Source organism: Actinocatenispora rupis (assembly GCF_016861975.1).
Taxonomy (GTDB): Bacteria; Actinomycetota; Actinomycetes; order Mycobacteriales; family Micromonosporaceae; genus Actinocatenispora; species Actinocatenispora rupis.
In genome coordinates this window covers 1-57671 of the sequence record NZ_BOMB01000024.1, presented here as the reverse complement: position 1 = coordinate 57671, position 57671 = coordinate 1, and the positions used below count along the sequence as shown (strand labels likewise).

49 protein-coding genes and 2 pseudogenes (1 of these 51 running past the window's edge) are annotated in these 57671 nt (G+C 72.7%); 20 read left to right on the top strand and 31 right to left on the bottom strand.

Annotated features, from left to right (window positions below; translation table 11 throughout):
* The 6 genes from Aru02nite_RS21515 to Aru02nite_RS21490 all read right to left on the bottom strand — a co-directional run.
* Positions 1–417, bottom strand: the 5' portion of a protein-coding gene (locus Aru02nite_RS21515) for an ABC transporter permease (protein ID WP_203660495.1). The gene continues 438 nt to the left of window position 1, outside the view; the window shows 417 of its 855 coding nt (coding positions 1–417); its start codon is at positions 415–417; its stop codon lies beyond the left edge, outside the window.
* The gene (locus Aru02nite_RS21510; protein ID WP_203660493.1) at positions 417–1394 is read right to left on the bottom strand and encodes an ABC transporter permease; all 978 of its coding nucleotides are present in this window, start codon (positions 1392–1394) and stop codon (positions 417–419) included. Before Aru02nite_RS21510 ends, Aru02nite_RS21515 begins: the two co-directional genes overlap by 1 nt.
* A gap of 3 nt (positions 1395–1397) precedes the next feature.
* The gene (locus Aru02nite_RS21505; protein ID WP_203660491.1) at positions 1398–3113 is read right to left on the bottom strand and encodes an ABC transporter substrate-binding protein; all 1716 of its coding nucleotides are present in this window, start codon (positions 3111–3113) and stop codon (positions 1398–1400) included.
* Positions 3114–3261: 148 nt separating this feature from the next.
* Complete coding sequence (locus Aru02nite_RS21500; RefSeq protein WP_203660489.1) at positions 3262–4221, bottom strand: ABC transporter ATP-binding protein; 960 nt, start codon at positions 4219–4221, stop codon at positions 3262–3264.
* Positions 4222–4232: 11 nt separating this feature from the next.
* Entirely contained in the window at positions 4233–5045 is an 813-nt protein-coding gene (locus Aru02nite_RS21495) for an ABC transporter permease (RefSeq protein ID WP_203660487.1), read from the bottom strand.
* Entirely contained in the window at positions 5038–5871 is an 834-nt protein-coding gene (locus tag Aru02nite_RS21490; protein ID WP_203660484.1) for an ABC transporter permease, read from the bottom strand. The genes Aru02nite_RS21495 and Aru02nite_RS21490 overlap by 8 nt, the downstream gene beginning before the upstream one ends.
* Before the next feature lie 246 nt (positions 5872–6117).
* Here Aru02nite_RS21490 and Aru02nite_RS21485 point away from each other — a divergent pair, with 246 nt between their 5' ends.
* Positions 6118–7767 (top strand): DHA2 family efflux MFS transporter permease subunit, encoded by a 1650-nt coding sequence (locus tag Aru02nite_RS21485; protein WP_203660482.1) that lies wholly within the window; start codon positions 6118–6120, stop codon positions 7765–7767.
* A gap of 658 nt (positions 7768–8425) precedes the next feature.
* Here the strand turns inward: Aru02nite_RS21485 and Aru02nite_RS21480 are convergent.
* The 8 genes and pseudogenes from Aru02nite_RS21480 to Aru02nite_RS21450 form a co-directional block, all read right to left on the bottom strand.
* Entirely contained in the window at positions 8426–9658 is a 1233-nt protein-coding gene (locus tag Aru02nite_RS21480) for a DUF1444 domain-containing protein (protein WP_203660480.1), read from the bottom strand.
* A gap of 440 nt (positions 9659–10098) precedes the next feature.
* Entirely contained in the window at positions 10099–11535 is a 1437-nt protein-coding gene (gene obgE, locus Aru02nite_RS21475) for a GTPase ObgE (RefSeq protein WP_203660478.1), read from the bottom strand.
* A 182-nt stretch (positions 11536–11717) separates the two neighbouring features.
* Positions 11718–11966 carry a 50S ribosomal protein L27 gene (gene rpmA / locus Aru02nite_RS21470; protein WP_203660476.1) on the bottom strand — a complete coding sequence of 83 codons (249 nt, stop codon included), beginning with the start codon at positions 11964–11966 and terminating at the stop codon, positions 11718–11720.
* 8 nt (positions 11967–11974) lie between these two features.
* On the bottom strand, positions 11975–12301 hold the full coding sequence (gene rplU, locus Aru02nite_RS21465; protein ID WP_203660473.1) for a 50S ribosomal protein L21: 327 nt from the start codon (positions 12299–12301) through the stop codon (positions 11975–11977).
* Positions 12302–12525: 224 nt separating this feature from the next.
* A complete protein-coding gene (locus tag Aru02nite_RS21460) occupies positions 12526–15201 on the bottom strand; it encodes an Rne/Rng family ribonuclease (RefSeq protein WP_203660471.1) in 2676 nt (891 codons plus the stop codon).
* A gap of 123 nt (positions 15202–15324) precedes the next feature.
* Positions 15325–16113, bottom strand: coding sequence for a TIGR03936 family radical SAM-associated protein (locus Aru02nite_RS21455; protein WP_239076862.1), 789 nt, complete (start codon positions 16111–16113; stop codon positions 15325–15327).
* 339 nt (positions 16114–16452) lie between these two features.
* Positions 16453–17031: pseudogene (locus tag Aru02nite_RS36805) on the bottom strand (SDR family NAD(P)-dependent oxidoreductase); the annotation flags it as partial.
* Positions 17032–17094: 63 nt separating this feature from the next.
* The gene (locus tag Aru02nite_RS21450; protein WP_203660469.1) at positions 17095–19044 is read right to left on the bottom strand and encodes a TIGR03960 family B12-binding radical SAM protein; all 1950 of its coding nucleotides are present in this window, start codon (positions 19042–19044) and stop codon (positions 17095–17097) included.
* A gap of 326 nt (positions 19045–19370) precedes the next feature.
* Between Aru02nite_RS21450 and Aru02nite_RS21445 the strand changes: the two genes are divergently transcribed.
* The gene (locus Aru02nite_RS21445) at positions 19371–20351 is read left to right on the top strand and encodes a hypothetical protein (RefSeq protein WP_203660466.1); all 981 of its coding nucleotides are present in this window, start codon (positions 19371–19373) and stop codon (positions 20349–20351) included.
* A 75-nt stretch (positions 20352–20426) separates the two neighbouring features.
* Here the strand turns inward: Aru02nite_RS21445 and Aru02nite_RS21440 are convergent, their stop codons facing one another.
* Positions 20427–21074, bottom strand: coding sequence for an NUDIX hydrolase N-terminal domain-containing protein (locus Aru02nite_RS21440; RefSeq protein ID WP_203660465.1), 648 nt, complete (start codon positions 21072–21074; stop codon positions 20427–20429).
* A 175-nt stretch (positions 21075–21249) separates the two neighbouring features.
* Complete coding sequence (ileS, locus tag Aru02nite_RS21435) at positions 21250–24393, bottom strand: isoleucine--tRNA ligase (protein ID WP_203660462.1); 3144 nt, start codon at positions 24391–24393, stop codon at positions 21250–21252.
* Positions 24394–24945: 552 nt separating this feature from the next.
* Here ileS and Aru02nite_RS21430 point away from each other — a divergent pair.
* Positions 24946–25938, top strand: coding sequence for a phosphotransferase family protein (locus Aru02nite_RS21430; RefSeq protein WP_203660460.1), 993 nt, complete (start codon positions 24946–24948; stop codon positions 25936–25938).
* Between the two features lie 17 nt (positions 25939–25955).
* Positions 25956–26444 (top strand): hypothetical protein, encoded by a 489-nt coding sequence (locus Aru02nite_RS21425; RefSeq protein ID WP_203660458.1) that lies wholly within the window; start codon positions 25956–25958, stop codon positions 26442–26444.
* A gap of 11 nt (positions 26445–26455) precedes the next feature.
* On the opposite strand, the gene Aru02nite_RS21420 is transcribed toward Aru02nite_RS21425, so the two are convergent.
* The gene (locus Aru02nite_RS21420; RefSeq protein WP_203660456.1) at positions 26456–26923 is read right to left on the bottom strand and encodes a ribose-5-phosphate isomerase; all 468 of its coding nucleotides are present in this window, start codon (positions 26921–26923) and stop codon (positions 26456–26458) included.
* A gap of 86 nt (positions 26924–27009) precedes the next feature.
* Here Aru02nite_RS21420 and Aru02nite_RS36800 point away from each other — a divergent pair, with 86 nt between their 5' ends.
* The 3 genes from Aru02nite_RS36800 to Aru02nite_RS21410 are packed head-to-tail and all read left to right on the top strand — an operon-like array spanning position 27010 to position 30496.
* Positions 27010–27534 (top strand): PadR family transcriptional regulator, encoded by a 525-nt coding sequence (locus Aru02nite_RS36800; protein ID WP_239076854.1) that lies wholly within the window; start codon positions 27010–27012, stop codon positions 27532–27534.
* Entirely contained in the window at positions 27531–28211 is a 681-nt protein-coding gene (locus Aru02nite_RS36795; RefSeq protein ID WP_239076853.1) for an ABC transporter ATP-binding protein, read from the top strand. The genes Aru02nite_RS36800 and Aru02nite_RS36795 overlap by 4 nt, the downstream gene beginning before the upstream one ends.
* A complete protein-coding gene (locus tag Aru02nite_RS21410; RefSeq protein ID WP_203660454.1) occupies positions 28208–30496 on the top strand; it encodes an FtsX-like permease family protein in 2289 nt (762 codons plus the stop codon). The genes Aru02nite_RS36795 and Aru02nite_RS21410 overlap by 4 nt, the downstream gene beginning before the upstream one ends.
* 47 nt (positions 30497–30543) lie before the next feature.
* Here the strand turns inward: Aru02nite_RS21410 and Aru02nite_RS21405 are convergent, their stop codons facing one another.
* A complete protein-coding gene (locus Aru02nite_RS21405; RefSeq protein WP_203660452.1) occupies positions 30544–31746 on the bottom strand; it encodes a DUF1015 family protein in 1203 nt (400 codons plus the stop codon).
* Positions 31747–31967: 221 nt separating this feature from the next.
* Here Aru02nite_RS21405 and Aru02nite_RS21400 point away from each other — a divergent pair, with 221 nt between their 5' ends.
* On the top strand, positions 31968–32738 hold the full coding sequence (locus Aru02nite_RS21400; protein ID WP_203660449.1) for an HAD family acid phosphatase: 771 nt from the start codon (positions 31968–31970) through the stop codon (positions 32736–32738).
* Between the two features lie 51 nt (positions 32739–32789).
* Here the strand turns inward: Aru02nite_RS21400 and Aru02nite_RS21395 are convergent, their stop codons facing one another.
* Complete coding sequence (locus tag Aru02nite_RS21395) at positions 32790–33386, bottom strand: mycothiol-dependent nitroreductase Rv2466c family protein (RefSeq protein ID WP_203660720.1); 597 nt, start codon at positions 33384–33386, stop codon at positions 32790–32792.
* Between the two features lie 209 nt (positions 33387–33595).
* Here Aru02nite_RS21395 and pepN point away from each other — a divergent pair, with 209 nt between their 5' ends.
* A complete protein-coding gene (gene pepN, locus Aru02nite_RS21390) occupies positions 33596–36139 on the top strand; it encodes an aminopeptidase N (protein WP_203660718.1) in 2544 nt (847 codons plus the stop codon).
* Between the two features lie 332 nt (positions 36140–36471).
* On the opposite strand, the gene Aru02nite_RS21385 is transcribed toward pepN, so the two are convergent.
* Positions 36472–37311 carry a class I SAM-dependent methyltransferase gene (locus Aru02nite_RS21385; RefSeq protein ID WP_203660447.1) on the bottom strand — a complete coding sequence of 280 codons (840 nt, stop codon included), beginning with the start codon at positions 37309–37311 and terminating at the stop codon, positions 36472–36474.
* 68 nt (positions 37312–37379) lie between these two features.
* On the opposite strand from Aru02nite_RS21385, the gene Aru02nite_RS21380 reads away from it, so the two are divergent.
* Entirely contained in the window at positions 37380–37973 is a 594-nt protein-coding gene (locus Aru02nite_RS21380; RefSeq protein ID WP_203660445.1) for a TetR/AcrR family transcriptional regulator, read from the top strand.
* 12 nt (positions 37974–37985) lie between these two features.
* On the opposite strand, the gene Aru02nite_RS21375 is transcribed toward Aru02nite_RS21380, so the two are convergent.
* Positions 37986–38879, bottom strand: a complete 894-nt coding sequence (locus Aru02nite_RS21375) for an alcohol dehydrogenase catalytic domain-containing protein (protein ID WP_203660443.1) — start codon at positions 38877–38879, stop codon at positions 37986–37988.
* A 113-nt stretch (positions 38880–38992) separates the two neighbouring features.
* On the opposite strand from Aru02nite_RS21375, the gene Aru02nite_RS21370 reads away from it, so the two are divergent.
* Positions 38993–39388: a winged helix-turn-helix transcriptional regulator gene (locus tag Aru02nite_RS21370; protein WP_203660441.1), complete on the top strand. Its 396-nt coding sequence runs from the start codon at positions 38993–38995 to the stop codon at positions 39386–39388.
* 92 nt (positions 39389–39480) lie between these two features.
* Positions 39481–39666, top strand: a complete 186-nt coding sequence (locus Aru02nite_RS21365) for a hypothetical protein (protein WP_203660439.1) — start codon at positions 39481–39483, stop codon at positions 39664–39666.
* A gap of 368 nt (positions 39667–40034) precedes the next feature.
* Here Aru02nite_RS21365 and Aru02nite_RS21360 read toward each other — a convergent pair whose 3' ends face one another.
* Genes Aru02nite_RS21360 through Aru02nite_RS21350 form a run of 3 tightly spaced genes read right to left on the bottom strand, consistent with a single transcriptional unit; the run spans position 40035 to position 42256 of the window.
* Positions 40035–40535 (bottom strand): DUF5130 family protein, encoded by a 501-nt coding sequence (locus Aru02nite_RS21360; protein WP_239076852.1) that lies wholly within the window; start codon positions 40533–40535, stop codon positions 40035–40037.
* On the bottom strand, positions 40522–40815 hold the full coding sequence (gene ctaJ, locus Aru02nite_RS21355) for an aa3-type cytochrome oxidase subunit CtaJ (protein ID WP_203660437.1): 294 nt from the start codon (positions 40813–40815) through the stop codon (positions 40522–40524). Before ctaJ ends, Aru02nite_RS21360 begins: the two co-directional genes overlap by 14 nt.
* A 19-nt stretch (positions 40816–40834) precedes the next feature.
* Complete coding sequence (locus Aru02nite_RS21350; RefSeq protein ID WP_203660435.1) at positions 40835–42256, bottom strand: amidase; 1422 nt, start codon at positions 42254–42256, stop codon at positions 40835–40837.
* A 162-nt stretch (positions 42257–42418) separates the two neighbouring features.
* Between Aru02nite_RS21350 and kynU the strand changes: the two genes are divergently transcribed.
* Positions 42419–43675 (top strand): kynureninase, encoded by a 1257-nt coding sequence (gene kynU, locus Aru02nite_RS21345; protein ID WP_203660433.1) that lies wholly within the window; start codon positions 42419–42421, stop codon positions 43673–43675.
* Between the two features lie 4 nt (positions 43676–43679).
* Here kynU and Aru02nite_RS21340 read toward each other — a convergent pair whose 3' ends face one another.
* Together Aru02nite_RS21340 and Aru02nite_RS21335 are read right to left on the bottom strand one after the other, a co-directional pair.
* A complete protein-coding gene (locus tag Aru02nite_RS21340) occupies positions 43680–44573 on the bottom strand; it encodes an EamA family transporter (RefSeq protein ID WP_203660431.1) in 894 nt (297 codons plus the stop codon).
* An 87-nt stretch (positions 44574–44660) separates the two neighbouring features.
* Entirely contained in the window at positions 44661–45221 is a 561-nt protein-coding gene (locus tag Aru02nite_RS21335) for an HNH endonuclease (protein WP_203660429.1), read from the bottom strand.
* Between the two features lie 161 nt (positions 45222–45382).
* Here Aru02nite_RS21335 and Aru02nite_RS21330 point away from each other — a divergent pair, with 161 nt between their 5' ends.
* The 5 genes from Aru02nite_RS21330 (at position 45383) to Aru02nite_RS21310 (ending at position 51383) form a co-directional block, all read left to right on the top strand.
* Positions 45383–46492 (top strand): mechanosensitive ion channel family protein, encoded by a 1110-nt coding sequence (locus Aru02nite_RS21330; RefSeq protein ID WP_239076851.1) that lies wholly within the window; start codon positions 45383–45385, stop codon positions 46490–46492.
* Between the two features lie 286 nt (positions 46493–46778).
* On the top strand, positions 46779–48227 hold the full coding sequence (locus Aru02nite_RS21325; RefSeq protein ID WP_203660427.1) for an MFS transporter: 1449 nt from the start codon (positions 46779–46781) through the stop codon (positions 48225–48227).
* A 109-nt stretch (positions 48228–48336) separates the two neighbouring features.
* Positions 48337–48753, top strand: coding sequence for a globin (locus tag Aru02nite_RS21320; protein WP_203660712.1), 417 nt, complete (start codon positions 48337–48339; stop codon positions 48751–48753).
* Positions 48754–48829: 76 nt separating this feature from the next.
* Positions 48830–50470, top strand: a complete 1641-nt coding sequence (locus Aru02nite_RS21315; RefSeq protein WP_203660425.1) for a glycoside hydrolase family 13 protein — start codon at positions 48830–48832, stop codon at positions 50468–50470.
* A gap of 238 nt (positions 50471–50708) precedes the next feature.
* Positions 50709–51383 carry a glycoside hydrolase family 75 protein gene (locus Aru02nite_RS21310; protein WP_203660423.1) on the top strand — a complete coding sequence of 225 codons (675 nt, stop codon included), beginning with the start codon at positions 50709–50711 and terminating at the stop codon, positions 51381–51383.
* A gap of 27 nt (positions 51384–51410) precedes the next feature.
* Here Aru02nite_RS21310 and Aru02nite_RS21305 read toward each other — a convergent pair whose 3' ends face one another.
* The gene (locus tag Aru02nite_RS21305) at positions 51411–52391 is read right to left on the bottom strand and encodes an MBL fold metallo-hydrolase (protein WP_203660421.1); all 981 of its coding nucleotides are present in this window, start codon (positions 52389–52391) and stop codon (positions 51411–51413) included.
* 128 nt (positions 52392–52519) lie between these two features.
* On the opposite strand from Aru02nite_RS21305, the gene Aru02nite_RS21300 reads away from it, so the two are divergent.
* Complete coding sequence (locus Aru02nite_RS21300; protein WP_203660419.1) at positions 52520–53476, top strand: LysR substrate-binding domain-containing protein; 957 nt, start codon at positions 52520–52522, stop codon at positions 53474–53476.
* Positions 53477–53615: 139 nt separating this feature from the next.
* On the opposite strand, the gene Aru02nite_RS21295 is transcribed toward Aru02nite_RS21300, so the two are convergent.
* Entirely contained in the window at positions 53616–54485 is an 870-nt protein-coding gene (locus Aru02nite_RS21295) for a serine hydrolase (RefSeq protein WP_203660417.1), read from the bottom strand.
* Between the two features lie 418 nt (positions 54486–54903).
* A complete protein-coding gene (locus Aru02nite_RS21290) occupies positions 54904–55428 on the bottom strand; it encodes a MarR family winged helix-turn-helix transcriptional regulator (RefSeq protein WP_203660415.1) in 525 nt (174 codons plus the stop codon).
* 175 nt (positions 55429–55603) lie between these two features.
* On the opposite strand from Aru02nite_RS21290, the gene Aru02nite_RS21285 reads away from it, so the two are divergent.
* Positions 55604–56323 (top strand): SDR family oxidoreductase, encoded by a 720-nt coding sequence (locus tag Aru02nite_RS21285; RefSeq protein ID WP_203660413.1) that lies wholly within the window; start codon positions 55604–55606, stop codon positions 56321–56323.
* 167 nt (positions 56324–56490) lie between these two features.
* Here Aru02nite_RS21285 and Aru02nite_RS36790 read toward each other — a convergent pair whose 3' ends face one another.
* Both Aru02nite_RS36790 and Aru02nite_RS21275 read right to left on the bottom strand, forming a co-directional pair.
* The gene (locus tag Aru02nite_RS36790; protein ID WP_239076850.1) at positions 56491–56838 is read right to left on the bottom strand and encodes a TM2 domain-containing protein; all 348 of its coding nucleotides are present in this window, start codon (positions 56836–56838) and stop codon (positions 56491–56493) included.
* A gap of 569 nt (positions 56839–57407) precedes the next feature.
* A pseudogene (locus Aru02nite_RS21275) lies at positions 57408–57671 on the bottom strand (glutamate-5-semialdehyde dehydrogenase); the annotation flags it as partial.

Here is a 57671-nt window from a genome sequence, read left to right as displayed (position 1 = left end):
CACCGCGATCACCGCGGCCACCGACGTGACCCCGCGCGACGGCAGGTACCCGGCGAGCACGATCACCAGCGGCAGCGCCGGGAGTACCAGGAAGATGTTGGTGAGCAAGGAAAGCACCTCGTCGACCACGCCGCCGGCGTACCCGCCGATCAGACCGACCACAATGGACAGTACGGTCGCGATGAGCGCCGACAGCAGGCCGACGCCGAGCGAGACGCGCGCGCCGTACACGACCTGGGCGAGCACGTCCTGGCCGCTCTGCGTGGTACCGAGCCAGTGCGCGGCGGACGGTCCGGCGAGCCCGACGTCGGTGGTCTTCGTCGGGTCACCGTCGACGAGCACCGGGCCGACCAGCGCCAGCAGGATGAAGAAGACCAGGATCACGCCGCCGGCGATGATCTTCGGGGAGCGCGGCATCATGCCTCCTGCCGGGTGCGGGGATCCAGCGCCACGTAGCACAGGTCGGCGAGGAAGTTCGCCGCCAGTACCGCGAGCGAGATGATCAGGAAGATGCCCTGCATCAGCGGGAAGTCCTCGTTCTCCACGGCCTTCAGCAGCACCGAGCCGATCCCCGGGTACGAGAAGACGATCTCGGTGAGCACCGAGCCGCCGACCACGAAACCGAGCGACAGGGTGAAGCTCGTGATGTTCGGCAGGATCGCGTTGCGCGCGGCGTACGCCCACATGACGCGGCGGCTGGTCAGCCCCTTCGCCTCCGCCATCGTCACGTAGTCCTCGCCGAGGGTGGTCACCATGACGTTGCGCATGCCCATCACCCGGTCCGCGATCGACGCCACGACGATCGTGATCGCCGGCAGGATCGCGTGGTACGCCATGCTGCCGAGGAAGTCGCCGGTGAACCCGGGCTCCACGTCCAGCGAGTACGCACCCGACACCGGGAGCCAGGACAGCGTCACGCCGAACACCATCACCAGCGCGAGCGCGACCCAGAAGTACGGCACGGCCTGGAGGAACGTGGTGGCCGGCAGGATCGAGTCGAGCCACGTACCGCGGCGCCAGGCCGCGACCACACCGAGACCGGTGCCGATCACGTAGCTGATGATGGTGGCGATGCCGACCAGGCCGAGCGTCCACGGCAGGGCGCCGCCGATGACGCTGCTGACCTCCGTCGGGTACATGGTGATCGACCGGCCGAGCTCACCGTGCGCCAGGTTCCCCAGGTACGTCCAGTACTGGCTCCACAGGCTGCCGCCGGTCAACCCGAACGCGCGCTTCATCGCGGCGATGGCGTCCGGGTCGATCTGCCCGTTCATCCGGGCGACCATGAGGTCGACCGGATCCCCCGGCATCAGCCGGGGGATCAGGAAGTTGATGGTGATGGCGGCCCAGGCCGTGATCAGGTAGAACCCGAGCCGCCGCAGCAGGTAACGCAAGCGTCACACCGGCTTCAGGTGCAGGAGTACGACGGCGAGGTCCGGTGCGGTGGCCGGCGACGGCATCGCGTACGGGTCCTCCGCGCTCGGCCACCCCGTGTACTTCGTGGTCCGGTACAGCGACCACGACGGGCTGTCGAACAGCGGGATCACCGGTACCTGCTCGATCACGATCTTCGCCAGGCCCTGTACCGCGGCCTTCTGCTTGGCCACGTCGTCGGTCGCCTCGTACGCGGCGAGCAGCTTGTCGGTCTCGGCGTCCTTCCACCGGCCGTAGTTGCCCGTCGCGACCTGCCCGACCGGCTTGGTCAGCTTGCTCGACAGCATCTGCCGGAACAGGTAGAAGGGCGTCGGGCCGGCGACCGCGCCGCGCAGCGTGATGTCGAAGTCGCCCTTGCCGACCTTCGCCACCCAGTCCTGGATCGCCACGCCGCGTACGGTCATCGCGATGCCGACCTTGGCGAGGTCCTCCCGCATCAGCTGCGCCGCGTTCACGAAGTCCGTGTACGGCGACGGCACCAGCAGCTCGAACGCCAGCTTCTTGCTGCCGTACCCGGCCTTCGCGAGCAGTTCCTTGGCCTTCGCCTGGTTGACCGTGAACGTCGCGTCCTTGTACTCGGCCGGCACCCAGTCGGCGTTCGCCGGCATCGGCAGGCCGCTCGGGTGCGCCGCGCCGACGTACCCGCGCTCGGCGTTCTTCACCAGCCGGTCGCGGTCGATCGCGAGGCTGACCGCCTGGCGTACCTCCAGCTTGTCGAAGGGCGCCTTGGCGGTGTTGGCCATCAGGGCGTTGAGCCCCTCGGACGGGAAGAAGTGCTTGTTGTGCGCGGGGTCGTTGCGCTCGTAGATCTTCTTCAGGTCCGGCACGAACGCGCTGGCCCAGTCGATCTCACCGGTCTGCAGGCCGGTCTGCACCGCGCTCGCCGTGTACGCGGGGAACTTGACGACCGGGACCTTCGCCTTGCCCTTCCAGTACTTCGGGTTCGCCTTCACCTGGAACACCTGCGAGGAGAACGAACTCAGCGTGTACGGCCCGGTGCCGACCGGGTTCGGGTTCGTGAAGGTGCCGAGCTTCTTGCCGGCCAGCAGGTGCTTGGGCACGATGCCGACCTGACCCGCCAGGTTCCACAGCTTCGTGTACGACGTCGACGGGAACGTGAACACCACGGTGTCCTTGCCGCCCGCCTTGACGCCGGACAGCTCGACGCCGCCCTTGTTCAGCGACGGGTCGTCCAGCATCGACTGGTACGTGAAGACCACGTCGTCGACGGTCAGCGGCTTGCCGTCCGACCAGGTCACCCCGTCCCGCAGCGTCACGGTGAGCGTCTTGCCCCCGTCGCTCCACTCGTACTTGGTGGCGAGCCACGGCTGGATGTCGTTCGGCTTGAGCTTGTTGAAGAACAGCAACGGCTCGTAGAACAGTCCGACGGTGCCGACGTTCTGCGTCACCGCGTACGGGTTGAAGTTGCGCTGCCACGACCCGGTGTCGTTGACGTGCACGACCAGCGGCTTGCCGCTGCCCTTGCCGCTGCCGCCGTCCGGGCCGCAGCCGGCCAGCGCCGCGGCCAGCCCCAGCCCGGCCGCGGCGCCGAACACCGAGCGGCGCGACAGCCCCGCCCCCATCGCGTTGCGGACGGTCGCGTCGGCGCGCGAGCCGTCCGGACCTCCGGCGACCACCGCCGACCCGGGTCCGGGCCGCTGCCTCCGGTCTGCGCTCATGCTCGTTCCTTCCCGGCCTGGTGACCCACCCTGAGCCAACCATGTACGAGCTTGCTACATAGCCGGAAAGTTTCTTACGTCTTCTGGATTTAGTCAATGATTAACGCGAGATCTGATCACCGCGAGGTCCCAAACCGGCCCAATCGACTCAGGCGGGCTCCGCGTACAGCCGGGCGACGACCTCCTCGATGTCCGGCTCCAGCACCGACACGTCGCGCAGCGAACCCGTACCCGCGAGCGCCGCGACCAGGTCCCCCGCCGTACCGCCGGCAAGGCCGAACGTGACCCGGAACCCGTCCGCCGCAACGGTTTCCACCGTCGCGCCCGCCGGCACCGGCGTACCGTCCCACGGCGCGTCCAGGTCCACCACCACCCGCCGGCGCGAGTCGTACCGGGCGTGCAGCTCGGCCAGCGACCCGTCGTGTACGACCCGGCCGTGGTCGATGACCACCAGCCGGCGGCACAGCTTCTCGATGTCGGCCAGGTCGTGCGTGGTCAGTACGAGCGTGGTGTCGCCGGCCGCGCCCAGGTCCGCCAGGAACGACCGGACGGCCTGCTTGCTCACCACGTCCAGGCCGATCGTCGGCTCGTCCAGGAACAGCACCTCCGGGCCGTGCAGCAGCGCCGCGGTGATCTCACCGCGCATCCGCTGCCCGAGCGAGAGCTGGCGTACCGGGGTGTCGAGGAACTCGTCCAGGTCGAGCAGCCGGCGGCACTCCGCCAGCCGCGCCGCGTGCTCCGCCGACGGCACCCGGTACACGTAGCGCAGCAGCCGGAACGACTCGCGCAACGGCAGGTCCCACCACAGCTGCGAACGCTGCCCGAACACCACGCCGATCCGCCGGGCCAGCCTCGTACGCTGGGCGACGGGGCGCAGGCCGCACACCCGCGCCTCACCGCCCGACGGGCTCAACACACCCGTCAGCATCTTCAATGTCGTCGACTTGCCCGCGCCGTTCGGCCCGATGTACCCGAGCATCTCGCCGCGCTCGACGGCCAGGTCGATCCCGTCGACGGCGGCCACCGCGTGCCGGCGCCGGCGGAACCGCCCCGCCTTCCGGCGCACCGTGAACTCCTTGCGCAGCCCCGTCGTCTCGATGAGTGGCACAGCGATCCTCCCTAGGAACCGGTACTGCGGTAGTGGCGGACGCCGACGCGCCAGACGAGCGCCGCCGCGGTGGCCGCGAGTACCGCGACGAGCGGCGAGCACCACGGCAGGAAGCCCGGCGTACCGAGCGGGTCCGGGCGGCCGAGGAGCGCCAGGCCCGGGAAGTACGCGACGAAGGCGAAGCCCAGCGAGTACGCGAAGACGGCGCGGAACCAGCCCGGGTAGATGCCCACCGGGTAGATCGTGAAGTCGCGCCCACCGTACGTGAAGGCGTTGGCGAACTCGCCCGACTCCACGAACCAGAACGCCGTCGTCGACCCGGCCACGAACACCGCGCCGAAGATGACCGCACCCGACAGCGGCGCGATCACCACCAGTACGGTCCGGGCCGGCGTCCACGTCACGTCCGCCAGCGACAGCGCGACCACGAGTACCACCAGGGCCTGCGCCGCGCGGCCGATCCGGCGCGGCGAGAAGTCGCCGAACACCAGCTGCGGCAGCACCCGCAGCGGCCGCAGCAGCACCGCGTCGAACCGGCCCGTCCGGATGTACTCCCGCATCGTGTCGATGTTGCCCACGCACATGTCGCAGAGCTGGAACGCGGCGTTCGCCAGCCCCGCGATCAGCAGGCTGTCGGTGAACGAGAACCCGGCCAGCGCCGGCGTCACCCGGAACAGCACCAGTACCGACACCACGTCCAGCAGGGTGATCAGCGCGCTCGCCGCCGTGTCCAGCGCGAACGAGAACCGGTACTGCGTCTGCGCGCGCAGCTGCGCGCCGAGCAACGCCCGGTACGCCGCCGCGGTCGTCGGCCGGTCAGCCACCCTGCACCACCAGCCTGCGCTCGGCGCGGCGCTGCACGACCACCGCCGCCGCCAGCATCACGGCCGCCCAGCACCCCTGGACGGCGAGCACCGTCGCCTGGTGCCCCGCCGTACCGCGCTCGACGACCACGTCCACCGGCGCCTGCAGGATCGACGGGAACGGCGTCGCGTACCACAGCACCGCCTGCGCCCAGCCGGGCAGGAACGCGATCGGGAAGTACATGCCGGTCAGGGCGTTGGAGCAGAGCAGCCAGGCCATGATCACGCCCCGGATGTCCAGCAACCAGAACGCCGTCAGGTTCACCAGGTACCGCACGCCGAACGACACCACCGTCGCGAACAGCATGCTCAGCAGGAACAACGGGTACGTGGCCGGCCGGTGCGGCAGGTACAGGTCGAAGGCGATCAGGCCGACGACCATCGGCAGCACGAACCGGCTGCACAGCGCGAACGCGGCCCGGCCCAGGTCGGCGGCCAGGTAGCTGAGCACCGGGTGGACCGGGCGCAGGAGGTCGGACTGGACGTCGCCGGTACGTACCCGGTCGGACAGCTCGGTCCAGCCCCACAGCTGGACCACGGCGAGCAGGCCCTGACCGACCCACACGTACGTGGCGAGCTGCGGTCCCCGGTAACCGGCGGCGACCCCGCCCGCGCCGGCCGCCACGGCCAGCATCACCGAGGTACGCAGGAACCCGAAGACGGTGTTGGTGAACGCACCGGCCAGCATGGCCTGCCGGTACGTGGCCCAGCGGCGGAAACCGGCCCCGGCCAGGGCCATTCCGGTACGCAGGGCGGGAGGTGACAGCACGGTGGAAACGGTGCCCATGGAACTCCTCGGCCACATCTCATGGCGCCACGGGCAGACCGGTGGAGGGCGGCGGGAGCGCCCGCCACGGCCGCGCCGCGGACGCGGCTGGCGGTAGCAGGAGCCCGCTCTTGGCTTCGTGGGGCCGAACTCCGGCACACCACACCCCGGGCAAGCCCGCCGATATTACCCATGTCGTGATGTCCGTGCAGCCCGATTTTCCGGTGGCCGCCGGCGCCGGCCGTACCCGCGGCCTAGCGTGGGAGGATGCCTGGCGGAACGCCCGCGCGGCACCGGATCAAGGGCAACCCGTGGGTCGTCCTGATCGCCATGTGCCTCGGCTTCTTCATGATCCTGCTGGACACCACGATCGTCACGATCGCGATCCCGGCCATCAGCGACGGCCTCAACGCCTCGCTCGACGACATCCTCTGGATCCAGAGCGGCTACGTCCTCGTCTACGCCGTACTGCTGATCACGGCGGGGCGGCTCGGCGACATGTTCGGCGCCAAGTCGATCTACCTGATCGGACTGGTCGTGTTCGTCGTCGCGTCCGCCGCCTGCGGCTTCGCCAGCAACCCCGACCAGCTCATCGCCGCCCGGGTGGTGCAGGGCGTCGGCGGCGCGCTGCTCAGCCCACAGTCGCTGGCCATCATCACCCGGATCTTCCCCGCCGAACGCCGCGGCGTCGCGTTCGGCATCTGGGGTGCGGTCGCCGGGGTCGCCGCCGTCGCCGGCCCCACCCTCGGCGGCCTGCTCATCACGTACGCCAGCTGGGAGTGGATCTTCTACCTGAACGTACCGATCGGGATCATCGCGTTCGCGCTGTCCGCCTGGACCGTGCCCGGGCGGGGCGAACAACGCCGCCACCACTTCGACATCGTCGGCACCGTCCTCGTCAGCGTCGCCCTCTTCCTCATCACGTACGGGCTCATCGAGGGCGAGCGCTACCACTGGGGCACCATCCGCGGCTTCGTCACGATCCCGCTCGTCATCGGCGCCGGCGTCGTCGTGCTCATCGCGTTCCTGCTCACCCAGTACTACAACCGCCGCGAACCCCTCGTCCCGTTCTCGATCCTGCGCGACCGCAACTTCTCCCTGATGAACCTGGTCTCGCTGGCCATGTCGTTCGGCATGCTCGGCATGTTCCTGCCGCTGACCATCTACCTCCAGTCCGTACTCGGACTGTCCGCGTTCGACGCCGGGCTCACCCTCGCCCCGATGCCGCTCGTGTCCCTGTTCATCGCACCGTTCACCGGCCGGCTCGCCGACCGCATCGGCGGCAAGTACATCCTGCTCACCGGGCTCGTCCTGTTCGGCACCGGCATGGCGTACCTGATCGCCGTCGCCGAAGTGCACAGCAGCCGGCTCACGTTCCTGCCCGCCCTGCTCATCGCCGGCGTCGGAATGGGCGGCATCTTCGCCCCGCTCACCACCGAAGCCATGCGCGGCATCCCGCCCCGGCTCTCCGGCGCCGCATCCGGCGTCTTCAACACCACGCGCCAGCTCGGCGCCGTCATCGGTACCGCCGCCGTCGGGGCACTGCTGTCCGCGCAACTGTCCGGCAAACTCACCCAGTCCGCGCAACAGCACGCGCAGGCACTGCCGCCGGCGTTCCGCTCCCGGTTCGTCGACGGGTTCTCGCACGTATCCGGCAGCCTCGACGTCGGCACCCACCACCCGTCACCCGCGCTACCACCCGGCATACCCGCCCAGGTCGCCGATCAGATCAGGGCACTCGCCGTCGACACGTTCCGCGTCGCGTTCGTCGACGCCATGAAACCCACCCTGCTCCTGCCCATCGCCGTACTCGCCCTCGCCGCCGTGTCCTGCCTCTTCCTCAAGGGCCGCCGCCCCACCCCGCCCGAAACCAGCGCCGACGAAACCGCCCCGGCACAAGCCCGCCCACCTCACTGACCTCCCGCGTACGCCTGCGCGCACGTGGACGTACGGTCGATCCGGGGCTCTGACCTGGGGTGATGTTTCTGCGTCGCCATATTGTTCAACTGTCTCATTGTTCAACAGTTGGACAATTGAACAATGAGATGTTGTTCAACAATTGAACAATCGAACGCTGCGCTCATGAACAGATACCCTACGAGTCACGCGCGCCGGGTCGCGTCGGCCCAGCGCGCCATCGGAGCCGCGCCACCCGCCCCCGCCGCTCGCCTCAGCACAAGGCACCGTCGACGCGATTCCCACGCGCACCCGCGTCACCCAAAGCACCGTCGGCACGGCGCGCATTCCGGCCACGTCAGTTCAGGGGCGCCGACAGCGCAGCACGCGGTCGCGTCAGCCCAAGGCGCCGTCGGCGTGGCGCCCCACTCCGGTCACGTCAGTTCAGCGGCGCTGTCAGCGCAGCACACCGCTCGCGTCAGCCCAGCGCGCCATAAGCGCGGCGCCGCACGCCACACGCCGGTCGCCTCAGTCCAAGGCACCCTCAGCGCGGCGCCACATTCCGGTCACGTCAGTTCAGCGGCGCCGTCAGCGCAGCGCGCCGTCGGCGGCGCCGCACGCCACACGCCGCTCGCCTCAATCCAAGGCACCGTCGGCGCGGTGCCAGACGCCGGTCGCGTCAGCCCAACGCTCCGTCGGCGCGGTGCCAGGCGCCGGTGACGAGGCGGCGCCAGGAGTCCCCGGTCGGCCACAACCCCACCCGGTACCGCGGCGGCACCAGCCCCGGCACGCGCCGCGGCGCCGCGCCGGACATCAAGGTGTCCCAGCCGATCAGCCACGATTCGCGCCGGTCGGCGCCGACGAGCGCGACCCGGTCGGTGACCGGCAGCAGCGTCGCCACGTCCTGCCGCCACGTCGACACGCTCGACGGCGCGGCCCGGTCGGGCTCGACCAGCAGGTAGCTGGCCACCGAGACCCGTTGCGCCACCGACCAGTCCGCGCGTAGCAGGTCCGCCTGCGTGTCGTACGCGGAGGCGGCGAGCAGCCGGTCCGCCCGCGCCGCCGCGTCGTACGCCGGGTGGTCCGGGGGAACCCGGTACGGCATGACCCGGCCGGCCGTGTCCGCCGTGTACGCGACCGGCGACACCGCCCGCGTCGACTCCCGGTACTCCGCGGCCACGATGTCGAACATCTCCGCCACCTGCGGCCCGTCGCGTACGACGAGGAGGCTGTCGCGGTCGGGTGCGAACGCCACCGGCCGGCCGCCGACCAGCTCACCGAGCCCGGCGAGCCAGCCCGGTACGAGCAGCCGGGACACCCAGTACGCCGCGCCGTCGTCGACGAACCGCAGCACGGCCGGCTCGCGGCGCGCCGCGGACAGCACCTCGCGCCGGTCCGCCGCCAGGTTCGCCCGCGCCACGGCGAACACGTCCGCCACCGACACCCGCCACGACGCCACCAGGTCGCGCGTCACGTACCCGATGGTGGTGGGCAGGTCGACCACCACGACCTCGTCCAGGAACGGCAGCGCCGCCCGTCGTACGAGCGACTCGCCGTCGCGCCCGGACCCCGGGGCGCTGCGTCCCACGGCCGTCCCGCACAGCACCGGCCGCAGCAGCGACGCGGCCGCACCCCACTCGCGCGGCACCGTCGCCGGCTCCGTCATCGACGCCACGTACCGGGCCAGCGCCGCGTCCCGTGGCTCCCCCGCCAGTCCCGCGCACTCCGCGTACAGGCTCCCCAGGTACGCCCAGTTCACAACGCCGCCGACGACCCGCCGGTACCCGATCGCGAACCGCTCCGCCGAGTACCAGCTGTCCACCACCCCGGGGCTGCCCTGGAACCGGCGCAGCAGCTCACGTCCGAACCGGTCCTGCATGGACCCGCCGCGGCGCGCCAGCCCACCACCCATCGCCGCCCCTCCCCGCGACCACGACCTCAGCCGAACCCCCGTCACCGTACCCCCGCCCACCCACTCCCCCCGAACCCCCGAACCCCCGGTACGAGGGGACAGCACAACAGGGCGAATGACCAGCGCAGAGCAGCAAGGCCCGGACGGTGCCCCGGTGGATCGAGCCACTTCGGTTGGCGCACAAGGACTTGGGTCGGTGCAGAGAGGCGAACGCAAAAGCATCGGCCTACTCAGGGGGATCCACAAGGGGGCGGATCCCCCTGTGCAGGAGAGAGCGCGAGAGAGGACGGAGTCCTCTCTCGCGCCCCCAAGCCCTGGCAAGGGCGCTCAACACCGGGGAAAGAAGCCCCACGAGAGCGGCGAACACCCGCAACGCCATGCACAACACGAGAACGGCGAGCGCGCCGAGCGAGTACCCGGAGAGTCCTGACCCGGGAAGGTCAGGAGTCGTCCTCCCCATCCCACTCGCCGTCGACGTCGACCCGGTCCCGCCGTGCCTTCCGCGCGGCGAGCCGGTCCGCCGCGCCGACCCGCGAGTTGTCCTCCAGCCGGTAGTCGGTGCCGAGCCGCCCCGGTACGAAGTCGCCCGCGGACATCGTCGGCTCCCAGTCGAACTCGACGGTCCCGATCCGTACGGGCGCGCCGGGCATCGCGCCGGCCCCCGCGAGCGCGTCCTCGACGCCGAGCCGCGCGAGCCGGTCCGCCAGGTACCCGATGGCTTCGTTGTTGGAGAAGTCGGTCTGCCGCACCCAGCGCTCGGGCCGCGGCCCGCGCACCACGTACGTCCCGTCGGCGTCCTGCTCGACCGTGAACTGCCGGTCGTCGACGGCCGTCGGGCGCAGTACGATCCGGGTCGGCTCCGCCGGCGGGTGCGCCGCCCGGTACTCCGACACCGCCCGCGCCAGCGCGAACCCGAACTCCCGCAGCCCCTCCCGGGTCACCGCGGACACCTCGAAGATCGGCCAGCCCCGCGACGCCAGGTCGGCCGTGACGATCTCGGCCAGCTCCCGCCCGTGCGGTACGTCGACCTTGTTCAGCGCGACGATCCGCGGCCGGTCCGCCAGCCCCCCGTACTCGGACAGCTCGGCCTCGATAGCGTCGATGTCGCTCGCCGGGTCACGCCCCGGCTCCTCGGTGGCCAGGTCGACCACGTGCACCAGCACCGCGCACCGCTCGATGTGCCGGAGGAAGTCCAGCCCGAGCCCCTTGCCCTGCGCCGCACCCGGAATCAGCCCCGGTACGTCCGCGATCGTGAACGTCACCTCGCCCGCGCGCACCACGCCGAGGTTGGGCTGGAGGGTGGTGAACGGGTAGTCGGCGATCTTCGGCCGCGCCGCGGACAGTACCGAGATCAGCGACGACTTGCCCGCGCTCGGGAAGCCGACCAGCCCCACGTCCGCGACACTCTTCAGCTCCAGTACGACGTCGCACGCCTCGCCCGGCTCACCCAACTCAGCGAACCCCGGCGCCTTGCGCCGCGAGTTGGCCAGCGCCGCGTTGCCGCGCCCGCCGCGCCCACCCGTCGCCACCACGAAGCTCGTACCCGGGCCGACCAGGTCCGCGAGTACTTCGCCGTCCGGCGTCTGCACCACCGTGCCGTCCGGCACCCGTACGCGCAGCTCGGAGCCCGTCGCGCCGTCCCGGTCGGAACCCTGGCCGGGGCGGCCGTTCTCCGCCTTCAGATGCGGCCGGAAGTGGAAGTCCAGCAGCGTGTGCACGCCCGGGTCGACCTCCAGGACGACGTCGCCGCCGCGCCCGCCGTTGCCCCCGTCCGGCCCGCCCAGCGGCTTGAACTTCTCCCGGTGGATGGACATGCAACCGTGCCCACCGTTGCCCGCCTGCACGTGCAGCACGGTGCGATCCACGAACGTCGTCATGAGATGTCTCCGAAGTGTGCCGTGGTGCGTGGGCACACCGGACGGCCAGCGACGACAGAACGGGCGGGCCGGTAGCTACCGGCCCGCCCGTCCCACGGCTTGCCTCCCCGCCTGCGCGGGGGTCCGGGGCGCCACGCCCCGATGACCGCGACGGCCACGCCGCCACGGCTTACGACGCGCGGTCAGCTCACCACGCTGATGACGCGGCGGCCACGCTTGTAGCCGAACTCGACCGTACCCGCGGACAGCGCGAACAGCGTGTCGTCCTTGCCACGGCCGACCTGGTCGCCCGGGTGGAACTTGGTGCCGCGCTGACGCAGCAGGATCTCGCCGGCGTTGACCGACTGGCCGCCGAAGCGCTTCACGCCGAGCCGCTGAGCGTTGGAGTCGCGACCGTTCCGCGAGCTCGACGCACCCTTCTTGTGTGCCATCTCGGCGCCTACTTCCCGCTCTCGATGCCGGTCACCTTCACCTGGGTCAGCGGCTGGCGGTGACCCTGGCGCTTGTGGTAGCCGGTCTTGTTCTTGAACTTGTGGATCCGGATCTTCGGGCCCTTGGTGTGAGCGACCAGCTCGCCGGTCACCTCGACCTCGGCCAGTACGGCCGGGTCGGTCGTGACGGTGGTGTCGTCACCCTCGCCGTCGACGAGCAGCACCGTGGGCAGCGTCACCGTGTCGCCGGGCTCGCCCTGGAGCTTCTCGACCTCGATCACGTCGCCCTCGGCGACCTTGTACTGCTTGCCGCCGGTCTTGACGATCGCGTACATGGGACGCAGGTCTCCCTCTGTGGTTCGGTGCCACGGCACTGAAATGGTGCGGTGCTCGCGGGCGATCTGGCTGGTCGTGCGCCCTCGGGCCGCTGCCGCTTGCACGGGGGCCGGGGCACACAGAGCCGGTGACGCACGAAGTACGCCGCCGGTAAGAGTACGTCATGCCGCGCCCGGTCCCCAAACCGGCCACCTGCTCACGGCGGCCGGCCCGGGGTACCCGGTCACGAGTCGGCGCTGACAGTCTCCGCCGGTACCGGCTGCTCGTCGGTGGTGCCCGTCTTGCGCCGCCGGGACGTCGAACGGCGGCGGCTGCGCGGCGCAGGTTCCTCGGCGTCCGCGGCGACCGCCACGTCCGACTCGGCCTCGTCCGAGGTCGCCGGCTCCGGTACCGAGTCGGCCACCGGTACCGGATGCTCCTCGGCCGGCTCCGCGGCCTCGGCGGACCGGTCCTTGTCCTTGTCCTTGCGGCGCCGCTTGCCCTTGCCCTCGTCCGCCTTGTGCGTGTCCTTGTGGGTGTCCTTGTGCCCGTCGGACTGCTTCGACTTCGCCGGACCCGGCTCCAGGTGGACGATGATGCCGCGGCCCTTGCAGTGCTCGCAGGTCTCGCTGAACGCGTCGATCAGCGGCTGGCCGAGCCGCTTGCGGGTCATCTGCACCAGGCCCAGCGACGTGATCTCGGTGACCTGGTGCTTCGTCCGGTCCCGGCCCAGGCACTCGGTCAGCCGGCGCAGTACCAGCTCGCGGTTGCTCTCCAGCACCATGTCGATGAAGTCGATCACGATGATGCCGCCGACGTCCCGGAGCCGGAGCTGACGGACGATCTCCTCCGCCGCCTCCAGGTTGTTCCGGGTGACCGTCTCCTCCAGGTTCCCCCCGGAACCGATGAACTTGCCGGTGTTGACGTCGATCACCGTCATCGCCTCGGTACGGTCGATGACCAGCGACCCGCCGCTCGGCAGGAACACCTTGCGGTCCAGCGCCTTCATCAGCTGCTCGTCCACCCGCAGGTCGACGAACACGTCCGAGTTGCCGACGTGCTGCCGCAGCCGGCCCACCAGATCCGGCGACACGTGCTCGACGTACTCGCCGACCTGGTCCCACGCGTCGGAGCCCTGGACCACCAGCTCCTTGAAGTCCTCGTTGAACAGGTCCCGGACGACCCGGATGACCAGGTCCGGCTCCTCGTACAGCAGGGAGGGGGCGCTGGCCGACTTCGACTTCTTCTCGATCGTCTCCCACAGCGCCTGGAGCCGGGACACGTCGCGGGACAGCTCGTCCTCGGTCGCACCCTCCGCCGCGGTACGCACGATCACGCCCGCGTGCTCCGGCACCAGCTTCTTCAGTACGTCACGGAGGCGCTTGCGCTCGGTGTCCGGCAGCTTGCGGCTGATGCCCGACGCGTGCCCGCCCGGCACGTACACCAGGTGGCGGCCGGAGAGGGTGACGTGGCTGGTCAGCCGCGCGCCCTTGTGGCCGATCGGGTCCTTCGTGACCTGTACGAGCACCGCGTCACCGGGCTTCAACGCCTTCTCGATCGCCCGAGTGCGGCCCTCCAGGCCCGCGGAGTCCCAGTTCACCTCGCCCGCGTACAGCACGGCGTTGCGGCCGCGGCCGATGTCGATGAACGCCGCCTCCATGCTCGGCAGCACGTTCTGCACCTTGCCCAGGTACACGTTGCCGACCATGGTCGCGCCGGACGCCTGCGCCACGTAGTGCTCGACGAGTACACCGTCCTCCAGGACGGCGATCTGGGTACGGTCGCCCGCCTGGCGTACCACCATGCTGCGGTCCACCGCCTCGCGGCGCGCCAGGAACTCCGACTCCGACAGGATCGGCGGCCGGGTACGGCGCTGCTCGCGGCCGTCCCGCCGGCGCTGGCGCTTGGCCTCCAGCCGGGTCGAACCCGACACGCCCTGTACCTCGTCGGCGACCTTGCGCGGCTCGCGGACCTTGACCACCACGTTCGCCGGCTCGTCCGGCGACGGCTCCGACTCGCCCGCCGAACCGCGGCGGCGCCGGCGGCGACGACGCCGTACGCCGTCGCCCTCCTCGGACTCGTCGGCCGCGGCCGGCTCGCCGGACTCCTCGTCCGACTCGCCGCCGGTCTCCGGCTCGTCGCTCGCGCCCTTGCCGCGGCCCCGGCCACGGCGGCCACGGCGGCGGCGGTGCCGGCCGTCCTCGTCCGTCTCGTCCTGTTCCGTACTCTCGGCCGCGGGCTCCTCCGCCGGCTCCTCGGCGGCAGCGGCGGCCCGACCCCGGCTCCGCGTACGCGTGGCGCGCGGCTCGGTCTCCTCGTCCTCCGCCCCCCGCGTACGGGTGCGGCCACGCGGCTCGGCCTCCTCGGCCTCCGCGGCGCGGGCCCGGGTACGGCTGCGCGGCTCGTCCGACTCGGTCGCAACGCGCTTCACCGGCGTCGGCGCGGTCGGCTCCGGCGCCACGAACAGCACCGCGGCCGGTCCGGGCGGGCTCGCGGCACGCCGCCGGGACGGCGCCTCCTCGGCCGGTTCCCGCTGGTCCGCGGGCTCTGCGACCTGCTTCTCCGCGGGCTCCGGCGCCTGCTGCGCGGCCGGAACGGTGTCCTCGGCGGTCTTCGTACCGCGGCGGCGGGTGCGGGTCTTCCTGACCGGTTCCTCGTCCGCGGGCGGCTCGGCCGGTGGGGCGGACGCGACGGGCGCCGGTTCCGCGACCGGCTCCGGCGGCGTGGCGAGGGGCTTCGGCGGGCCCGCGCTACGGGTTGCCCTGCGGCGGGTCCGGCTGGTCGACGCGGGCTCCGCGTCCCCGTTGGCCGGCGCCGTACCGGAAGATCCCGCGGCGGAACGGTCTGTGCTATCTGCGCCGGTGGCCGCGGGCGCAGTTGCTGCGTCCGCGTCGGCGCCAGTGGGCTCGTTGTCGAGCATCCGGGCGTTCTCCAGTTCTACCGCCCCCGGGCGCGTGTACGCAGCCACGCGGGGGTGGTCACAAGTCGAGCGGCCCTGCCGGGCCACCCGAAGTCTGCCTACCCGGGCCCTGGGGCCCGGCCGTCAGGTCGACGGGGTACCGCTGACGGCCCTGTCCCGGTCGGCGACGAGCGGATCGGTGATCTCGCCCTGCCCGGTGAGCGTGCCCTGCGCCAGCCGGGTCACTTTGGGTGGTACCGGCGGCTCCAGCGCGGCCACCGCGTGCAGACCGGCTAGGACGTCATCGGGCCGTACGGACGGGGTTACGTGCCGTACGACAAGGTCGAGTATGGCACACGGTACGGCCGTACTGCCGGCGGTGGGCACGGTCGTGGTGTTGCCCACCCCGGCGGCGGGGTCGGTGCCGGCGTCGCCACCGTCGGTCACGGTACGCAGCGACAGCACCGGCGAGCGGGAGTCCATCGTGCGCCGGCCGGACTTGGTCATCCGCTCCACCGGCACCTCCTCCGCGGCCAGGAACGCCGCCACCGCCGCGGCCGCCGTCGCGTCGTCCACCCCGGACAGCGCGATCCGCCAGTGCGAGGCGGACATCCGGTCGGCGAAGTCCGAGCCGTGCGCCACGACCGCCTCCAGTACGTCGAGGCCGGGCGGCAGCGCAGCGTCCAGCGCGGCCCGCAGGTCCTCGACGTCCATCGGCGCCTGCAACCCCATCTCCAGGTACTCGGCCTCGCTGGCCACCCCGGTCGGCGCGGCCGACGCGTACGAGATCCTGGGGTGGGGGCTGAAACCGGACGAGTAGGCGATCGGGACGTTCGCCCGGCGTACCGCCCGTTCGAGGGCGCGCGCGAAGTCCCGGTGCGACGTGAACGCGAGGCGTCCACGCTTGGCGTACCGGATGCGGACCTTCTGCACCACCGGCGCCTGCTGCGTCTCCGGCCGGGGTCGTTGCCTACTGATCGTCCTGCTCCTTACGAGTTGACCGGGGTGACCGGCGGCGGCGCACGGAACCCGCCCGGCCGATTCTCCCGGACGCCGGACCGGACCCCACCGCCAGGCGGGGAGCCGGCCCTTCGCACGCTGCCATCGTCGATCCTCACCGTCAGGCGACGCGCTCGCCGTCGGCGAACACACCGCCGCTGGGCCCGCCGTCGGGCAGCGTCGCCGCCCACGCGACCCACGCGGCGCTCTCGGACGCGGGCCGGTCCTCCTGGTCCACACCGAGCTCCGGGTGCGTGTCGACCCGCCCCGGTCCACCGCGTTCACCAGGACACCCGTGCCCCGGAACGCCGTCGCGAGGCTCGCCGTCAGCACGTTCAGCACGTACTTGGACATCGAGTACGCCGGGGCGCCGACCTGGCCCGGGAGATCCGCACCCGCCGCGATCTGCTGGTACGCCCCGCTCGACACGTTCACCACCCGGGCCGCCGGCGCCGCGCGCAGCAGCGGGGACATGGCCTGCACCAGCGCCCACACGCCCACGACGTTCACGTCCAACGCGGTCCGCACGTACCCGATGTCGGCGTCGAGCATGGACGCCACGTCCATGTCGGGCATGCAGCTGGCGTTGTTCACGAGGACGTCGAGGCGGCCGTGCGCCCGCGTGACGTGCTCGGCGACGCGCCCGAAGTCGCCGGTGTCGGCGAGGTCGAGCCGCAGCCCCTCGGCGCTGAAGCCCTCGGACCGCAGCGTCGCCGCGTGCTCCTCGGCCCGCGCGCCGTCGCGGGCGGTGACGATGGTGCGGTGGCCCTGCTCGCCGAGCGCCCGGGCCACGGCGACACCGAGGCCGATCGCGCGGCTCGCCCCGGTCACCAGCGCGACCTTCTCCGTCATGACCGGGCCCCTTCCGGCGTACCGGCGGGGCACGGTCGTCGCGTGCTGATCGTCGTACTCCTTCTACGAGGTGACCGGGGTGAGCGGCAGCAGCTTGCGGCCGGTCGGGCCGATCTGGATCTCGGTGTCCATCGCCGGGCAGACGCCGCAGTCGAAGCACGGGGTCCAGCGGCAGTCGTCCTGCTCGACCTCGCTCAGCGCGTCCTGCCAGTCGGCCCACAGCCAGTCGGCGTCGAGCCCGGAGTCCAGGTGGTCCCAGGGCAGTACCTCGGCCTGCTGGCGCTCGCGCGTCGTGTACCAGGCGAGCGACACGCCCAGCGCGGGCAGTTCGGCGTCGCAGGCCGAGACCCACCGGTCGTACGAGAAGTGCTCGGACCAGCCGTCGAACCGGCCGCCCTCGGCCCACACCCGCTTGATGACCCGGCCGACCCGGCGGTCGCCCCGGGACAGCAGGCCCTCGATGTGGCTGGGCCGCCCGTCGTGGTACCGGTAGCCGATGGCGCGGCCGAGCGAACGGTTCGCGTTGATCGCGTCGCGCAGCGCCTTGAGCCGGCGGTCGATCGTCTCCGGGTCGGCCATCGCCGCCCACTGGAACGGCGTGTGCGGCTTCGGTACGAACCCGCCGATGGACACCGTGCAGCGGACGTCCTTGGAACCGGTGGCCTGCCGGCCGGACGTGATCACCTCGTGCGCCAGGCGCGCGATCTGGAGTACGTCCTCGTCGGTCTCGGTGGGCAGGCCGCACATGAAGTAGAGCTTCACCTGGCGCCAGCCGCCCGAGTACGCGGTGGTGACGGTGCGGATCAGGTCCTCCTCGGTGACCATCTTGTTGATCACCTTGCGGATCCGCTCCGAGCCGCCCTCCGGCGCGAACGTCAGCCCGGTGCGCCGACCGTTGCGGGCCAGCTCCTCGGCCAGCTCCACGTTGAACGCGTCGACCCGGGTGGACGGCAGCGAGAGCGACACGTTCGACCCCTCGTACCGGTCGGCGAGGCCGTGCGCGACCTCGCCGATCTCGGAGTGGTCGGCGGACGACAGGGACAGCAGGCCGACCTCGTTGAAGCCGGACTCCTTCAACCCGTTCTCCACCATGTCGCCGATGGTGGTGATCGACCGCTCCCGGACCGGGCGGGTGATCATGCCGGCCTGGCAGAAGCGGCAGCCGCGGGTGCAACCGCGGAAGATCTCCACCGCGTACCGCTCGTGCACGGTCTCGGCCAGCGGCACCAGCGGCTTCTTCGGGTACGGCCAGGCGTCGAGGTCCATCGTCGTACGCTTGTGCACCCGGAACGGCACGTCCGGGCGGTTCGGCACGATCCGCTGGATGCGGCCGTCGGGCAGGTAGTCCACGTCGTAGAAGCGCGGGACGTACACCGACTCGGTACGGGCGAGGCGCAGCAGCAGCTCGTCCCGGCCGCCCGGCGAACCCTCCGCCTTCCAGCCCCGCACGATGTCGGTGATCTCCAGGACCGCCTCCTCGCCGTCCCCGAGGACGGCCGCGTCGAGGAAGTCGGCGATCGGCTCCGGGTTGAACGCCGCGTGCCCGCCGGCCAGTACGACCGGGTGCGAGTCGTCCCGGTCGGCCGACTCGATCGGGATGCCCGCCAGGTCCAGCGCGGTCAGCAGGTTCGTGTACCCCAGCTCGGTGGAGAACGACACGCCGAGCAGGTCGAAGTCGCCCACCGGCCGGTGCGCGTCCACCGTGAACTGCGGCACGGCGTGCTCGCGCATCAGCGCCTCAAGGTCCGGCCAGACCGAGTACGTGCGCTCGGCGAGCACGTCGGGCTGCTCGTTGAGCACCTCGTACAGGATCTGGACGCCCTGGTTGGGCTGACCCACCTCGTACGCGTCCGGGTACATCAGCGCCCAGCGGACGGTCGTGTCGGCCCAGTCCTTGGAGACCGCGCCGAGCTCACCCCCCACGTACTGGATGGGCTTCTGTACTCGGGGAAGCAACGGCTCCAACCGGTCGAAGATGCTCGCACCGGTGGTGGGCCGGACGCTGTCGGGCATGGTGTAGGGACTCCCGTTGATCGCTTTCCAAGCGTGCGCTCGACACGTTCGTGGCCGCTGACCGGGGCGCCGCCCGGCCGCTCAACCCCCCAGCCTACGCGGCCCGCCGCGGTACGCACGGCGGTGGCTGCGGGGCCGCGGACGGACACCCGACGTAGCCGTACCTCGATCGGGGGTGACGGCCGGCGCGGATCGCGCCCTGGCCTGCGCCGCCGTTGTCGGCGACATCTAGGCTGTGCCCACCCGCGCGTGGACGGCGCCCCCGGTGTCCGACACGCGGGCGAACGAGTGGCTTCAACCTTCCCACGCCCCCTAGGAGGCTCCCGGTGTCCGGACCACAGCAGCCGTACGGCGGTCAGTGGCCTGGCGGCGACTGGCAACCGCCCTCGGAGCAGACGCACTACGACGTCGGCCCGGCGTACGGCCAGGGCGCTCCCGGGTACGGGCAGCAGCAGCCCGGATACGGCGCGCCCGACCCCAACCAGCAGCCCGGGTACGGCGACCCGAACCAGCAACCCGGGTACGGCGACCCCAACCAGCAGTACACCCAGCCCGGGTACGAGCAGGGCCAGCAGTACTACCAGCAGCCCGGCTACGACCAGGGCCAGTACCAGCAGCCCGGCTTCGGGCAGCCGCAGTACGGGCCGCAGCCCGGGTTCGGCGGTCCCCCGCCGCCGAAGAAGACCAACTGGCTGCCCTGGATCCTCGGCGGCGGCGGCGCGGTCGTCCTCATCGTCGTCATCCTCGTCATCGTCGGGGTCGCGGTGGTCGGCGGCGGCGACAACGCGGCCAGCAGCTCCGGCAAGTACAAGGCGATCGACAACCTGTGCACCGCGGTCGACACCAAGCCGGCCGAGAAGATCGCCACGAACAAGAGCCGCGAGGCACACGACGACAACAGCTACTCCTCCGTCGAGAAGTCGCTGACCTGCAACATCACCCTCGACAACAACGGCCAGGGCGACTACGAGTCGGTCACCATCTCCGCCTCCGCCGACATCTACCAGAAGGTCGGCCCGGCGCAGACCGCGTACGACTCGCAGCACAAGACCGAGAAGAACACCACCGCGCAGGGGCGCACGTTCTCCGAGGTGACCGGCGTCGGCGAGAAGGCGTACGCCACCGTCGACGACAACGACAGCTCGTCCGGCGACTTCAAGGTCTTCAGCACCACGCTGAACGCCCTCGACAGCAACGCCGTCGTACGCGTCTCGCTGACCATCGGTACGCACACCAGCTTCGGCACCGACGACGCCAAGAAGATGTCGACCGACATCGCCAAGACGATGCTGACCAAGCTGAAGTAGGGCCACGACCGGGCCGGGCCGGCAACCCCCGGCCCGGTCACCGCCTTCCGGTATGCCGCCCAGCCCGGCCGGGCGCTAGTCGACCTCGGCGGGGAGGTCGCGGTCCAGGTGGTGGGCGTACGCGAGGCGCAGCTCCGCCACCGACGTACGCCGGTCGGACAGGTCCGGCAGGTCGTCCAGGGCGAAGAAGCCGACGCCGGTCGTCTCCCCGTCCAGGCCCGCGACCGGCTCCGCGTCGTCCAGCCGGTCCACCACGAAGAACATCTTGTAGATGTGCCACATGCCGTGCGTCAGGTGGCCGTTGTGCCGGGTGCCGTCGTAGACCGCGGCGAGGTGCGCGGCCCGTACCCGGAGGCCGGCCTCCTCCGCGAACTCCCGCTCCGTCGCGTGCGTCGGCGTGTCCAGCGCGTCGATCCAGCCGCCCGGCAGCGTCCAGCGTCCGTCCGCCTTCTCGCGTACCAGAAGGACACGGCCGGCGTCGTCGAACAGCGCGCCGCGGCAGTCCAGCTTCGGCGTCGCATGACCCGTCTCGGCGTCCAGCGCGCGGTGGAACGCCGCCGGATCGGACTCGGCGATCAGGGCGTACAGCTCGGCGGTCAGCTCCCGGATCCGCCGGTAGCGATCCAGCTCGTACTTGTCGGTCGAGTAGTTGAGCCCGTTCTGCGCCATCGCGCCGAGCTCGATCGCCATCTCGTGCAGCCTGCCGGCCGGGTCCTCCGCCATGCCCCGATCCTCTCACCCGTACGGGTGGGGTCGGCGGACCGATCGCGTGCGCCGACTGTCCACAGTGGACTTGTTCAATTGTCGCATTGTTCAACAGTTGGACAATTGAACAATGCGACAATTGAACAATTTGAACGTGATCAATAACGCCAAGCGGACATAACCCCGCCGCCACTCACGCCCGACCGACCCGGACCCGACCGACCCGCACCCGTACCGGGGTCGCGTCCCCCACGACCCCCGCGTACGCCTCTCCGCCCAGCGCCCCGCGCTCCACGCTCTCCGCGAGCGTCTCCGCCGCCACCATCTCCCGGTACGCGTCCAGCGCCGCTCCCACCGCCGGCGGCGCGTCGACGGTGAGCGCGATCCGGTCTGCGACCGCGAGTCCGGCGTCGCGCCGCGCGGTCTGTACGACGCGGATGAGGTCGCGGGCGAGTCCTTCGGCGCGGAGTTCGGGGGTGAGGGTGACGTCGAGGAGGACGGCGCCGGTGCCGCCGGGCAGTGGCGCGGCGTGGGCGGTGTCGGTGGTGGTGTACGTCAGTTCGTACTCGCCGTCGTGCAGCGGTACGCCGCCGGCGGTGACGGCGCCGTCGGCCTCGACGGTCCAGTCGCCGTCCCGTACGGCGCGGATGACCCGTTGCACGTCGGGGCCGAGGCGCGGGCCGAGTACGCGGGGGACCAGGGTGAGGGTGCGCCGGAGGTACGCGTCGAGGTCGGTGGTGAGGACGACACGCTTGACGTTGACCTCGTCGGCGATGAGCGCGGTGTACGCGTCGAGCCGGTCGGCGTCGGGTGCGGCGACGGTGAGCGCGGGCAGGGGCTGGCGTACGCGGTGGCCGGTGGCCTTGCGGACGGACAGGGCGGCGGAGCAGGCGGCGCGTACCTCGTCCATTGTGGACACGAGGTCGGGGTCGGCGGGCAGGTCGGCGGGGTCGGGCCAGTCCGTGAGGTGGACGCTGCGCTCGCCGGTGAGCCCGCGGTACACGGCCTCGGTGACCATCGGCGCGAGCGGCGCCATCACCTTGCACAGTACGGAAAGTACGGTGGCGAGGGTGTCGAAGGCGTCGGGGTCGCCGCGCCAGAAGCGGTCGCGGGAACGCCGGACGTACCAGTTGGTCAGGGCGTCCACATAGGACCGTACGGCGGCGCACGCGGCGGAGATGCCGTAGCCGTCGAGTGCCGCGGTCACGGTCTCGACGAGTTCGCGGAGCTTGGCCAGGGCGTACCGGTCGAGCACGTGCGGCGAGTCGGTACGGTGCCGGGCGGCGTGGCCGGATGCGTTGGCGTACAAGGCGAAGAAGTACCAGACGTTCCACAGTGGATTGAGCGCCTGGCGGACGGCGTCGCGGATCGCCGTCTCGGTGACGCTCATGTCGCCGCCGCGCAGTACCGGGGAGGACAGGAACGCCCAGCGGATCGCGTCCGCGCCGTACGCGTCGAACATCTCGTACACGTCGGGGTAGTTGCGGAGGCTCTTGGACATCTTGCGGCCGTCGTCGCCGAGCAGGATCCCGTGCACCACAACGGATCGGAACGCCGGCCGGTCGAACAGCGCGGTCGCGAGCGCGTGCAGGGTGTAGAACCAGCCGCGCGTCTGCCCGGCGTACTCGACGATGAAGTCGCCGGGGAAGTGGTTCTCGAACCAGTCGCGGTTCTCGAACGGGTAGTGCACCTGGGCGAACGGCATCGAGCCGGACTCGAACCAGCAGTCCAGCACCTCGGGTACGCGGCGCATGGTGGAGCGGCCGGTCGGGTCGTCGGGGTTGGGCCGGGTCAGCTCGTCGACGTACGGCCGGTGGAGGTCGGTCGGGCGTACGCCGAAGTCGCGTTCGAGCTCGTCCAGCGAGCTGTACACGTCGACGCGCGGGTACGCGGGGTCGTCGGACTTCCAGACCGGGATCGGCGCGCCCCAGAAGCGGTTCCGCGAGATGGACCAGTCCCGCGCGCCCTCCAGCCACTTGCCGAACGCGCCGTCGCGGACGTGCGCGGGCGTCCACTCGATGTCCCGGTTCAGTTCGACCATCCGGTCCCGGAACCGTGTCACCTCGACGAACCAGGACGACACCGCCTTGTACACCAGCGGCGTGTCGCAGCGCCAGCAGTGCGGGTACGAGTGCAGGTACGAGTCGTGCCGGACGAGTACGCCGCGCTCGCGCAGGTCGCGCACGATCGGCCGGTTGGCCTCGAAGACCTGGAGGCCCTCGTAGTCCGGTACCAGCGCGGTGAAGCGGGTCCGGTCGTCGACGGTGACCACGGTGGGGATGCCGGCCGCGGTGCACGCGTTCTGGTCGTCCTCGCCGTACGCCGGGGCCAGGTGCACGACGCCGGTGCCGTCCTCGGTGGTCACGAAGTCGGCGCCGAGTACGGTGAAGGCGGGCGTTCCGTCCACTGTGGACACCAGGAAGTCGAACATCGGCCGGTACTTCCGCCCCACCAGCTCGCGCCCGGCCACCGTACCGACCCGGACGAACCCGGCCAGCTCCTTCTCGTACGCGGAAAGCCTTGCCGCGGCGAGGATCCGGCGCTCACCGTCGCGTTCCATGACGGCGTACTCGACGTCCGGGCCGACCGCGATCGCGAGATTGGACGGCAGCGTCCACGGCGTCGTCGTCCACACCAGCAGCCGCTCGGCGACGCCACCGGGCTCGGCCGGTTCCAACGTGAACGTCACCGTCACCGCCGGATCCTGCCGGTCCCGGTACGCGTCGTCCATCCGGGTCTCGGTGTTCGACAGCGGCGTCTCGCACCGCCAGCAGTACGCCAGCACGCGGAACCCCTCGTACACGAGTCCCTTGTCGTGCAACGACTTGAAGGCCCACAGCACGCTCTCCATGTACGGCAGGTCCAGCGTCCGGTACTCGTCGTCGAAGTCGACCCAGCGGGCCTGGCGCCGCACGTACCGCCGCCATTCGGTGGTGTAGCGCAGGACCGACTCGCGGGTCGCCTGGTTGAACCTGGCCACACCGAGCGCCAGGATGTCCGCCTTGCTGGTGATGCCGAGCTGCTTCTCCGCCTCCACCTCGGCGGGCAGCCCGTGGCAGTCCCAGCCGAACCGGCGCTCCACCCGCTCCCCCCGCATCGTCCGGTACCGCGGCACCACGTCCTTCACGTACCCGGTGAGGAGGTGGCCGTAGTGCGGCAGCCCGTTCGCGAACGGCGGCCCGTCGTACACGACGAACTCGGGATCGTCGGCGCGGCGCGCGATCGAGGCGCGGAACGTGTCGTCGGCCGCCCAGAACCGTTCGACCGCGTCCTCCACCGCCGGGAACGACGGTGTCGCCGGCACCGGCCGGCTCGGGTCATCCATCGGGTACCGCACCGCGCACTCCCGTCCGCACACCACTCCGGTGCGAGGACGACGCCGACCGGGCCGGCCGGACACCGCGGTACCACCTCGCTTGACGGCCCGCGGGCCGCCCGCTCGTTCGCCGGCTGTCACGGGCCGGACCCGTCCGGTTCTACTGGGGCGCGCCGCGCCCGTTCTTCCGGAGGCTCGCCGGTGATGGCCGGGTCGTCGCCTGGTACCGCCCACGCTACCGGCCGCCCGCGGCACCGTCAGTCGATTTCGCGCCGCCCGCCGGACCGCCCGGCTCAGAGGTCCTCACAGAAAGGCGTCGGATGGTCGGCAGCGTCGCCCTGAGTCCGCCAGGCGCCGACAGTCCTTTCTGTCAGGACCTCCTAGCACAGTTGCCGGCGATTCGGTATCCGTCGAGGGTTAGATGCGCCGCCGGGCGTACCGGTGCAGCATGGCCACCGGCACCCGCTGCCCACGGGGGCGCAACGGGATCCGGCCCCGGGTACGACCGGATCCCGTTGCGGTGCACCGAATCCCGGATGCGCCCGCCCGGCCCTCTCGGGAATGATCGGACGCATGGTCGACAGTCTCGAACACGGCGCCGGCGGCAACCGCCTCGACTGGCCCACCCTGCCCCTGGCGGTACGTGCCGCCGTCGAGGCGCGCCTCGGCGACCGCGTCGTCCGCGCCGAGACGCAGAACGGCGGGTTCTCCCCCGCCCTCGCCGCCCGGCTCACCCTCGCCGGCGGCGACACGGTCTTCGTCAAGGCCGGCAGCGGCGCGCACAACGCCGACACCGCCCGCATGTACCGGCAGGAGGCGCGGGTCGTGTCGGCGCTGCCCGGTGCCGTACCCACGCCGCGGTTCCGGTGGACGTTCGACCACGACGACTGGGTGGTGCTGGCGTTCGACGACGGCGCGGTCCGTCCCCCGCACGTACCGGCGGACCGGCCGTGGTCCGCCCGGCCGCCGCGCCTGCCCTGGCGTGCCGACGAACGCGACCGGGTGCTCGCCGCCCTCACCGACCTCGGCCGGTCGCTCACCCCGGCGCCGGCGGGCGTACCGGTGTCGGACCTGAGCGACGACCAGGGGTTGACCGGTTTCCGCGACCTCGCCCGCGACGGGCACGAGCGGCTGGCCGAGGCGTACCCCTGGGTGGCGTCACGCCTCGACCTGCTCGCCGGGTACGAGTCGCGCTGGCCCGCGGCGGCCGCCGGTGACACGTTGCTGCACGGCGACCTGCGGGCGGACAACATGCTGCTCACGCCCGAGCGGGTACTGTTCGTCGACTGGCCCGCCGCCGTACGCGGGGTGGCGTGGTTCGACCTGGTCGCGTTCCTGCCGAGCCTGGCCATGCAGGGCGGCGGCGACCCGGAGGCGATCGTGCGTGACCACCCGCTCACCGCCGGCGCCGACCCGGCCGACGTGACCGCGGGCATCGCCGCCGTCGCCGGCTACTTCGTGTCCGCGTCGCTGCGACCGGCTCCCCCGGCGCTGCCCCGGATCCGCGAGTTCCAGCGGGCGCAGGCGCTGCCGGCCCTCGACTGGCTGCGCCGCCGCGCCGCCTGACGCGGTACGGTCGGCGCATGGCGGAGTACCAGCGGCGGCGGCGTCGGGTACGGCGGGCGCCGGACGACGGCCCCGCCGACCGGCCGACCCGCGACGACCGTACGTCCGCCGACGAGCGCGCGGCCGACCCGGCACGTACCCGGAAGGGGCGGCCGGTGGACCCGAAGCGTGGCGAACCGCGCCGGCGCTCCGCGGGCCCGGTGCCGGAGCCACCGCGGCAGCGTCCGGTGCCGACCCCGCCGGCCCACCCGCGGCGCCGGGACGAGCCGGCCGCCGAGCGGCGTGGCCCCCATCCCGGCACCGAACGCCGCGGCGGGCATCCCGGCGACGAGGGCGACGGCGAGCGCGGGCTGCGCGGCCTGGTCGGCGCGGGCAGCTCGCAGGTCGGGGTGGCCGCGGCGATGCGCGCCCGGGACGCGTCCCGGCCCACCGCCGAGGACCTGGCCGCCGCCGAGCACGACCTGACGATCGTCCGCCGGCACTGGGTGCCCCGCGACCCCGCCTGAGAAGGTACGGCTCAGCCGAGGTCGGGCAGCTCGCCGCTGCGCTCGTACGCGGTGATCTGGTCGATGCGCCGCTGGTGCCGCTCGCCGTGCGAGAACGGCGTGTCGAGGAACGTCCGCACGATGCCGGTGGCCTCGTCGGCGGTGTGCATGCGGGCGCCGATGCCGACCACGTTGGCGTTGTTGTGTTCGCGGGCGAGGCGGGCGGTCTCGGTGTTCCAGGCGAGCGCGGCACGGACGCCGGGGACCTTGTTGGCGGCGATCTGCTCGCCGTTGCCGGAGCCACCGATGACGACGCCGAGGCTGCCGGCGTCGGCGACCACCCGCGCGCCCGTGGCCAGGCAGTACGCCGGGTAGTCGTCGTCCGCGTCGTACGCGGGTGCGCCGACGTCGACGACGTCGTGTCCGGCCTGCGCCAGGACGTCGAGCAGGTGGGCCTTCAACTCGAAGCCCGCGTGATCCGAACCGAGGTAGACGCGCATGCGGTCAGTCTGTCAGGCCGGCGTACGCGGCACGCCGGGGCCGCCGGTGTACACCCCGTGTATAAACCGCGTGTATAGTCGCCGCCATGTCCATCGGCCTCACCCTGCTCGGGTTGCTGGAATCCGGCCCGCGCCACGGCTACGACCTCAAGCGGGCGTACGACGAGCGCTTCGGCCACGACCATCCGCTGCACTACGGCCAGGTCTACTCGACGCTGTCCCGGCTGCTGAAGGGCGGACTGGTGCAGCTGGAGGGCGTCGAGCCCGGCGCCGGCCCCGAACGCAAGCGGTACGCGATCACCGACGCCGGCGTCACCGACCTCGACGGGTGGCTCGGCCGGGCCGAGAAACCCGAGCCGTACCTGCAGAACACGCTGTACACGAAGGTCGTGCTGGCGCTGCTGACCGGGCGCAGCGCGGACGACATCCTCGACACGCAGCGCGCCGCGCACCTGGCGCTGATGCGCACGCTGACCCGCCGCAAGAGCACCGGCGACCTCGCCGACCAGCTCATCTGCGACCACGCCCTGTTCCACCTGGAAGCGGACCTGCGCTGGCTGGAGCTGACCGCCGCCCGGCTGGCCGCCCTCACCGAGGAGGTACTGCCGTGACGGCCCCGCTGCTCGTCGCCGCCGACGTACGGCGGTCGTTCGGTGCGACGCCGGCGCTGGACGGCGCGAACCTGTCCGTACGGGCCGGCGAGGTCGTCGCCGTCATGGGCCCGTCCGGCTCCGGCAAGTCGACGCTGCTGCACTGCGCGGCCGGCATCCTGCTGCCCGACTCCGGCCGCGTGACGTACGACGGGGCCGAACTGACGGCGCTGTCCGATGCGCGGCGCAGCGCGTTGCGGCGCAGCGAGTTCGGGTTCGTGTTCCAGTTCGGTCAGCTGGTACCCGAACTGACCTGCCTGGAGAACGTCGCGCTGCCGCTGCGGCTGGCCGGCACCCGCCGCCGCGACGCCGCGCGTACCGCGCTGGAATGGTTGGCACGGTTGGGCACCGCGGACGTGGCGGGCAAGCGGCCCGGCGACGTGTCCGGCGGGCAGGGCCAGCGGGTCGCGGTGGCCCGCGCGCTGGTCACCGGGCCGAGGGTGCTGTTCGCCGACGAGCCGACCGGCGCCCTCGACTCGTACCACGGGGAGCAGGTGATGCGGCTGTTCACCGAGTCGGCGCGGGACAGCGGGGCGGCGGTCGTGCTGGTCACGCACGAGCCGCGGGTCGCCGCGTACGCGGACCGCGAGGTCGTCGTACGCGACGGGCGCAGCGTCGACCTGGAACGGGCCCGATGAGGCGCTGGGCGCGGGACCTCGCGCTCGGCGTACGGCTGGTGGCGCGCGGCGGGCGGGGCGCGTGGACGCGGCTGACCCTGACCGCCGTCGGCGTCGGCCTCGGCGTCGCGCTGCTGCTGCTCGCCGCGTCCGTTCCCGCCGTCCTGACGCACCGCGACGACCGTACGAACGCGCGCGACTTCAACGAGGCGTCCGGTCGCCCCACCGACACCAGCGTGCTGTACCGGCCGCTCGACACCGAGTACCACGGCGAGGGCGTGTACGCGCTGGCCGTGCAGGCGCTCGGCGCGCACCCGGCCGTACCGCCGGGGGTGTCGCGGCTGCCCGGTCCCGGCGAGATGGTGGTGTCGCCGCGGTTCCGCGCCGCGCTCGACGCCCCGGACGGCGCGCTGCTGCGCGAGCGGTACCCGTACCGGGTGGTCGGGACGATCGGCGACGAGGGGCTGTCCGGGCCGCGGGAGTACTCGGTCTATCTCGGCAGCGACACCCTCACCGGGTCGTGGCGGGGGAACGCGCAGCGCCTCGACCGCTGGGGCTCACCCACCCCGGACCGCGGCATGGATCCGGTGCTGCTGCTGGTCACGGTGCTCGGGATCGCCGCCCTGCTGGTACCGGTGGCGGTGTTCGTCGCGACGGCCGTCCGGTTCGGCTCCGAGGCGCGGGACCGGCAGCAGGCCGCGCTCCGGCTGGTCGGCGCCGACCGCGCGACGACCCGGCGTACCGCGTCGGCGGAGGCGTTGCTCGGCGCGCTGGCCGGGCTCGTCGTCGGCGCCGGCTTCTTCCTCGCCGGCCGGCGCCTGGTCGAGCTGCTGTCGTTCGACGACATCAGCGTGTTCGCCGGTGACCTCACCCCCGACCCCGTCCTCGCCGTGCTCGTCGCGGTCGGGTTGCCCGTCGCCGCCGTCCTGATCACGCTCGTGGCGCTGCGCCGGGTCGCCGCCGAACCGCTCGGCGTCGTGCGCCGGTCGACCACGCGGCGGCGCCGGCTGTGGTGGCGGCTGGTGCCCCCGGTGGTCGGGCTCGGGCTGCTGGTGCCGCTGGCCGGCCGGGTGACCCGGTCGGGCGGCTCGCTCGACACCGCGCAGGTCGCCGCCGGCCTGGTACTCGTCCTTGCCGGTACGGCGGTGCTGTTGCCGTGGCTGGTCGAGCGGGTCGTCGGCCGGATGGGCGGCGGCGGCGTGGCGCGCCTCCTCGCCGTACGGCGGCTCCAGGCGGACAGCGGCGGCGCCGCCCGTACGGTCAGCGGCATCACCGTCGCGGTGGCCGGGGCCATCGCGCTGCAGACGCTGTTCGCGGGCGTGGCCCACGGGTACGAGAAGCCGACGCACCAGGATCCGCGCGCCGCGCAGGCGATCGTGACCGACAACCGCGAGTCCGGGCCGGCGCAGCGTGCCGCGCTGGCGGCCGGGCTGCGGCGGTCGACCGGCGTCCACGCCGTGTACGCGTTCGGCCACGGCGCCGTGTTCGTCGGCGACGACGGCGGCTCGCTGGTCGTCGGCGACTGCGCCACGCTCCGGGCGTACGCCGGGGTCGCCGGGTGCGCGGACGGCGACGTGTTCACCGTCGGTACGGACCGCTCGCCCGCGTTCCGCCCGGGGTCGGCCACGACCCTGCTCGTCGGCGCGCAGGACCGCGAGCTGCGGTGGCGGATCCCGGCGACCGCGCGCACCGCCGTACGGTCTGCCCACAGCGTCGAGGGCGACGACCGCGCGGTGCTGCTCACCCCGAAGGCCGCGGCCGCCAGCCCGCTCCCGCCCGCCATGCCCACCACCGCGTACGTCCGGGCCGACCTCACCGACCCGCTCGCGTACGACCGGCTGGAGACCGCGGCGGCCCGGGTCGACCCGCTCATCGACGTCATGCGGGTCAGCGGCGGCAGCGTCGACGCGAAGTTCGCGACGGTCCGTACCGGGCTGCTCATCGGCTCGATCGCGGTACTGCTCGTGATCGGGGCCAGCCTGCTCGTCACGGTGCTCGAACAGCTCCGGGCCCGGCGCCGGCCGCTCGCCGTACTCGCCGCGTTCGGTACCCGGCGCGGCACCGTCGGCCGCTCCGTCCTGTGGCAGACCGCGATCCCCGTCCTCCTGGGGCTCGCACTCGCCGTCCTGGTCGGCGTCGTGCTCGGCGGCGTGCTGTTGCGGATGACCGCCGAGCCGCTGTGGTTCGACTGGTCCGGGATCCTCGGCGTCACCGGCGCCGGCGCCGGCGTGGTACTGCTCGTGACCGCGCTGACGCTGCCCGCGGTGTGGCGCATGATGCGGCCCGGCGCGATGCGCACGGAGTGACGGTCACCGGCCGGGCCGCGCCACGGGGGCGGCCCGGCCGGCGTACGTCAGGACCCGCGTACCTCGGCGCAGACCAGGCCGCCGCGCGCCTTCGGCGTGAACCAGGTGCTCTTGCGCGGCATCTTCTGCCGGGCCAGGTTGACCGCGACGAAGTCGGCCACGCTGACCGGGGCGATCAGCACGGCCAGGTCGGCGCGCCCGGCGGCCACCTCGCCACGCAGCCACGCCGGCGGGTAGTCGCCCCCGACGTACGTGATGCGCTTGTCGCCGGGCTCCATGTCGAGCACGTCGCGCAGCAGTACGGCCTCCACCACGCTGTAGTCGAGGCGCGCCACCACGTCCGCCGTCTCCGGCACCGGCAGCACCACCGCGTACTCCCCCACCGCGGTGACCAGGTGCACCGTGCCGGCCGGCGGTACCTCGGCGGGTGCGGAGAGTTCGGTGACGGTGGCGCCGGCCGCGCGCAGCCGCTCCGGCAGGCCCTCGACGTCCGCCACCTCGGTCACCAGCCGGTGGTACGGCTGGATCGCCACCGACTCCGGCGTGGTGACCACGGCCAGGAACCGGGGCAGCCCGCCGACCTGCGCGGCGAGGCTGCGGTGGTTGCCGTCGGCGACGATCAGCTCGCCGCCGCCGGCCGCGGCGAGTACCCGGTCCTGGTCGGGGCCGGGGCCGAGCACCCACACCGCGTGCGTGCGGCCCTGCGGGTCGGTGTCGCTGACGGCCGGGTCGCCGAGCCGGTCGGTCAGCTCGGCGAGTACGGCGTGCAGCTCGGCGCCGGACTGGGTCTGCATCAGCAGTACCGGGCTGAGCAGGGAACCGACCGCGTCGGCCAGCGCGACCCGCTCGCGTACCTTCGCGACGAACACGTCCTCGTTGCGGATCACCAGGCCCGGCTCGTCCGCGCTGGTGGAGATCTGGTCGGTGTCGACCAGGCAGAACACCCCGTACGCGACCTGCTCGCCGGTGATCCGGTACAGCCCGACGACCCGCTCGGCGGCACGGTAGTGCCCGTCGGCGCGGGACGCCGCGAACCGCTCCGCCGCCGCCGGCAGCGCGTCGGTGAACGACAGCCCCGCCGCGACGGCCTCCGGCGTACGGTGCGGCATCTCGACGGCCAGCGCGCTGGCCGGGTTGTCCGCCACGATCGCGGTGATCTCCGCGTCGTCGGCGAACTCGTCGTAGTTCTGGGCGCCGGTACCACCGGCGGAGATCCAGGCACGGCCGATCGAGTGCGCCGGCGACTGCATCGGTAGCTCCTCGTGCTCGCGGTCGAGGTCCTCCACGGGAGGCCCGTGGCGGCACCTCCCCCGTCACCGCCGACGCTACCGGTCTGTTCCGGTACCGCATCGGCCCGGCCCGGGTCATTGACACCGGGCCGCCCACCGGCCAACCTGCTCACCGCGCGCCGGTCCCCCGCGCGTACCCCGAGAGGACAGAGGCCGGCATCCCCCGGCCGGAAGGGAAGAGGATGCGGAAGCCCACCAGGCCACGGCTGCTGGCCGCGGCGGTCGCGCTCGGTGCCGCGCTGGTGGTCGGTGTCGCCGGAGCGAGCGCCGGCAGCGCCGACCAGACCGGTGCCGGCAGCGGCGCACCCCGGCACGACAGCCAGATCGACAACCTGGGCCTGGTCAAGAACCAGATCAAGGCGTACTACGGCGACAGCGGTGACAGCAAGGCGTCGCCGGACTCGAACTACGCCCGCGACGCCAAGCGGGTGGAGTCCCAGCTGAGCACGTGGCTGCGGACGCACCGGCACGGCGACAAGCCGGCGGTGGTGTTCGACGTGGACGACACGACGCTGCTCAACTACACGTACGAGGCGTCGCACGACTTCGGGTACGACCCGACGACCAACGCCCAGTGCGTGGCCGCGAAGTGCTTCCCGGCCGTGTTCGGCATGGTCGACGTCGTCACCTGGGCGACCGACCACGGGTTCGCGGTGTTCTACGTGACGGGCCGCCCGGCGACCCAGCAGGACGACACGCTGGCGAACCTGGCGCAGGTCGGCTTCCCGAAGCCGACCGGCATCTACACCAAGGTGAAGACCGCGCCGTACCCGCCGTACCTGCCGTGCTCGCCGAACTGCTCGACCGTCGAGTACAAGTCGGGCACGCGGGCGCACATCGAGGACGAGGGCTACACGATCGTCGCGAACGTCGGCGACCAGTACTCGGACCTCAAGGGCGGGCACGCCGAGCGCACCTTCAAGATGCCCAACCCCATGTACTACCTGCCCTAGCCCGGCACCGGTGTCCGGTGGGAGTCGGTCCCACCGGGCACCGGCGGGCGGTCAGTCGAAGATCGGGCCGCGGGTACGGGTGCGCTTGAGTTCGAAGAATCCGTCGGTGGACGCGACCGCGAGGACGCCGTCCCAGAGCTTGCCGGCGGCCTCGCCCTTGGGCGCGGGGCTGATCACCGGGCCGAAGAACGCGACGAGCCCGTCCGCACCCGGTACGTGGATGACCGGGGTGCCGACCTCGTACCCGACCGGGTCCATGCCCTCGTGGTGGCTCTCCCGCAGCCGCTCGTCGTACTCGTCGGTGTCGGCGGCGTCGGCGAGTTCGACGGGCAGCCGCGCCTCGGTCAGGGCGGCGACGTACAGGTCGCGGTTCTTCTCCTGCTTGAGCGGGTGGATCCGGGTACCGAGCGCCGTGTACAGGTCGCGCAGCACCTCCGGGCCGTACTTGCGCTCGGCGGCGATGCAGATCCGCACGGCGCCCCACGTACCGGAGAGCATGGTGCGGTAGTCGTCCGGGATGTCCTTGTCCTCGTTGAGAACGGCGAGCGACATCACATGGAACGTGGTGTCGATGGGGCGGACGCCCTCGACCTCCAGCAGCCAGCGGGAGGTCAGCCAGGCCCACGGGCAGGCCGGGTCGAACCACATGTGCACCTTTGTCCGGTCGTTCTCGCTCACGCTGTCCTTCTCTCTGTCCTCACACAGCAGGTTCCCTAACAATTGCTACCGCAACCATGAGCCTGCCGGTAGGTATCCGCGCGGGCCGCCCCGGGCCGTGGAACACTCGCCAGAGCACGCACATGCGGCGGCCCACGAGGCCGCCAGGCACCAAGCCTCAAGGAGGAGACTTGCCAGGCATCCACAACCTCGCCCGGACCGAGGCTGCCGAGCGCGCCCGGCTGTTGTCCGACGTGACGTACCGGGTCGAGCTGGACCTGACGGACGGTTCGGGCGCGCCCGGCGAGCAGACGTACTCCTCCCGCAGTGAGATCACCTTCCGCTGCGCCGAGCCCGGCGCGGCCACGTTCGTGGAGATCTCCGCCGAGACGCTGCGGTCGGCCACGCTCAACGGCACCCCGCTCGACCTCTCGTCGTACGACGCGGAGAAGGGGCTGGCGGTGCCCGGCCTCGCCGCGGAGAACGTACTGGTCGTCGACGCCGACTGCGTCTACTCGACGTCCGGGCAGGGCCTGCACCGGGCGGTCGACCCGGTCGACGGCGAGGTCTACCTGTACAGCCAGTTCGAGACGAACGACGCGCAGCGCACGTTCGCCTGCTTCGACCAGCCGGACCTGAAGGCGAAGCACACGTTCGTGGTGACGGTGCCGAAGCACTGGACCGTCGTGTCGAACTCGCCGGTCGCCGAGACCGCCGAGCGCGAGCACGACAAGGTCGTCACGTTCACCGAGGGCGCCCTCATGAGCACGTACGTCACGGCCGTCTGCGCCGGGCCGTACCACGAGGTGCGGGACTCGCACGACGGCATCGACCTCGGCGTGTACTGCCGGAAGAGCCTGGCCGAGCACCTGGACGCCGACGACATCCTGACGATCACCAAGCAGGGCTTCGACTTCTACCACGCGCAGTTCGGCATGCGGTACCCGCTGGCAAAGTACGACCAGCTGCTGGTGCCGGAGTACAACGCGGGCGCGATGGAGAACTTCGGCTGCATCACGATCTCCGAGGAGCACTACCTGTTCCGCTCGCAGGTCACCGACTTCGAGTACGAGCAGCGCGCCAACACGATCCTGCACGAGCTGGCGCACATGTGGTTCGGCGACCTGGTGACGATGCGCTGGTGGGACGACCTGTGGCTGAACGAGTCGTTCGCCGAGTGGGCCAGCCACTGGTGCAACGCCGAGGCCACCCGCTTCGCCGACGCCTGGACCACGTTCCTCGCGCTGCGCAAGCGCTGGGGCTACGGCCAGGACCAGCTGCCGACCACGCACCCCGTGTACACCGACGTGCCGGACGTGGAGACCGTCGAGGTCAACTTCGACGGCATCACGTACGCCAAGGGCGCCAGCATCCTCAAGCAGATCGTCGCGTACGTGGGGCGTGACGCGTTCGTGCGCGGCCTCCGGGCGTACTTCCCGAAGCACGCGTGGGGCAACGCCACGTTCGACGACCTGCTCGGCGCGCTGGAGGAGGCGTCCGGCCGCGAGCTGCGCGGGTACGCGTCGCAGTGGCTGACGACCGCGCAGGTCAACACGCTGCGCCCGGAGGTCGCCGTGGACGGCGACACGTACTCCGCGGTCGCCGTGCTCCAGGAGGCCCCGGCCGACTACCCGACGCTGCGCACCCACCGCCTCGCCATCGGCCTGTACGACCTGGACGGCGGGAAACTGGTGCGGCGCAAGCGGATCGAGCTGGACGTGTCCGGCGAGCGCACCGAGGTGCCGGAGCTGACCGGCGAGCGCGTCCCCGACGTGCTGCTCGTCAACGACGACGACCTGACGTACGCGAAGATCCGGCTGGACGAGCGGTCCATGGCGACCATCGTCGAGCACATCTCGCACTTCGCCTCGTCGCTGCCGCGCGGGCTGGTGTGGGCGGCGGCGCAGGACATGCTGCGCGACGCGGAGCTGCCGGCGCGCCAGTTCGTGCAGCTCGTCGCGACCGGCATCGCCGCCGAGACCGACGTCAGCCTGGTCACGATCCTGCTGCGTACCGCCCGCCAGGCCATCAACCTGTACGCCGACCCGGCGTGGCAGGCCACCGGCCGGGCGATCCTCACCTCCGCGCTCACCGACGCCCTGCGTACGGCCGAGCCCGGCGGCGGGCTCCAGCTCACCTTCGCCCAGGAGTACGCGTCGCTGGCGCGGACGCCGGACGAGCTGGCCGTACTGCGCGGCTGGCTCGCCGGCGAGAACGTACCGGCCGGGTTGACCGTCGACACCGACCTGCGCTGGCACCTGACGCAGACGCTGGTCGCGCTCGGCGAGTACGGGGCGGCGGAGATCGACGCCGAGCTGGCCCGCGACAACACCGCGAGCGGCCAGCGGCAGGCGTCGCTGGCGCGGGCGCTGCGGCCCGACGCGGACAGCAAGGCCGACGTGTGGCACCAGATCACCACCGACACCAAGCTGCCGAACTGGCTCCAGCGCGCCATGCTCCAGGGCTTCTGGCACTCGGCGCAGCTCGACCTGCTCGCCCCGTACCGCGACCTGTACTTCACGGACGTGGCCGGCGTGTGGGGCCGCTTCGACGGCGAGGTCGCGCAGGTCTTCGCCATTCTCGGGTACCCGAGCCTGCTGGTGGACGAGGCCACGGTGGCGGCGACCGACCAGTGGCTGTCGGGCGACCACCCGGCGCCGCTGCGGCGGCTCGTCGCCGAAGGCAAGGACGGAGTACAGCGGGCGCTGCGGGCGCGCGCCTGCGACATCGCCGCCGGCGCCTGACCGACGCCCCACGACGAGGGCCCGGGACACCCCGTCCCGGGCCCTCGCCGTCTCCGTACGCAACCCGTTGCAGCACAAGCGAACCCCGCCGGCAACCGGGTACGACTCAGCGCGTCGCCGTCGCGCGCGTACTGGAGAGCCGTTGCGGCACAAGCGAACCCACCAAATCACCGTCACACACGGCCCGGAGATCTGTTGCGGCACAAGCAAACCCTGCCGGATTGCGCGAATCGCCCGTTGCACACGGGCCTGGAATCCGTTGCGGACCCGCCACAGGATCCGGCGCACCGCCACCGCCCACGGTCGCGGGATCCGTTGCGGCGCAAGCGGAGTCAGGAGACAGGGAGTCGGCGCGCCGTCGCCGCGAGCGTCGTGTACGGCATGGTGAAGCTGCCGCCGAGCGCATCGACGGCCGCGCCGACCTGGTCGAGTATCTCGGCCAGGGCGGCGGGTTCGAGCCGGGTGAGGGCGCCGGTGGTGGGCAGGTGGTCGAGCCACTCCTCCCGCGTGTACGACTGTGGCCAGGTGAAGCGCCACTGTTCGGGCTCGTCGTACCCGCCGGCGGTGCGGATGCCGTCGGCGGCCCGCGCGAACATCTCCTGGTAGATGTCGAGGGCGGTGCGGGTGCCGGCGGCCGGGCCGCGGTTCATGGGCGAGTCGGGCGCGACCCGGCGGAACGCCTCGGTGTACGCGGCGGTGACGGTGGGCGGCGCGTCGAACGCGTGCCCGAACACGGCGAGTCGCCCGCCGGGGCGCAGGATCCGGGCGGCCTTGGCCGCGCCGGCGACCGGGTCGACCCAGTGCCACGCCTGGCCGGCGACGACCGCGTCGTACGTGCGGCCGGCGGGCTCCCACTCCTCGAACGTCCCCACCTCGGCCGAGACCCCGGTACTCCGGGCGAACTCGACCATCCGCGCGTCCGGGTCGACACCGAGCACGGTGCACCCGGCCGCCGCGAACTGCCGCGCGACGATGCCGGTTCCGCAGCCGACGTCGAGTACCGCGGTGCCCGGGCTCGCCTCGACGATCCGCGTCACGAGCGCGTCCGGGTACGGCGGGCGGGCCCGGTCGTACCGTGCCGCGTCGACGCCGAACGACTCCGCCGTCGTGCGGGCCTGATGCGCTTCAATGGGTTGCGGTGCGGGGTCCTCCCGCGGCGGTAAAGTGACCATGCGCCCACCTTAGTGGGCGCTCGCCCACTCAAGCAATCCGGGTGGGCCGGACGAACGGAGGCAGCCCCGTGCCCACCGGGGTACACATCCGCGACGCACGACAGCAGCTCCTCGACGCCGCCGTACGGATCCTGCTGCGCGACGGCGCGACCGGGCTCACCAGCCGCTCGGTCACCACGGAGGCCGGCGTCGCGAAAGGCGTGCTGCACAAGCACTTCGCCGACTTCGACGACTTCCTCGCCGAACTCGTCCGCGACCGCCTCGCCCGGCTCGGCGCCCAGACCACCGCGCTGCGCGGCGCCGCCGGGACCGGCACCGTCACCGGCAACCTCACCGCCGCCCTGACCGAGCTGTACGACCCGATCGCGGTGTCGGTGGTCGGCCTCGTCGTCTTCCGCGACACCCTGCGCGAACGCCTGCGTACGGCCGACCCGGCCACCGGCATCCCCGTACTCACCGAGGCCGTCGCGATGCTCGCCGCGTACCTCACGGACGAGTGCGAGCTGGGCCGCATCGCCGCCGACGCCGACGTCGACTCCCTCGCCGCCGCGCTCGTCGGCGGCGGACACCTGCTGTTCGCGGGCGGATCCGACGACGGCGACACCGTGCACGACATGGTCGACGCCGTACTCGCCGACGTCGTGCAGCGCCGGCTGCTCTGACCGCGCCGCCGCTCAGGGCACGAGCACCACGGGCGTACCGCGGCCCGGCTCGGCGGCCCGCGCGTACGCGGAGGTGGCGTCGGCGAGCGGGAAGCGCTCCGGCTCCGGAACGTCGAGTACGCCCGCGGCGGCCAGGGCGACCAGCTCGGTCAGCACCGTCCGGTCGCCGTACGCCGCGACCGCCCGGGTCGTCACCCCACGGAACGCCGGCGGCAGCGGCAACACCGGCAGCACCGACAGGTACCGTCCGGCGGACCGTACCGCGTCGAGCGCGGTGGCGCCGAGTCCGGCCGCGTCGAACGCCCCGTCCACCCCACCCGGTGCCAACGCGCGTACCGCATCGGGCCACCCGTCCGCGGTCTCCACGTACGGCGTGTCGACCCGGTGCCCGGCGCCGGGACGTACGGCGGCGACGACGCGCAGCCCGCGCCGTACCGCGAGGGTGGCGGCGTGCCGGCCGACGGCGCCCGCGGCCCCGGTGACGAGCAGCGAGTCACCCGGCGCCAGCCCCAACGCGTCGAGCCCCTGCCACGCCGTACTGGCGTTGAGCGGGAACGTGGCCGCGCGTACCGGATCGAGGTCGGGGGCGGGCGCCACCGCCGCGGCGTCCAGGACCACCAGCTCGGCGTGGCTGCCGAGCGCCGGGAGCAGCCGGTCCCGGAAACCCACCACCCGTTCGCCGACCGCCGGCCCGTCGACGCCCGGCCCCACCGCGTCCACCGTGCCGGCGACGTCCCAGCCGAGCCCGGCGCCCGCGAGCTCACCGAACAACCCCCGCGCGGTCGCCACGTCCACCGGGTTGACCGCCGCTGCCACCGTCCGGATCCGTACCTGCCCCGGGCCCGGCTCCGGCGCCGCGACGTCCACCAGCACCGGCCCCCGCTCTCCCCGTACCACTGCGCGCATCCCGCGTACTCCCTCGTTCCCGTCGTGGTTGTCGCGCCCACGCTAGGTCCAGGTACTCTCCATCGGGAAGTAGGCACCTGAAAGTACGTAACGGGTCCGGAGGTGCGTGACCGATGGCGACGACGACCGCGGGACAGAAGCGGGCCGAGGCGAAGCGGGAGTACGACGCGTACATCGCGGCCTGCCCGTCCCGGCAACTGCTCGACACCGTCGCGGACAAGTGGGTCACGCTCGTGCTCACCGCCCTCGCCGACACGCCCCTCCGGTACTCGGAGCTCAGCCGGCGCATCGCGGGCGTCAGCCAGAAGATGCTCACCCAGACGCTGCGCACCCTGGAGCGGGACGGACTGGTCGACCGCGCCGTCACCGCAACGGTTCCGGTCCGCGTCGACTACACGCTCACGCCGCTCGGCGAGAGCCTCGTCACGGTCATGGCCGGCGTGAAGACCTGGGCCGAGGCCCACATGCCCGAGGTACAACGGGCCCGCCGCAGGTACGACCGGCGCTGACCCCGCCCTGCGGGTATCCGACAGCGCGACCGTGTCCATCCGTACCAGAATCGCTACTGGACTACGACGGTCAGCACAGTAAGGTGAGCGCCATGTCGGCACCAAGCACCGTGTGTGGCACGTGCCTCGGGTCCGGCGAGGTGTTGCACATCCGATCGACGGTCGTCGACGGCCGCTACCGCACCTTGCAGGGCTTCGAGCCGTGCCCGCGCTGCGGCGACCCCGACGAGGCCGCCCAGCGCCCCACCCTGGGCCAGGAATCCACCGGCACCGACTGACACGTCCCGCCCACGCGCGATTGCCGTCCACGGCACGCCGACAGCAGCGAACCGGCCCTACCTGCGCAAGCCTCGGTCGCGATGTGCGGTGGCAGAAGCGGGCGAGCGCAATCCGGTCAAGGCCGGACGGCGACCCGCGGCAACGGAAGCGCCTCGCTGATTCGACTCTGTCCCAACACGTTGTGGGGAGACGGAAGCCAACCGACCCGTGCGGATCCAGGCTCCAACGGCGATGTGTGGAGACGGAAGCGAGCCGAGCCCGATTCGTTCGCTCGCAAGCCGAGCACAGGCGCCGTGTGCGGTCAGCACACAAGCCTGGGATCGGCGCCGCGAGCGGGCGAATCGGGCCGGCGCAGCGACCCTGACCGCTAAGGGATGCGGGCCTGATCGGAGAGCATGCGGAGGCCGGTGACGAGGCCACCGGCGAGGTCGCCGCCGGAGAACGCCGACGTCATGGACAGCGCGGCGAGCGCGCACACCCGGTCGGGGAGTTTCTTGGCGGCGAGGGCGCCGGTGACGATCTCGACGACGCGCTGGTTGGGCGAGACGGCGAGCAGCACGCTGCTCTCCGGGTCGGCCAGCCGGTCGTGCAGGTCGTCGGCGGCGCGCCGCTGGTCGTCGCCGGCGAGGTCCCCGACGTACACGCTGAAGGTCAGTCCGGACTGCTCGTCGGCGGAGCGCAGCGCCTCGTCGAGCCGGACGAGCTGGTTGCCGTTGAACGGACCGTCGGCGACCCCGTCGTAGAGCGAGCCGCGTGTCGGCGGGTGCTCCAGCGGCTCACCGTGGTCGGTGACGCGCGGCTCGATCGCCGCGTGCTTGCCGCCCTCGGCCTTCGCGTCACCGGTCATCTCGGCCTCACCAACTGCCACTTGCGCCTCCCTTGACCCCGTGGACCGAACCGGACCGGCCCGCCGGCGTCAGCTCGGCACCCGCAGCCTCAAGCGCGGGGTGGTCGTCCGTCGGCATCTCTGCGGGGCCGACGATCCGCTCGGGTGCGGCAAGGAACCACACCGGCGCGAACTCGAACGGTCGGCCCGGACGGTAGCGCCGGGAGCGGCGCGAGCCCGCACCGTACACAGCGGCTGCCATCAGCAGGAACACCCCGACCGGGATGCCGACGAAGACGAGCAGTACTTCCCAGGTTGTCACGACTTCAACGCCCCTCGCGTCAAAGGGAACGTGGATCAGGCTTCACCGTAGCGGAGGGTAGCTTGGTCCAGATGGCCGGGTGCCGCTCTTTCCACCCGGCCGGGTCCTCGACCGCCGCGGCCACGGCGAGCAGCGTGGCGTCCGCGCCCGGGGCGGCGGCGAGCAGGGCGCCGACGGGCAGCCCGTCCGGGGTCGTACCGACGGGCAGGGTGACGGAGGGCTGCCCGGACAGGTTGTGGACCGAGCAGTACGGGGAGAGCGCGGTCTGCTGGTCGAAGTCCTCTTCCGGGCTCATCGCGGCGAAATGCCCGATCGGTACGGTGGGGCGCGCCAGCGTCGGCGTCAGTACCAGGTCGTAGCCGGCGAGCGCGCGGGCGGCCCGGCGTACGGCGGCGGTCAGCCGGGCGTGTGCGGCGAGCACCTCCGCCGCGGTGTACCGGCGGGCGCGGTCGGCGAGCCAGCGGGCCATCTTGGTGGTGCCCCGGCCGCCGCCGAGCCCGCACTGCAGGACGCGGAAGTCGGCCAGCATCGCCGGATCGTACGGGGCGGGCACGTCGACGATCTCGTGGCCGAGCCCGGCGAGCAGCGCGCTGGCCCGCTCGTACGCGGCGCGGCAGTCGGGGTGCACGGGCGTGTCGTACAGCGGCGGGGTGGTGTGGCGGGCGATGCGCAGCGGACCGGTGGGGCGGCGCAGGGCCGCGGAGTACGAGCCGCCGGGCGGTGGTGCGGGCGCCGGGAACGGCTCACCCGGCACCGGTACGGCGAGCGCGTCGAGCAGCGCGGCGGCGTCGGCGACGGTACGGGCGATCGGGCCGTGCGTGGCGAGGCCGAAGCCGCCCGAGCCCGGTACCAGACCGCGACTCGGCTTGTACCCGACGAGGCCGCAGAGGGCGGCGGGCACCCGGATCGAGCCGCCGCCGTCGCTGCCGTGCGCGACCGGTACCAGGCCGGCGGCGACCGCGACCGCCGCGCCGCCGGACGACCCGCCCGGGCTCAGGTCGGTACGCCACGGGTTGCGCGCCGGCGGCCACGCCTCCGTCTCCGTGTACAGCGTCGTGCCGTACTCGCTGGTGGCGGTCTTGCCGAGGGAGATCGTGCCGGCCGCGCGCAGCGCCGTGACCAGGTCGGCGTCGGTGTCCGGCACGTGCTCGGCGAACGCGACCGAGCCGTACGTGGTGCGGACGCCGGCGGTCGCGGTGAGGTCCTTGACCGCCACCGGCAGGCCGTGCAGCGGCGGCAGCGGCTCGCCCATCGTCACCGCGACCTCGGCCGCCTTCGCCGCCGACCGCGCCTGCTCCGCGCTGACCGTGACGAAGGCACCGAGCCCGGCGTACGCCTCGATCCGGGCCAGATGGTGCTCGACCAGCTCGACCGGCGACACCTCGCCCCGGCGTACCGCGGCGGTCATGGCCAGGGCGGTCATCGTGTGCAGCTCCCCCACGCCGGCAACGGTAACCACGCAGCGGCGCCGCGCGACCAGCGGATGCGTGACAGGATCCGGCGGCGGCCGGCAGGATGGCGCCATGAGCGAGCGTGAGCGAGCGAATCATCAGTGCTGTGCGTTCGTGCCTCAGGGCGGCTGCGAGCGAAGCGAGGAGCCGACGTGAGCGACGTGACCAAGGCGGACGCCGACGCGCGGGACGCCGCGGACCCGCTGGCCGGGTACCGGGAGCGGTTCGTGATCGACGATGGGGACCTGATCTACCTGGACGGGAACTCGCTCGGCCGGCTGCCGCGCGCGGCGGTCGACGAGATCGGCCGGGCGGTGCGCGAGGAGTGGGGCGGCGAGCTGATCCGCGGCTGGCGGCACTGGATCGACCTCGGCCGGCAGGTCGGCGACGTGCTCGCCGGTCCGGTACTCGACGCGGCGCCCGGCGAGGTCGTCCTCAGCGACTCCACCAGCGTCAACCTGTACAAGCTGGCCGGCGCGGCGCTGTCGGCCCGCCCGGACCGCCGGGTCGTCGTGGTCGACGAGGACAACTTCCCGACCGACCAGTACCTGATGCAGGCGCTGGCGGCGGAGCGCGGCCTGACCCTGCGTACGGTGGCCGCGGACCTCGACGAGGGGTTGTCCACCGACGCGGTGACCGCGGCGCTCGACGAGGACGTGGCGCTGGTGGTGCTGTCGCACGTGGCGTACCGGTCGGGGGCGGTGGCGGACCTGCCGGCGATCACCCGGCGGGCGCACGAGGTCGGCGCGCTCGTGCTGTGGGACCTGTGCCATTCCGCTGGCGCGGTTCCGGTACCGCTGCGCGCCGCGTCCGTCGACCTCGCCGTGGGCTGCACGTACAAGTACCTCAACGGCGGGCCGGGCGCGCCGGCGTTCCTGTACGTGCGGTCCGACCTGCAACCGGTGCTGCGCCAGCCGATCGCCGGCTGGTTCGGGCAGCGCGACCAGTTCGCCATGGCCGGTGGGTACGACCCGGAGCCGACGATCGACCGGTTCCTCGTCGGCACCCCACCGGTACTCGGCCAGTACGGGGCGCTGGCCGGGGCGCGGATCGCCGCCGAGGCGGGCATCGAACCGGTGCACGCCAAGGGAATGGCGCTCACCTCGTACGCGGTGGAGCTGTACGACGCGTGGCTCGCCGAGCTCGGCTTCACGCTCGCCAGCCCGCGCGACGCCACCCGCCGCGGCGCGCACGTGACGTTCCACCACCCGGAGGCGTGGCGGATCTGCCAGGCGTGGCAGGACGCCGGCGTCCTGCCCGACTTCCGCACGCCGGACCGGCTCCGCATCGGCCTCGCGCCGCTCTACACCCGCTTCGCCGACGTGTACGAGGCGTTCGACCGGTTGCGCCGGATCACCGCCGACGGCACCTGGCGCTCGTACCCGGCGGAGCGGTCGCGGGTGACCTGACGCGTCAGCCGAGGGTGATCAGGACGACGGCGCCGACCGCGGCGGCCAGCCCGACCGCCTGACCGCGGTGTACGTGCTCGCGCAGCACCAGCATCGCGGCCAGCACCGTGAGCGCCGGGTACAGCGAGGTCAGGACGGCGGCGACGGACAGCAGCGAGCGCTGCACCGCGAACAGGTACAGGATCGTCGCGCCGCCGCCGAGTACGCCGACCGCGAGCGCCGGGACCGCCGCCGTACGCGGCGGCAACAGCGTGGCCCGGAGCGCGCGGGCGCCGTTGCCGCTGCCGGCGCGGCGGGCGGCGACGACACCGCGGGCGGCGACGACGCCGCTCGCCACGATCGTCACGGTGGCCACCGCCTGGCCCAGCGACAGCGGCCACAGCCCCGACCCGGCGGGCACCCGGCCCAGCGCCACGAACAGCAACGCGAAGCCGCCCCCCGCCAGCAAGCCGTCCAGTACGCCGGAGCGGCGCGGGGTGTCGCCGGCGATGCCGGACTCGCCGCGGGAGATCAGCCACACCGCCGGCAGCGCCAGGACGATCCCGGCGACCGCGAGCGCGGACGGCCGCTCGCCGAGCGCGAGACCCACGAGTACGGGGAGGCCGGCGGCGCCGACCGCGGACAGCGGAGCCACCACGCTCATCCGCGCCGACCCGAGCCCCCGGTACAGGAAGGCGGTGCCGAGGCCGTTGCCGATCCCGGACAGCGCGCCCCACAGCAGCGCGGCCCCGCCCGGCGCGACGCCCATCGCGACGGCACCGGCGGCCACCACGACCATCGCGGACGCCTGCGCCACCACGGCCACCGCGTACGAGCTGGCGCGGCGCGAGGTCAGCCCGGCGACGAAATCGGACGCCCCGTAACACACCGCCGCAGCCAGCGCCAACACCGCACCCATGCCGCCCGAACCTACCGACCGCCGGGACCGCCGCCACCGATTTCCCACCACCCGCGCGGGTACGCGGAGGGGGTCGGTGCGCGGCGGTCAGGCGGTCGCCTCGCCGAGGCTCAACGGATCGGTCGGCTCCGGGTCGACGCCCAGCCAGGACGACCACCGCGGGTCTGGTGTGCGGTGGCCGAGAACGCGCCAGGCGGCACCCGTCGGTGCCACCGGGCTGGTCCGTAACCGCCAGCCCATCTCCGCCGGGGTGCGGTCGCCCTTGCGGTGGTTGCACCGGGCGCACGCGGCCACCACGTTCTCCCAGACGTGCGGACCGCCGCGACTGCGCGGCAGGACGTGGTCGATGGTCTCGGCCGGGCCCGTGCAGTACGCGCAGGACCAGCGGTCGCGGGCGAAGATCGCCCGCCGGGTCATGCCGATGGTCGCCCGGTACGGGATCCGGACGTACCGGGTCAGCCGCACGACGCACGGCGTGGGCAGTACCCGTCTGGCACTGTGCAGAAAGCCGTCGCCGTCGCTGACCTGGATCGCCTTGGCGGCGAGCACCAGCACCGCGGCCCGGCGCACCGACACGACGCACAACGGTTCGTACGTCGCGTTGAGCACCAACGCCCCGTAGCTGGTGGAGGGCCGTAACCCGGTCATCGCCCCACCTCCGTCCGCGCCCATCCTCCCCGACCGACGGCCCGGATGCACGTACTAATACGGAGCGCACACCTTCCGTCCCGGTACGCGGCCCCCGTACGACGCCGTGACGTCCCACACCGACGGGCGCACGACGACCGGCCGCACGGTACGGTCCCCGGGTGTCCGGCCCCGGAGTACCGGTCGACCGGACGACGCGAGGCAACGTGCAGGTGCTGTCCGACGGAGCGATGACGATGCTGCATCCGGTACTCGCCGGACCCGTGTTCGACGTGAACCTGACCGGGAAACCGGCGTGCGCGAGCGATCCCGAGTCGTTCTGCCAGACGGTCTGGAACTGGACCGGGCAGAACAACAGCCTCGGCTGGCTCGCGTCGAGCAGCGAGTGGCTGCTGGTGAAGCCGTTCCGGATCATCCTGATCCTGGTCGTGGCGCTGGTGCTGCGGTGGGTCGCGCACCGGATGATCCGCCGGATGACCCGGACCCGCGAGGGCTCCGGCACCCCGGCCGTGCTGCGCCCGCTCAAGGAACGCGTCAACAACTCGCTGCGCGAGAACGGCGTCCTCTCCGAACGGCGCAGCCAGCGGGCCGCCACGATCGGCTCGGTACTGCGGAACGTGTTCTCGATCGTCATCTTCTCGATCGCCGTGATGATGATCCTCAGCGAGCTCGGCCTCGACCTTGCGCCGCTGCTGGCCAGCGCCGGGATCGTCGGCGTCGCGCTCGGCTTCGGCGCGCAGTCGCTCGTCAAGGACGTCATCTCCGGCATGTTCATGCTGCTGGAGGACCAGTACGGGGTGGGCGACGTGATCGACGTCGGCGAGACCACCGGCACCGTGGAGGCGGTGGGCCTGCGCATCACCACGGTCCGCGACGCCACCGGCGTCCTCTGGTACATCCGGAACGGCGAGGTCGTCCGGATCGGCAACCACAGCCAGAGCTGGGCCATGGTGACCATCGACGTACCGATCGGGTTCGGTGCCTCGGTGGAGGACGCGACGGCGGCGCTGGACGCGGCGGTCGAGGGCATGGACTCCGACGAGGCGTGGGCCGGCGAGTTCATCGACCCGCCGACGGTACTCGGGGTCCAGCAGCTCACCGTGGACGGCGCCGTCCTCCGCGTACAGGCGAAGACCAGTTCGGACGGGCAGTGGAAGGTCGCGCGCGAGCTGCGCCGCCGGATCACCGCCGAGCTGGAGCGCGCCGGTCTCGCCAGCCGCTTCGACCCGCGGCGCGCGTACCCGGCGGCCCCCGGCACCACCGACGCCTGACCGACCGAGTCCGGATCGGTACCTTCCGCCGGCGCGTGGCGGCACGCCGGGGCCGCTGCGCTGCGTACCGGCGGCTCGCGCTGAAACCGGTGATTTCGCCGCCCAACATTGCGTACCGTGAAATTGCCGGTGGCGGCTTGTTAACCACACCTCGTCCGTTCGGACTACCGATACGCCCATCAATCGGGCAGACTCGACCCGGACCCTGCTCGCGGGTGAGCGGGGGGTTCGCAGCGAGGAGCCGTCCGCGCCCCGCCGTGACCTCGGAGGAAGGGACGGGGGACCAGTGTCCGAGGAACCAGGTCACTCCGACCCCGGGTCGGACCGCTCGGCCGTACCGGACCGACCGGCCACGTACCGCGAGGTCTTCGGGGTGGGCGAGTTCCGCGCCGTCTTCGCCGGCGGTGCGTTGTCGTCGATCGGCGACTACCTCGGCAAGGTCGCCCTGGCCGCCCTCATGTACCAGGCGACGGGCTCCGTGCTCGCCTCCGCCGCGAGCCTCGCCGTGACGTACCTGCCGTGGTTGACGGGCGCGCCGTTCCTCGTCGCGCTCGCCGAGCGCTACCCGTACCGGCGGGTGATGCTGGTCTGCGACGTGGCGCGGATGCTGCTGGTGGCGCTCGCCGCGCTGCCGTGGCTGCCGGTGCCGCTGCTGCCGGTGCTGATGTTCCTGGCCGCGATGCTCAGCCCGCCGTTCGAGTCGAGCCGCTCGGCGCTGCTGCCGATGATCCTCTCCGGCGACCGGTACGTGCTGGGGCTGGCGGTCAACGGCATCACCGCGCAGGCCACCCAGGTCGGCGGGTTCGTGTTCGGCGGCGCCATCGCGGCGGTCGACCCGCGGCTCGCGCTGGCGGTGGACGCCGGCACGTTCGCCCTGTCGTCCGTCCTGATCTGGCTGCTGGTCCGGGCCCGGCCCGCGGTCCCGCGTACCGGCGCGCGCGGCAAGCTGCTGAAGGAGACCGCCGAGGGCTTCTCGGTGGTGTTCGGCAACCGCGTACTGCGCTCGATCGCGGTCGTGATCCTGTCCGCGGTCGGCTTCGCGATCCTGCCCGAGGGCCTGTCCGCCGGCTGGGCGCACGAGCTGCGCGGCGGCACCGTCACGCAGGGCCTCATCATGGCCGCCGAACCGGTCGGCGCGGTGATCGGCGGGATCATCATCGGCCGCCTCGTCGTACCGAGGGTGCGGCGGCGGCTGATCCGGCCGCTCGCCATGCTCGTACCGCTGTCGCTGGTGGGCGCGCTCGCCGGGCCGCCGCTGCCGGTCGTACTGGCGCTCGCCGTCCTGACCGGCTTCGCGATGTCGGTGATCCTGCCGGCGAACGGCCTGTTCGTACAGGCGCTGCCGGACGGGTACCGGGCGCGGGCGTTCGGGGTGATGCAGGGCGGTCTGCAGCTCGTCCAGGGCGCGGTGATCATCGTGGGCGGCGCGGTCGCCGGCGTGTTCGGCGTGTCCCGCACGGTCGGGCTGTGGTCGCTGCTGGGGCTCGCGGTGATGGCCGTGGTGACGCTGTTCTGGCCGACGTCGGCGGAGTTCGACGCGGCGATCGCGCGGGCCAAGGAGCGGAACGCGGCAGCGGAGCCGGTCGCCGCCACCGCGCCGGACGACCCCGGCGGTCCCCGTACTCCGGACGAGGCCGGCGAGGCCCGTACCCGGGACACGAACTCGCGCTGGCGCCGCCGCGTGCACCGGCCGACCGGCGACGTTCCGCGTACCGCGGGCGCGGACCGCCACTGACCGCCGGGCGGTCGACGGGTGTGAGGGGTGTCGCAGGGGTCGGTGGCGGACGGGGCTGGCGGCTCCCGGGGGTGGCGCTGGCACCATGGGAGGCGTGTCCGAGCAACCGATGGCGATCACCCCCGCGTCCGACGGTGGGTCGACCCTGCCCGCCGTGACGTTCTACGACGCGGTCGGTGGGGCGGCGACGTTCCGGCGTCTCGTCGACGAGTTCTATGCGGGTGTCGCCGTCGATCCGGTGCTCCGGCCGCTCTATCCGGAGGAGGATCTGGGGCCGGCCGCCGACCGGCTCCGGATGTTCCTGGAGCAGTACTGGGGCGGTCCGAAGACGTACTCGGAGCAGCGCGGACACCCCCGGCTGCGGATGCGGCACGCGCCGTTCCGGGTCGGGCCGCGGGAGCGGGACGCCTGGCTGGCCCGGATGCGTACCGCGGTGGACACCCTGGCGCTGCCCGCGGAGTACGAGTCCGAGCTGTGGACGTACCTGGAGCGGGCGGCCCAGTTCATGGTCAACTCGCCGGACTGATTTTCCCTGTCGGTATGGACCGGAGCCCCTTCGCTGGTCCATGATTTGAACGTTAAAACCCCCCAAAGGAGGCACAGTGGGCACTGCGGAACCCACGGCCCGGCCCGTACCGGACGAGCGCGACTGGTGGCGCGACGCCGTCTTCTACCAGATCTACCCGCGCAGCTTCGCCGACTCGAACGGCGACGGCGTCGGCGACCTCGACGGCATCCGCGGCAGGCTCGACTACCTGGCCCGGCTCGGTGTCGACGCGCTCTGGCTCAGCCCGTTCTTCACCTCCCCGATGGCCGACCACGGGTACGACGTGGCCGACCCGCGCGACGTGGACCCGGTGTTCGGCGACCTGGCCGCGTTCGACCGGCTGGTGGCCGAGGCGCACGGGCGCGGCATCAAGGTCACCATCGACCTGGTGCCGAACCACTCGTCGGACGAGCACGCCTGGTTCGTCGAGGCGCTTGCCTCGGCGCCCGGCAGCCCCGCCCGCGAGCGGTACGTCTTCCGCGACGGCCGCGGCCCGAACGGCGACGAGCCGCCGAACAACTGGCCGGCCGTGTTCGGCGGCCCGGCGTGGGAGCGCGTCACCGAGCCGGACGGTACGCCGGGGCAGTGGTACCTGCACCTGTTCGACCCGAAGCAGCCCGACCTCAACTGGGAGAACCCGGAGGTGTGGGCCGACCTGGAGCGGACGCTGCGGTTCTGGCTGGACCGCGGGGTCGACGGCTTCCGGATCGACGTGGCGCACGGAATGGCCAAGCCGGCCGGCCTGCCGGACATGACCCCCGAGGTACTCGCGGCGATCGAGCGGGACGCCGACGGGTTCACCGACGGCGACCACGACCACTTCCGCGGCGCGCGCGACCTGCGCTGGGACAACGACGGCGTGCACGACATCCACCGGTTCGTACGCAAGGTGCTGGACGACTACCCGGGCGCGATGGCGGTCGGCGAGGTCTGGGTGAAGGACACCGAGCGGCTGCGCCGGTACATCCGGCCGGACGAACTGCACCTGGCGTTCGAGTTCCGGATGGTGGAGGCGCGGTTCCGGGCGGACGAGTTCCGCGCGACCATCGAGGCGGCACTGTCCACTGTGGACGGCACCGGTTCGCCGACCACCTGGGTACTGTCCAACCACGACATCGTCCGGCACGTCACCCGGTACGGGGACGGTCTCGTCGGTACGCGCCGCGGTCGGGCGGCCGCGCTGCTCCAGCTCGCGCTGCCCGGCGTGGCGTACGTGTACCAGGGTGACGAGCTGGCGCTGCCGAGCGTGGAGCCGCCGGACGAGGCGCTCACCGACCCGACCTGGGAGCGCAGCGGGCACACCAGGCGCGGTCGCGACAACTGCCGCATCCCGCTGCCGTGGTCGGCCGGCGAGCCGGCGTACGGGTTCTCGGACACGGCCGACACCTGGCTGCCGATGCCCGCCGGCTGGTCGCCCCTCGCGGCCGCCGAGCAGGACGGCGACCCGGCCTCCACCCTGGAGCTGTACCGGTCCGCGCTGTCGATCCGTCGTACCGGGCAGGGGTTCTCGGGCGGGCTGACGTTCCTGGACGCGCCGGCGGGCTGCCTGGCGTTCCGGCGGGACGGTGGGCTGCTCTGCTTCGTCAACACCACCAACGTGCCGGTGTCGCTGCCGGCGGGCACGGTGCTGCTGACGAGCGTGCCGCTGACGGCCGACGGCATGCTGCCGGGCGACGCGAGCGCCTGGCTGGTCTGATCCCCGCGCGCCGGGTGCCGCGACCCCCTGCGGCACCCGGCGCGTCGCGTCCCGCGGTCCCCGGCTGACTCGGGTGCGCGGAGCGGGCCTCCCACCCGTCCGCGTCGGTCCGGCCACCGCGGGAGCGGGCTCCGCCCATCCGTCCGCGTCGGTTCGGCCACGGCGGCGGAACCGTTGCGGCGCAACCGGATGCGGTGCGGTAGCGTACCCGGACTGTCGGGTGCGGCCGGGGAGGATCATGTCGGGGACCGGACGGCGCCGCGCGTTCGTCGTCGTGGTACTGGTGGCGCTGACGCTCGGTACGGTGCGGTCCGCCACCGCCGGCCCGGGCGCGCCGACCGCCGCGGAACTGCTGGCCCGTCTCGGTACCTGCGCGCAGGTGTCGCACGGGCTGTTCGCCACCGACGACGGCGGGCCGGCGACGGTGCCGGTGTGCGCCCGTGACGGCGTCGTGTCCTGGCGGGCCGACCTGGACGTCGACTGCGACGGCCGGCCCGGGTCGGCGTGCAACCGGCGCACCGACCCGTGGTTCCAGGACGACACGGCGTTCCACCGGGCGGACGGCGCGCCGCTGGACGCCGAGACCCTGCCGTACGTGGTGATCCCGCAGAACAGCCCCGTTTTCGCGTACTCCCGGCACGGCATCGCGGGCGGTGACGTCGTCGCCGTCGTGTACCGGGGCCGGGTGGTGTACGCGGTGTTCGGTGACACCGGGCCGCCGGGCATCGTCGGCGAGGCATCGTACGCGACGGCGCGGGCGCTCGGCATCGATCCGGACCCGCGGACGGGCGGCGCCGACGCGGGCGTGACGTACCTGGTGTTTCCCGGGGTGCGGGTGTCGCCGGTCGACAGCCACGCCCGCGCGGTACGACTCGGCACCGCCGCCACCCGCGCGTTCCTCGAACGCCGCTGAATCCGTTGCCACGTAACGGGTTCACGCTCAGACGGTGATGGTCTCCAGGTGGTCGAGGACGGTGAACCGGGCGTCCGGGCTGGCCGCGGTGACCGCACTGTGCAATGTGGACAGTCCGCCCCAGTCGCGGGCCGGCTGGTCCAGCGGGTAGTCGAAGTCGTCCCAGTGCGTCGGCAGCACCAGCCCCGGGTGGCCGAGCGCGTCGAGCAGCCGCGGCACGTACGAGTGGATGCTGCCGCCACCGGCCGGGACCAGCGCCACGGTCGGGCGTACGCCGGCGAGGTCGGCCGCGCTGAAGTTCGAGCCGCCGAAGTCGACGACCCCCACATCCCCCACCGTCACCAGGTACGCCAGCGTCTCGCCCTCCACCAGGTCGGAGATGACGCGCGGACGACGCGGCGGCGCGCCCGGTCGGGTACCGGGGAAGGGGACCTGGGCGCGCGGGCCGGTCATCGAGTGCAGCGACCGCAACACCCGGATCGTGTACCCGTCGCACTCCAGGTACTCGCCGCCGCGGACGACGCTGAGCTGGTCGGCCGGCGCGCCGAGGGCCCGCATCATGTTCACGTGGCTCTCGGTACCGAGCACGGTCGCGCCCGTCCGCGACGCCAGGTACGGCACGTCGGTCATGTGGTCGTAGTGCCCGTGCGTGACGAGGATGTGGTCGGCCTTCAGCGCGTACCGGTCGATCGTGGCGGTGTCGACGGTGATCGGGGTGTTCGGATCCGCCCCCGCCGTGCTGTACGTCCCGGTGTGGAACCTGGTCAGCCACGGGTCGATCAGGACCGTGCGCGTCCCGTTCGACGTGTCGAAGCGGATCTCCCAGCCGTTGTTCCCCAGCCACCGCAGGCGTACGCCGCCGGCGGCCGCGGGCCGGGTGTCCGAGACGGTACGCGGAGTCCGGGTCGCCGATCCGGCCGCCGCCACCCCGGCCAGCCCCGCCGCGCCCGCCACCGACCCGGCGAGCAGCCGCCGCCGGCTCACCGCCCGGTTCGTACCCTGAGCCATTGGTGCGTGTCCTTTCCCTTGCCCGGCAACCGATCCCGGGGTCGAGCGCAGATCAGAGCACACCCCGGCGCCCGCTGTCCAAGACCGCCGCGCGACCCGTCCGGTACCGGAATCGATATCGTTGCAGCGTGGACCTGGTGCGACACCTGCGGCTGTTCGTGGTCGTCGCGGAGGAACGTCACTTCGGGCGGGCCGCCGAACGGCTCGGCATGGCGCAACCTCCGCTCAGCCAACGCATCCGCCGGCTGGAGGCGGAACTCGACGCGCGCCTGTTCGACCGGGACAGCCGCGGCGTACGGCTGACCGAGGCCGGTGCGGTCCTGCTCGCCGAGTCCCGCGACCTGCTCGACCGGGTCGAGCGCACCCGGTCGCTCGTGACCCGGGCGGCCCGCGGCGAGCTGGGTGAGCTGCGCGTCGGCGTACCGCCGGAGGTGCCGGGCGCGGTCCTCGCCACGATCGTCCGCCGGTTCGCCGCCGACAGCCCGGAAGTACGCCTCGACCTGCGCGAACTCACCACCACCGAGCAGGTACGGCTGCTCACCGACCGCGAACTGGACGTGGGGCTGCTGCAACAGCCGGCCGACCTGACCGGGCTGACCGAGGGGCCGGGCGTGGACACGCCCGTCGGCGCTGTCGTACCGCGGGACTCCGCGCTCGCCGGTCGGGACCGCCTGGCACTGGCCGATCTCGCCGGCCACGACCTCGTACTCTTCCCCCGCGCCACCGCGCCCGGCCGGTACGACGCGACGCTGAAAGCCTGTCAGGACAACGGTTTCCGCCCGTCCCGGGTGGCGCACGCGGCGAGCCCCGAGTTCGCCTGCGGCCTCGTACTCGCCGGCCGCGGCGTCGCGCTCGCCCCGGACCGTACCGCCCGGCACGAGCCGCGCGTGGTGTGGCGCCCGCTCGTCGACGACCCCGTCGTGTGGCGGATGTCCTTCGCCTGGCCCGATTCCCCGCACCCCGCCGCCGAGCGCCTCTGCCACACCGCCATCCGCGTACTCCGCGACGACGGCACCAGCCGCCCCGTCGTACCGGCCCGGGACGCGCCGGCCCCCTGGGACGTCGTCTACCACCGCGTTCCCTGACCGCGAGCGGTCTGCCAGCTCCGGGTACCGACGTGCGCCGTGTCTCGCGCGTACCGGATCGCCCGTGGTGCGCGGAAACCGCCCTCGGGTGCGTCCTCTGCCGTGCCAGCGGGCGCCGGATCGCCCGTGCCGCGCGGAATCAGTGGGTGCAGGTGGCGCGGACCGTGTCGACGGCGGCGGCCGCGGCACGCCCGATCGCGACGTCCACCGCGAACTGTCTGCCGTCCAGCGCGTCGAGCACCGCACCGACCGCGACCGCGTACCGGCGGCCGTCGGGGTAGGTGACGACGCCGATCTCGTTGCGGATGCCGGGCATCGTGCCGGTCTTCGCCGCCACGCCGACGTCGTCGGGGAAGCCGCCGGCGAGCCGGTGCCAGCCGACCTGCCGCGTCATCCAGCCGCGCAGCATCGCGCACGCCTCCGGCGGCCCGGCCTCGTCCCGCCACACCAGGCGCAGCAACCGGGTCAGCTCCGCCGGCGTACTCGCGCTGCCACGGCGGGGATCCAGCGCGCTCAACCCGCGCACCTCCGCCACCGACAGCTCCGGGTACGCCAGCGCGAACGCCCCCGTGTCCGCCGCCGCCACGTCGCTGACCATCGAGGCGACGATGTCGCGCGGGCCGCCGAGGATGCGGGTTTCCGGCATCCCCAACTCCGCGACCAGCGACCGTACGTTGTCCACGCCGACCCGCCGGAACAGCGCGTCCGCCGCGGTGTTGTCGCTGATCGACAACGCCAGCCGGGCCAGGTCCCGCAGACTCATCTCCACGTCGTCCAGACACCCCGCGGTACCGCTGCCGCCGAGCCGGTCGCCGTCCCGCAGCCGTACCCGTTCCGTCGGGTCGACCTGCCCCGCCACCACCTGCCGCGCGAACTCCAGCACCAGCGGCACCTTCACCACGCTCGCGAGTACCACCGGGTCGGTGGACCGGGCGCCGGTCTCCCGCGGACAGTCGACGCACCGCACGTGCCACCAGCCCCGGGCCCCCACCCGACCGAACGGATCCATGCCGCGACGGTACCGGCGGGCGAGCGCCGCGCCGTCTCTGGCGGGCGCGCCCGCACTCCTTTGACAGGTATGCCCGATGCGCCCCTGCCGCGCGGACCGGTTCGGTGCGGCGGATCGGGATGGCCGGATCCTGGTGCCGCGGGGCCGCGCTTCGGCACTGGAATCCCGCGGCCCACCTTGGCGAACAGGCACCCCGACGCGGTAAGAGGTCCTAACAGAAAGGCGTCGGATGGCTGGCGAGGCTCAGGGCGGGGCTGCCAAGGCGGAGGTGCAGTCGCATACCGGTGTTGTATGCGACTGTGCCGACAACGTCGGCAGCGTCGTCCTGAGTCCGCCAGGCGCCGACAGTCCTTTCTGTGAGGACCTCTAAGTCCCGGTGCGGTGGGCCTGCCGGTCGGAACGCCGCTTTCGGTACGGGTCAGATCTCGGTACGGGCGGGTGGACCGAGCCGGTCGGTGAGGTCGGTGAGCAGGTCGGACAGTTCGCGGGCGAGCTGGCGCCGGCGTTCGGCGGGCAGCCCGGAGATCAGTTCGACCTCGCGCGTGAGCACCCGGTCGACGGTACGTTCGATCTCGGCGTGGCCGGCGTCGGTGAGCGTCACCGTGACCGCGCGCCGGCCCGCGCCCCCGGGCGTACGGCGAACCAGTCCGGCGGCCTCGGCGCGGGCGACCCGCTGCGAGATCGCGCCGGCCGTGATGAGGGTGCGCGCGGTCAATTCGCGGGTGGTCAGCTCGTACGGCTCGCCCGCCCGGCGCAGCACGCTCAGCAGGTCCATCGTGCCGCGGTCGATGCCCAGCTCGGCGAGTACCCGGGCGCGGTCGTCGGCGAGCAGTTTGCCGATCTGCCAGATGCGGGTGACCACGCCGATCGACTCCGTCGGCGTACCGGGGCGTTCGCGGCGCCAGGCGGCGGCGATGCCGTCGGCGTCGTCCGGCCGTACCATCGGCGGCTCCTTTCACAGCGTCGTCCCCGGCCCCGGGGTGCCCGCCGGATCCCAGCCGTGGCACGGTATCGCGGCCTCGCGCGGGCGACCCCGGGCGGCGGGCCGCGGGCGTTCGTGGTGGACAGCGGCGGCGTCCACGGTTTATGTTTAGGCCTAAACGTAGGAGGAGTCAAGCATGCCCCGCACCATCGTCGTCACCGGCGGCGGCACCGGCATCGGCCGCGCCACCGCCGCCCGCTTCGCCACCGCCGGCGACCGCGTCACCATCCTCGGCCGCCGTCCCGACGTGCTCGCCCGTACCGCCGACGCACTCGGCGCGACGGCCGTCGTCTGCGACGCGTCCGACCCGGCCGCCGTCACCGCCGCACTCCCCCAGCTACCCGACCACGTCGACGTACTCGTCAACTGCGCCGGCGGCAACACCGACATCGGCGCGCCCGACCCCACCACCCTCGCCGGGGTCGCCGCGGCGTGGCAGGCCAACCTCGACGCCAACCTGCTCAGCGCCGTACTCGTCACCACCGCCCTCACCGACCGCCTCGCCAGCGGCGGCGCCGTCATCCAGATCGGCTCCATCGCCGCCGACCGCGGCGCCGCCTCCTCGTACGGCGCGGCCAAGGCCGCCCTCGCCCGGTGGAACGTCCAGCTCGCCACCGACCTCGGCGCCCGGGACATCACCGCGAACGTCGTGAGCTGCGGATACATCGAGGACACCGAGTTCTTCGGGCCCGGCCCCAACCCGCGACGCGACCTGCTCATCGACCAGACGCTCGTCAAACGCCCCGGTACTCCCGAGCACGTCGCCGCGACCATCGAGTTCCTCGCCGGGCCGGGCGGACGCCAGATCACCGCCCAGGTCGTCAACCTCAACGGCGGCGCCTGGACCACCCGCTGACCTCAGAGGTCCTCACAGAAAGGTCTGTCGGCGCCTGGCGGACTCGGGACGACGCTGCCGACGTTGTCGGCACAGTCGCATACAACACCGGTATGCGACTGCACCTCCGCCTTGGCAGCCCCGCCCTGAGCCTCGCCAGCCATCCGACGCCTTCCTGTGAGGACCTCTCAGACCCACTCGACGCCACGGACCGACTTCGTCGCGATCATGATCGTGTCGATCAGCCACAGGATCCCGAACAGGCCGAACGTGAACAGTTTGAGCACGCCCTTGCCGGTCTGGCCGAGGTAGAAGCTGTCGACTCCGAGCCAGCCCACCAGGATCGCGAGGACCAACGCGGCGACCCAGCTGCGGCGCAGTACGCCGCCCATGGCGACCACGGCCTGCTGACTGACGTTCTGGCTCACGACGACCTGTACCGGCGGCACCGGTTGCGGCGCCGGCTGCTGCGCCGCGGCGTCCGACTGTGGTACCTGGTGGTCCCGGGTCATGTCGCCCGGGGCCACCGGGTCCACCGGCCGATCCCGTTGTGGCGCAAGGTCCTGCGTACCGGCAGGTGGCACGCTGGGCAGGTTCGCCGGCAGGCCGTCCGGTGCACGGCCGGGCAGATTCTCGTGTACCGGCGATCCGTCCGGTCCCGTGTTCTCGAAACTGGCCATCGCCAGTCACCCCCCTGATGTGGTTCGCCCACACCGTAGGGCGCGCATCGCGTCGCCCGCGCCCGCCGACCAGGCCGGGCCGGCGCCCGAACAGCCCGACCCGTACCACCTGGCCGGCTGCCGAGGGACCTGGATGCCGCACCGCGCAGGGGAACGCGGGGCTGGGCGGATGGGGCTTCCCGCCCACGGACAGCGGACCCGGCGGGCGTCCTTCGGCCCGGCGGGGCGGCCGAACAGCGGTCCGGGCCGCCCCGGGGAACCATCCCGGGGCGGCGTCACGGTGGACCAGCCGTTCGGCCGAACGGCCGAACGATCGCGTCCGCCCCGGTCGTCGAGTGCGGGTCCTCACCGCGCCTTCGGCTCAACGGAGCCGAATGCCGCGGACACGGGCCCGGACCGAGTCGACGGAACGCGCGCCGGGCCGGCTACGGGCGGGTGTGGCCGGCGCCGGTGACGACGTACTTGGTGGAGGTGAGTTCCGGCAGTCCCATCGGGCCGCGGGCGTGCAGCTTCTGCGTGGAGATGCCGATCTCGGCGCCGAACCCGAACTCGCCGCCGTCGGTGAAGCGGGTGGAGGCGTTGACGAGGACGGCGGCGGCGTCGACGCGGGCGACGAACGTCCGGGCGGCGGACTGGGATCCGGTGACGATGGCTTCGGAGTGGCCGGAGGAGTACCGGCGGATGTGGGC

Bases quoted from the DNA above. Each gene is read 5' to 3' on its own strand.
- Aru02nite_RS21505 (WP_203660491.1), bottom strand. From the start codon at position 3,113: ATGAGCGCAGACCGGAGGCAGCGGCCCGGACCCGGGTCGGCGGTGGTC.
- Aru02nite_RS21490 (WP_203660484.1), bottom strand. From the start codon at position 5,871: ATGGGCACCGTTTCCACCGTGCTGTCACCTCCCGCCCTGCGTACCGGA.
- Aru02nite_RS21485 (WP_203660482.1), top strand. From the start codon at position 6,118: ATGCCTGGCGGAACGCCCGCGCGGCACCGGATCAAGGGCAACCCGTGG.
- Aru02nite_RS21480 (WP_203660480.1), bottom strand. From the start codon at position 9,658: ATGGGTGGTGGGCTGGCGCGCCGCGGCGGGTCCATGCAGGACCGGTTC.
- obgE (WP_203660478.1), bottom strand. From the start codon at position 11,535: ATGACGACGTTCGTGGATCGCACCGTGCTGCACGTGCAGGCGGGCAAC.
- rpmA (WP_203660476.1), bottom strand. From the start codon at position 11,966: ATGGCACACAAGAAGGGTGCGTCGAGCTCGCGGAACGGTCGCGACTCC.
- rplU (WP_203660473.1), bottom strand. From the start codon at position 12,301: ATGTACGCGATCGTCAAGACCGGCGGCAAGCAGTACAAGGTCGCCGAG.
- Aru02nite_RS21460 (WP_203660471.1), bottom strand. From the start codon at position 15,201: ATGCTCGACAACGAGCCCACTGGCGCCGACGCGGACGCAGCAACTGCG.
- Aru02nite_RS21450 (WP_203660469.1), bottom strand. From the start codon at position 19,044: ATGCCCGACAGCGTCCGGCCCACCACCGGTGCGAGCATCTTCGACCGG.
- Aru02nite_RS21440 (WP_203660465.1), bottom strand. From the start codon at position 21,074: ATGGCGGAGGACCCGGCCGGCAGGCTGCACGAGATGGCGATCGAGCTC.
- Aru02nite_RS21430 (WP_203660460.1), top strand. From the start codon at position 24,946: ATGGTCGACAGTCTCGAACACGGCGCCGGCGGCAACCGCCTCGACTGG.
- Aru02nite_RS21425 (WP_203660458.1), top strand. From the start codon at position 25,956: ATGGCGGAGTACCAGCGGCGGCGGCGTCGGGTACGGCGGGCGCCGGAC.
- Aru02nite_RS21420 (WP_203660456.1), bottom strand. From the start codon at position 26,923: ATGCGCGTCTACCTCGGTTCGGATCACGCGGGCTTCGAGTTGAAGGCC.
- Aru02nite_RS36800 (WP_239076854.1), top strand. From the start codon at position 27,010: ATGTCCATCGGCCTCACCCTGCTCGGGTTGCTGGAATCCGGCCCGCGC.
- Aru02nite_RS21410 (WP_203660454.1), top strand. From the start codon at position 28,208: ATGAGGCGCTGGGCGCGGGACCTCGCGCTCGGCGTACGGCTGGTGGCG.
- Aru02nite_RS21405 (WP_203660452.1), bottom strand. From the start codon at position 31,746: ATGCAGTCGCCGGCGCACTCGATCGGCCGTGCCTGGATCTCCGCCGGT.
- Aru02nite_RS21400 (WP_203660449.1), top strand. From the start codon at position 31,968: ATGCGGAAGCCCACCAGGCCACGGCTGCTGGCCGCGGCGGTCGCGCTC.
- Aru02nite_RS21395 (WP_203660720.1), bottom strand. From the start codon at position 33,386: ATGTGGTTCGACCCGGCCTGCCCGTGGGCCTGGCTGACCTCCCGCTGG.
- Aru02nite_RS21385 (WP_203660447.1), bottom strand. From the start codon at position 37,311: ATGGTCACTTTACCGCCGCGGGAGGACCCCGCACCGCAACCCATTGAA.
- Aru02nite_RS21375 (WP_203660443.1), bottom strand. From the start codon at position 38,879: ATGCGCGCAGTGGTACGGGGAGAGCGGGGGCCGGTGCTGGTGGACGTC.
- Aru02nite_RS21370 (WP_203660441.1), top strand. From the start codon at position 38,993: ATGGCGACGACGACCGCGGGACAGAAGCGGGCCGAGGCGAAGCGGGAG.
- Aru02nite_RS21365 (WP_203660439.1), top strand. From the start codon at position 39,481: ATGTCGGCACCAAGCACCGTGTGTGGCACGTGCCTCGGGTCCGGCGAG.
- Aru02nite_RS21340 (WP_203660431.1), bottom strand. From the start codon at position 44,573: ATGGGTGCGGTGTTGGCGCTGGCTGCGGCGGTGTGTTACGGGGCGTCC.
- Aru02nite_RS21335 (WP_203660429.1), bottom strand. From the start codon at position 45,221: ATGACCGGGTTACGGCCCTCCACCAGCTACGGGGCGTTGGTGCTCAAC.
- Aru02nite_RS21320 (WP_203660712.1), top strand. From the start codon at position 48,337: ATGGCGATCACCCCCGCGTCCGACGGTGGGTCGACCCTGCCCGCCGTG.
- Aru02nite_RS21310 (WP_203660423.1), top strand. From the start codon at position 50,709: ATGTCGGGGACCGGACGGCGCCGCGCGTTCGTCGTCGTGGTACTGGTG.
- Aru02nite_RS21305 (WP_203660421.1), bottom strand. From the start codon at position 52,391: ATGGCTCAGGGTACGAACCGGGCGGTGAGCCGGCGGCGGCTGCTCGCC.
- Aru02nite_RS21295 (WP_203660417.1), bottom strand. From the start codon at position 54,485: ATGGATCCGTTCGGTCGGGTGGGGGCCCGGGGCTGGTGGCACGTGCGG.
- Aru02nite_RS21290 (WP_203660415.1), bottom strand. From the start codon at position 55,428: ATGGTACGGCCGGACGACGCCGACGGCATCGCCGCCGCCTGGCGCCGC.
- Aru02nite_RS21285 (WP_203660413.1), top strand. From the start codon at position 55,604: ATGCCCCGCACCATCGTCGTCACCGGCGGCGGCACCGGCATCGGCCGC.